This window comes from Parvibium lacunae (assembly GCF_003335215.1).
In the GTDB taxonomy this organism is placed as follows: Bacteria; Pseudomonadota; Gammaproteobacteria; order Burkholderiales; family Burkholderiaceae_D; genus Parvibium; species Parvibium lacunae.
The window spans coordinates 1-57671 of sequence record NZ_QPGB01000006.1; the positions used below are offsets into that span (position 1 = coordinate 1).

Here is a 57671-nt window from a genome sequence, read left to right on the forward strand (position 1 = left end):
ACTATGAGAACGGCCTGAACGGCATCCAAACCCTGGGCAGCACCCTGGTTGGCACCCTGGTTGGCGCCTTAGGCGGCAAGCTAGAGACCGCGGCCCAAACCGCCCAATACAGCTACAACGCCGATGTCTTTAACCGGCAGCTGCACCCCGCAGAAAAGAACCTACTGCGCAAACTGGCCGACAAAAAAGCCCAAGACCTTGGGCGCAATGCACAAGAACAACAAGACATTGCCAACAAACTCTACCTAGCGCTAGAAGGGGAAGCAGCAGCCCTGCTCGACAAAAAAGAAAGCCAGCAAAACGCCCAATACCGGCAAGACCTCAGCAATAGCCAACAAAATGGTCTGGAAGGCAAGTATTTAGCGCAAAAAGAACTCGACCTGATGAACTGGGCACGCAGCCAAGTGCTCGACTTACAACGACAACTGGGCCACCAGACCATTCAACTCAATGGCCAAGACATCATTGCCGATGGCAGCAAACTGCAGTTTTTTAGATCGAGCACCGAGCAATACAACGACAGCCAACTGTTTAACACCAGTGATCGGGCCACCATGCTGCGGCAGTTTGCGGGGAATGGGGATGCCAACCAAACCAATGCGGTGGTTAACCAAGCCCGCCAAGCAGCGCGTGATGGCAGCGTTAAAGCGGTTGATGAATACCAGCAAGCCACACTAGCGCGGATGCGCACGACCAATGGTGGACTAGCCACCAGTACGGCTGATCTGGATGTGGCGACATTAGGGGTGGGTGGCGCTGCCGTGAAAGGGGCCAAGGCCTTGGTCACCAAAGTCGGGGAAGTGATCGAAGCCAAGCTGGCCCAGAAAGCGGAACAGGCAGCGGCGGAGAAAGCGGCAAAGCAGACCGTTATTGAGAATAATGTCTATGCGGACAACGCGGGTTTTGCGAACGTTGCCCAGCGTGAATTTAAGCCTGGCAGCACCCACCGTGCAGAAAACATCAATGCAGGGCAGGTGACCGACCGCGATGGCTTAGTGCGGGTCGATGAGGCCAATACACAAAATAATAAACAACTGGCTGAACAACTCGGCTATGTGCCTGAACGTTGGTCAACCCAACGCGCCGCTTGGAAGGAAGGTACACTGGTCACCGACCGTATCACCACCCAGCCAGAAACCTATCGGATGGTGATTGATCAAGATCAGCTAAAAAATATCCGTGATAATCTTGATGCGGGCAACATCGACAAAGCCTCCCAAAGCCTCGGCCTGTGGGCCACCAAGAATGAGGTAAATACTTTGTCAGATGTGCGCAATCCTCTCGCCATTCCACAAGAGTGGAAAGGCCGCAATGGTGAGAAGCTGTATGTGATTGAATTTACTGTGAAACCGGGGGCCGGGGTGCGCGAAGGGACTGTGGGCCCGATGTTCGATAAAATCAATGAAGTGGAATTGCCGGGCAATGGTCATCAAGTCAACTTCATGCAAAACAATCCTAAAAATCGGCCCGATCTGTATGAGATCAATATTGACTCTGCGAAGGAGTTGAAATGGATAGGTCAATAATTAGTGTTGGCAAGAAAAAAATTTGTCCTGACAATTTTGTCTATGAAGTCATTTATGAAGGTGAAGGAGAAAATTGGGAGAATCCATTTAATGGTTACGAAGAATCACCAAGACCACACAAATGGCTAGAAACCTTCTTTCTCCTCGACGACGGCACGCGAATTAGCTTGCCGGTTCACGCCATACCTAAACGCTTGCCCGACCGCAGTGGTGTCGTTGTGGTATTTAGTATTGACCAACAAGGGCAAACGACGGATGCGTTGCCGGCGGATTTCCCCGATGTTCATGCGCCGCATAATGCGGTCATCTTCAATGCCGATGGTAGCCTGCGCTGTGTGATCAACCAACGCACCAAGCGCGGTGCCTATATTCAGCAGACTAGTACCGATGTCATCACCCATAAAAGCGGGCGGTATGGTCAAGTTCTTAGTGAGAATTACCTCGAACCCATCATCAAATTTGGGGTACTGGTTGGCGAATATCTGAATGACTCACCTGATTGGTTTTATGAGCTTGATCCAAGCACGGGCGATTTGATCGGTACGCCCACATGGAAACGGTATTGAAGCTACAGGCTGAACATTCCGCCCTTCCTTTGCGCCCTCAGCCATTACTGAGGGCGTTATGTTTTGTTGGCTTAGCATTATGTTTTCCTGCTGGTTTAAGCGCCCACCAACAAAGTGGCAACCTCACCCTACTTGCAGGCACCGACGTCACCCAAGGCGACAGCAAGATCACCACCCAAGGGGCCGACCTCCTCGCCAAACAAAAAATCAGCCTCACCGCAGGCAGCCTTGACTTGCAAGCCATCAGCGACACCCTCAAAGAGCGTAGCCAAACCCAAGCCAACAGCTTCACCATTGGCGCCCGCCCAGCCGGCGTGATTGGCGGCGCGATCAGCCGCATTAGCGACAGCATCCAACAAGCCCAACAAACCGACAACGACCGACTCAAAGGCGCGCTCGCCCTCAAAGCCGGCTACGACGCCTGGAAACTCATGGGCCGGCTCAGCGACGGCAACACCAGCGCCCCCCCCAGCGCCGACGGCAAACCCGGCGACCCCAACAACAGCGCCTTTGCCATCAACGTCAGCATGGGCGGCAGCCGCAGCACCAGCAGCAGCAGCTTTGACAGCAGCACCGTGCGCGGCACCAACCTCCAAGGGCAAGACATAGAACTGCGCGCCACCCAAGGCGACATCAGCGGCACCGCGCTCAAAGTCCAAGGTACCAACATCACCCTAGACGCCGCCCGCGACCTCAAACTCCAAGCCGGCGCCAATACCCAAACCCTCCAAAGCACCAATAGCAGCAGCAACGCCAGCGTAGGCGTGACCATAGGGGTAGGGGGTCAACAAAACGGCATCAGCTTCCAGCTAGCCGCCGCGCAAGCGCGGGGGCGGAGCAACGGCAGCGAAACCACCTGGGACAACAGCCAAATCACCGCCAGCGAACAACTCAGCGTCAAGACAGGGCGAGACGCCAGCCTGCAAGGCGCCCAACTGGCTGGAGACCGAGTCAAACTTGACATCGGGCGCGACCTCACCCTACAAACCCTACAAAACCAAAGCGACTACCAAAGCAGCCAAAGCAGCAGCGGCTTCTCCCTAAGCCTCTGCATCCCACCCATCTGCTACGGCCAAACAGTCAGCGGCAGCCTCAACGTAGCGCGCAGCAGCCTCAACCACAACTACCTTAGCGCCGTTGGGCAAAGCGGCATAGCCGCAGGGCAAGGCGGCTTTGACATCAACGTCAAAGGCCACACCCAACTCACTGGTGCCACGCGAGGCTCAAGCGAGCAAGTTCGCTAAAATTTGCCTTACCGGCTTGGGAATACCGATTTGCAAAGCGTCGGTCAGCGGCCACCAACGGCCCTGGTCCGGTTGTTCGTTACACGCCGCCTGCTCAAGATGAATCAGGCTCGGTTGTATCTGCAGGTGAAAATGGGTAAAGCTGTGTCGAAATGGGGCCAGGGCGGTGATCGACACGATATTGCCATAGGGCTGCAGCCGGGCATCGTCGAGCGTGGGGGATGAGTCGAATTCTGGCAAGCTCCATAAGCCGCCCCATATGCCTTTGGTGGGACGGCGCTCCAGCCAAACTGATTGCCCGTACTTTAGCACCCAGAAATGGCGGCTTTTTTCAGGCAATTTAGCTTTCAGTGCGCGGGTCGGAAAGGCGGTTGCATGACCGCGTGCGTGGGCCTGGCAGGTTTGCCGTAAAGGGCAATCGATGCAGCGGGGTTGGGTGCGCGTGCAGAGGGTTGCGCCCAAATCCATTAGGGCTTGGGTATAAACCGCCAGCTCGGTCTTGGGGAGCAATGACTCGGCCAAGGCCCAGAGCTGATTCTCGACCGTTTTTTGTGTCGGCACCCCTGCAATTGCATAATGGCGCGTCAGCACACGCTTGACGTTACCATCCAGAATCGCGGCACGTGCGCCCGTCGAGAAAACCGCTATTGCCGCAGCGGTTGTGCGCCCAATGCCCGGCAGCTGGGCGAGGGTGTCTGGATCTGTGGGGAAAGCCCCTGCGTAATCATGTGTGACGACTTGGGCGCAGCGATGCAGATTGCGCGCCCGGGCGTAATACCCAAGGCCAGACCAGAGGCTGAGCACATCTTCAATCGGCGCGGCGGCAAGGTTTGTGACGCTAGGGTAGCGCGCCAGAAAGCGGGTGTAGTAAGGAATCACGGTTGCAACTTGGGTCTGTTGCAGCATGATTTCAGACAGCCAGATCCGATAAGGGTCGGTTTGCTGTTGCCAAGGCAGGTGATGTCGCCCACTGCGGCGTTGCCAGTCGATCAGCCGCGCTGAAAAGGATGGCTCAGGGGGTTGCAACCTCGTCATGCTTGCTCATTCACCCCCGCATTCACTTAGGCAACGGCAATGTCAGCCAGTGAAAAGGTGTTATCCAATTCTGCCGCCAACACATGATCAATCCGCTGCGCTAGCTCTAGCACGGTTGCGGTTTGCTGCTCGATATTGCCTTGAAATTCTTCGAGCTCATCGATCCGGCTTTCCAGCGTGTCACTGGCTTCTTGAATCCGTTTAATGGAATCCAGACGGCGACGCAACTGGAGTTGGTGCTCGCGGACTTGGGCCTCCATCGGTGCCATGATGGCTTTTAGCCAGCTTTCTACGTCGCGATTGGCAACATCAAAGGTCTCTTTGACGCGCGTGGCAATCGACTCGAAGAATTTTTGTGTCAATGGTAGTTTTTCGCGGGTCAGAATGGTGAGGCCACTGAACTGCTGTTGATAGACTTTTTCGATGCGGTCTATTTCTTTGAGGTATTTAAGGTTTGAAAAGGCGATAGGCTTAGCGAGAATGAGTCCATGCTCTTCACTGAACTTTTTGTACATGGCCGTCATCATGTCCATGATTTCTGCTGAGATACGGCCCGACTTTTCGAGATTGCTGCGAATGTTAATGAAAAACCCATCCATCGTCCCGCGCAAACCTCTATCGCCAAAAGAAAACTTGCTATTGATCATGGACTCGCGGGTACGCCGCACTTCAGTCCGCAGGGCTTCCATACCCAGCGTGGTAAATAAGTCATTGGTCAAACGGGCAAATACGGCGCGAATCGCCTGCAAGCGCAGCAAGCTTTTATCAAACTCGCTCTTTTCATTTTGCACACGGGCGACCATGTGTTCGACCACGTTTTGGTTTTTGCCACGCAAGCCTTTTAATTCGTGTAGCTGCTCAATAATATTGCGGCTGCGTGCATCCAAGATGTTTTGTGTGCTGTGTACGAGCGCATGAATTTCCTGCTCAACTTGGGACCGCACAATGTCTTGCTTAGCCGGAATGAGATCATTCGACAATGCGGTTTCCAGGACAGGCAAACGACTCCGCTGTAGCAGCTTGTCATCATGATTGACCTTGCCAACTAAGCCTTTTTGCGCGGAAACCGGGAAAATGTGGCTGGCTTCCAACCCTAGCACCGCCCCACACGAGGTAACCTGGCGGGTAATTTCACTTTCAATTTCTTCGGGGGTTTTCAGCTCATCCCACATGCTGTCAATCTTATTTAAGACAACCATGCGGCCATCCTGGCGATTGGCGCTGATATGCTCGCGCCATACTTCGATATCGCTCTTAGTGACACCGGTGTCGGCTGCCAACACAAATAAAACGGCATGCGCACTGGGAATTAAACTAAGGGTCAATTCAGGCTCGGTACCGATCGCATTTAACCCGGGGGTATCGAGAATCACCAGCCCTTGCTCAAGCAGGGGGTGCGGGAAATTGATAATCGCATGGCGCCAACGCGAGATTTCAATCGAGCCATCTGGGGAAACCTGGGCTAATTGGTCGGGATCTTGTTCATCAAACAAGCTGTAGGCTTTTGCTTCATCCACCGAGACAATTTTGGTTTCAGAAACGCGCCTCAAGGCTTCTAGCATGCCATCGCCAGACGTCGTATCTAAAGGGAAAGCCTGCCATTCTTCGGGATATTGTTTGTATTCTGCGGTGGTGGCGTGGCGAGCGCGGGTTTCAATTGGCAATAAGCGAATACTTGAGGGTAAGCTGGCATCGTACATCAGCTCGGTCGGGCACATCGTGGTGCGGCCCGCAGACGAGGGCAGAATGCGACGCCCATAGTCGGCAAAAAAGATTGCGTTAATTAGCTCGGATTTTCCGCGTGAGAACTCAGCAACGAAAGCAATGGTTAATTTGTCATCAGCAAGCCGTTCTTGCAGGCGATTGAGGCGGCTCTCGATCGTGGCATCAGAGAACTGATTGTCTTTAAGCCAATCGCCATAGCGACGGATCTCCTGGCTGAGTGCAAACCGCCATGTGCTGTATTCTTGGAACCGATCCACCAGATTTGTCATAATCTGATCCCCCATTTCGATCTTTGTCTTTAGCGCTCAACGCAATAGATATCATCTTTCGGCTGAGACATTGCCTTCAATGTAGCATATGGCGTTGGTTTTTTCCTGTGATTTAGGTCATTTGCCGCGAATTTCCGCGATTTGTCGCGCCGCCCCCGCTAAAACAGGCGTCTAAAGCAGCGAATCGCGGCAATAGACCAACGGCGATAGCCTTCAACGTTGGCATTGAGGGCAGTAATACGTTGCCCTTTGCCCTTGCACTAGCCGCTTGATCGGTGTTCGACACACTCGGCAGGGTTGGCCTGCACGCTCATAGACAAAATACGTCAACTGGAAATACCCTTGACTGCCGTCTGCGCCCACGAAATCTTTTAGGGTGCTGCCCCCTTTGGCAATAGCCTCCCGCAATACCGCCTGAATCTCTGTCAGCAAGGTCGCGTAACGCACCAGACTGATCCGATGCGCAGGGGTTTGCGGGCGAATACGCGCACGAAACAAACTCTCAGAGGCATAGATATTGCCAACACCCACAACGATGTCGCCAGCGAGCAAGACCTGTTTGATCGGGGCTTGACGGGTGCGGGTCTCGCGATGCAAATAGGCCGCAGTGAGATCAGGATCAAATGGCTCGCGCCCCAGGCGCGCTAACGCCGCATGGGTGATCACGGGCCCCGCTGCCTTCGGATGCCACAATACCGCACCAAACCGACGGGGATCATAGAGACGTAAAACCTGTTGGCCAAAAACAAAATCCACGTGATCATGGATCCGGGCTGGGGTATCTGGCGCAACAATCAGTAAATGGCCGGACATGCCTAAATGCAGAATGACCCACCCGGTTGGGAAGGCGAGAAGCAAATACTTACCGCGGCGATCGGTATGCAACAAGCGCTGTCCGCACAAATGCTTGAGGTCGGGGATCGGCCAACGTAAATCTGGACGACGCGCCACAAAGCCAGTGAGCGTTTGGCCTTCAATGTGGGGGGCCACCCCCATCCGGGTTACTTCAACCTCTGGGAGTTCAGGCATAATGGGTGCCTCATAGTTGAAACGAAGAGATTGTGCCTTGAATTTCAGGTCTTTGCTGTCACGCGCTGTGATCCCCTTCTCGCCCCGTGGGAAATTACGTCCCCTAGCCTTGGCTTATACCCACCCTTCTTCACCGATAGCCGCCTGTGGTGCAATAGGGCTAACCCTCTGGTTAATCGGGGCATATGCTGCGCCGGTGCAGGCAGCGCCCGCGCCAATCGCGAGCGATGAAAAATCGGAAGACACGGAAAACCTGCCAAAACTCACCCTCAATCCAGATATCTTGGAACAACTGATTGCCGCGGAAATTGCCGCACAGCGAGGGTATGGGGGGTTCGCGCTACAGCAATATCTCAGCTTGGCCTTGCGCACCCGCGACCCCCGGCTGGCAAAACGTGCAGCAGAGCTGGCTTATCGGCAACGCGACCTCGATCAGAGCTTACAGGCAGCACAACTGTGGTCGGAGCTCGCACCAAAATCAGTGCCAGCCCAGCGCAGTGTCTTGGAATTACAGATTGCCAGTGGGCGTTTGGAAGAGGCCCGTCCAAACCTACAGAAATGGTTGCAAGTCCATAAAAAAATACCCCTAGCAGAACGTGAAGGGTTGGCTGCGGAGCTTCAACAATCGCTGGTTAACGCACCCAATCGGGGGCAAGCCTATGCGCTATTTGAAAGCCTGCTGCGCCCATATGAGCAGAGTGAAAAAATCCAGCTCACGCTAGCGCGTGCTGCGATGCAAGCCAATAACACCAGTGCGGCGCTCGTTCATGCACAAAAAGCGTTGAAGCTAAACCCAGAGTCCGCCAATGCAATTGTGGGGCTTAGTCAACTCGCTAGCGAGCCAGCACAATCGATTCGCCTGCTACGCGATTTTTTGACGCGTTACCCGCAACACCCGGACCAAGAGGCTATCCGGCAAACGCTCGTTAGACAATACATTGAGCAAAAGGAATGGGAAGCCGCTGAAGTCAATCTACGCCAGCTTCAACAACAAAAGCCGAATGACCTCGACACGCTGCTGCTACTTGCACGGGTCTTATTACAAAAAAATGCCTTTAGCGAAGCAGAAAGCCTGTTGGCCCGCTACGTGCAAAACGGGGATGAAAAAGCCAATTCAACCAAGCCGGGGCGTGAATTGGATATTGTTTACCTCACTCTCGGCCAACTGCGTGAAGAAGCCCAAGATGTTGCTGCTGCGATCCAGTGGTACGAGCGGGTGCAAGGGGCGAGCCAGCGAGCGACAGCGCTAGCCCGCAGCGCCAAGTTACTCCGCGACAAGCAGGGTATGGCCGTTGCCCAGCAATATTTACAGCAACGGCGGGCGCAGAACCCGGCAGACGATGCGCGTTTGCGGCTATTAGAATCAAGCCTGCTGCGTGAGGCAAAACGCCATAACGAGGCCTTTACTTTGCTCAATGATGCCCTCAGTGAGCACGAACAAAATCCCGATTATCTGTATGAATATGCGCTGAGTGCTGAAAAAATTGGGCGCCTTGATATTCTCGAAACACAACTACGTCGCGTAATCGCCCTCCAACCTAATGATGCCCGCGCCTACAACGCACTGGGCTATAGTTTGGCAGACCGCAATCTGCGACTGCCAGAAAGTTTAACGCTGATTCAACAGGCGCTGCGTCTGCAACCCAATGACCCCATGATCATCGACAGTTTAGGCTGGGTTTACTTTCGGATGGGTCAATTAGAACAAGCGGAAACCTACCTGCGACAGGCCTATGCCGGCTTGCCTGACGCCGAGATTGCCGCCCATCTGGGTGAAGTGCTGTGGCTCAGGGGGCAGCGCGAACAAGCGCAACAAATATGGCGCGAGGGGCAGCAGCGTGAAGCGGATAACACCGTACTCCAAGAGACGCTGCAACGTTACCTTGGTACACGCCCCGCAACGCCCTAGGGTCAACAATCACGATGCTTGCACAAGGTTATCACGGGCGAGCCGCTCGCCCATTGCTTACTGCACCAGGGCTATGGCGCCGCATGAGCACAGCATGCATCGCGCTGATCGTCATGTTGAGCCTGGTTGGCTGCACGACCTTCACCACAGTAGCCACCCCAACAACAGACGCCAGCGTGCTGCCGCCGTCTGCCGACAGCCCAGTCACGCTTGCTTATAGTGGTCGCTTCAGTCTGCGCTACGAGCAACATGGCAGCCCAACTTACGGACAGGGTCGCTTCACCCTAACTCAGCAGCGGGATAGCTACAGCCTGGAACTCAATAGCCCCTTTGGCAACACACTCGCCACCCTTTCCTGGCAAGCAGGGCAGGCGACGCTTTGGCAACCGAACCAGCCCTTGCTGCACGGCACAGACCCCAATGATCTGATCAACCAACTGCTCGGCTGGCCCGTTCCCGTTAACCTACTGCCTGACTGGTTACAGGCCTTGGTAAACGGAAAAATTTCTTCCATCCAGCAGCAGGGTTGGGAAGTAACCACCTTGCCACTCGCCAGTGCCGCCGCAGATCAACCGGACAAGCCGCGGCAATTGCAAGCCGAGCACCCGGGGAATGCAACACAACCCGCCGTCAGACTGCGCATTCTTTTAGATGCGAACAACCCGCCTGTTACAACAACTCACTAGCGTATGTCTCTACCTCAACTCTCGGTGCATGCCCCAGCTAAGCTCAACCTATTTTTGCATATCGTGGGGCGGCGTACCGATGGCTATCATTTGCTGCAAAGCGCGTTCCAATTGATTGATTGGTGTGACGACTTACAATTTACACGCACTACAGATGGTGTCATCACCCTGCTTAATCCACAGCCCAGTGTTCCGGCCGAGCAGGACCTCGTGGTACGTGCCGCGCGCCTGTTACAGCAACATACGGGCTGCGCATATGGTGCCCAGATTCATTTAGAAAAGCGGCTCCCGCTTGGTGGCGGCGTGGGTGGCGGGAGTTCAGATGCAGCGGCAACCTTAAGTGCGCTCAATCAACTTTGGCAAACCGGCTTGAGCGTGCCCCAGCTACAGGCGCTTGGCGTGCAGCTCGGGGCAGATGTCCCCTTCTTTTTGTTTGGACAAAATGCTCTTGTGGAAGGGATTGGCGAACAAATGCAAGCGCTGATGATTCCGCCACGCTGGTATTTAGTTTGGGTGCCGCCGGTGCATGTGCCGACCGCGACGATCTTTACCGCACCCGATTTAGTCAGAAATACCCCTGGAATCACGCTAAGCCAAGTGCAATTTGCCTACATGACCAACAAACTCATTTTTGGCCGGAATGATTTACAAGCCATCGCTGAAAAGCAATTCCCGGAAATTAGTGCGGCCCTCGCCACCTTGCGGCACATTCAACCCAATGGCTTGGTTCGCATGAGCGGTTCTGGTGCCACGATTTTTGCGGAGTTTGAGCACGAAGAAGTCGCACAAGCCGCACTGCAAGCCATGCTGCGCAGTGGTTTGCCGCAGCGGGGGTATGCGGTGGTACGGGGGCGTTAACTGTTGCACCAGATGTTGTTTGCCTACTGCTTAGTATTGATGAGTCGCTCCGCTATCGCTTGATAAGCACTAACCTCCGATGCATTCGGTTGATAGTTCTCATTCTTCACTTTTTGTTCGAGTTGCAGTGCCCACTCGATTTCTGCTTGACTGACGTTGCTGTTGGCTTTTGGAATGGACTTCTCTGCCTGAGGTGGTTGCTTTGGTGCCGCATAGAATTGCTGCAGGATATTTTGGTAACGACTAACCTCCGATGTATTCGGTTGATAGTTCTCATTCTCCACTTTTTGTTCGAGTTGCCGTGCCCACTCTATTTCTGCTTGACTGACGTTGCTGTTGGTTTTTGGAATGGACTTCTCTGCCTGAGATGGTTGCTTTGGTGCCGCAGAGAATTGCTGCAGGATATTTTGGTAACGACCAACCTCCGATGCATTCGGTTGATAGTTGTCATTGTTCATTTTTTGTTCGAGTTGCAGTGCCCACTCGATTTCTTTCGGGCTGACGCCATTGTTAATGGATTTCGCTTGAGCCTTATCCGCTTGCGTGCGGGATGCGGGTGGGGTTAGTTCACCCGCATAGAGACTCGGTGATAGCAGCAATAGACTGAAGATAGATATCAGAATTTTTGGTAAGTTTATACGCGTAGAAGAATATTTCACCACAGTCGATAGCAAGCCTACTTAACCCCGATGCACTGCCAACGGCGAAAATGCTTGGCAAACGGGCATCAATTGAATGCTATTCACATTGACATGGGCAGGGCGAGAGGCGACCCAATAGACGGTTTCAGCAATGTCTTCGGCCGTGAGGGGCTGGGTGCCTTCATAGACTTTCGCGGCTTTACTGTCATCACCATGAAAGCGTACGTTAGAGAACTCTGTACCACCACATAAGCCGGGTTCGACATCGGTCACGCGCACCGGGGTTCCCAATAAATCGGCACGCAGGTTCATGGAGAATTGGTACACAAAGGCTTTGGTCGCCCCGTAGGTGTTACCACCGGGGTAAGGCCACTCCCCTGCTGTGGAGCCAATATTAATCACATGCCCGCGCCCGCGCTCCACCATGCCTGGTAACACAAGCCGTGTGCAATAAAGCAGCCCTTTGATGTTGGTGTCAACCATGGTTTCCCAATCATCCAGACTGGCGCGATGGGCTGGCTCTAGCCCCAGGGCTAAGCCGGCGTTATTGACCAAAATATCGATCGCCTGCCACGCGGCTGGCAAGGAAGTGAGCGCCGTGGCCACGGCTTGCCGATCGCTGACATCCAAGACCAAAGGATACACAGCATCACCCAAACTGGCCTGTAAGTCGGCCAAACGCGCTTGTCGGCGACCAGCGGCAATAACACGGTGACCTGCTGCCACAAATTTTTGTGTGATGGCCAGCCCGAAACCAGCCGTTGCTCCTGTTACCAGTACGATCATCACTGCTCCTCGTTTAAAACTGATGTTTCACAACATGATTAGGTTTGCGCTGTAACCTTCCACGTGAGCGTTTCGCCCGCCCGTAGCGGCACCAATGTCTGCCCGCCATATGGCAATTCTGTTGGCAGGGTCCAGCTCTCGCGTACCAGTGTCAAGGTGCCGCTATTGACCGGCAAGCCATAGAAAGCCGGGCCATGCAAGCTCGCGAAAGCTTCTAACTTATCGAGTGCATTGACGCTTTCAAATGCTTCGGCATACAGCTCCATCGCGTGCAATGCAGTATAACAACCGGCGCACCCGCAGGCCATTTCTTTTGCGCCTTTGGCATGCGGGGCACTGTCGGTGCCTAAGAAAAACTTCGCACTGCCACTGGTAGCTGCGGCCAATAACGCTTGGCGATGCGGCTCACGCTTCAAGACCGGCAAGCAGTAATAGTGTGGGCGGATGCCGCCCGTGAAAATCGCATTGCGGTTGTAGAGCAAATGATGTGCGGTAATGGTAGCCGCTACCTTTTCATCTGTGCTCGCAACGTATTGCGCGGCTTCGCGGGTGGTGATGTGCTCAAACACAATTTTGAGTGCGGGGAAATCACGACGCAGTGGTTCGAGCACGGTATCAATAAAGACTTTTTCGCGGTCAAAAATATCTACATGGCTATCGGTGACTTCGCCATGAATCAGCAGGGGGACGCCGAGGCGTTGCATGGCCTCGAGCACGGCGCTGCATTTGCGAATATCCGTTACCCCAGCATCGGAATTGGTCGTCGCCCCAGCCGGGTAAAGTTTAAGGGCATGCACAAAGCCGCTGTCTTTGACGCGCTGAATTTCATCGGGATTCGTATTGTCGGTGAGATACAGCGTCATCAGCGGTTCAAACGCCATACCTGTAGGAATAGCGGCCAGAATCCGCTCGCGATACGCTAGCGCCAAGGCCACGGTGGTGACGGGTGGCTTAAGGTTGGGCATGATGATAGCGCGCCCGAATTGGCGGGCCGTATCAGGCAATACCGCCGCTAGCGCTGCCCCATCGCGCACGTGCAAGTGCCAATCGTCGGGGCGGGTGAGTGTGAGCGTTTGGGGCGTAACGTGAGGAGAGGCAGGTGTGTTCATACTGGGGCAATCCAAGCTGTGACTAATCAATAAGGCACATTATCGCATTGCTCTTGTTGGTACACACCCCATCGTATTAGTCACTTGAATCAAGCGCTTAAATTAAAGCCGCAATCGCCTGACCAACCTCAACGGTATTCGCCGACCCGCCCATATCTGCCGTGCGCGGCCCAGACTTGAGGACGATTTCAATGGCGTGCAGAATGGCATCATGCGCTGCGCGATGCCCAAGAAAATCGAGCATCATGGCGCCCGTCCAAATTTGGCCAATCGGGTTGGCGATACCCTTCCCAGCAATATCGGGCGCAGAGCCATGTACAGGCTCAAACAGGGAGGGAAACTTACGTTCTGGATTGAGGTTGGCACTGGGCGCAATCCCAATCGTGCCGGTGCAGGCTGGGCCAAGGTCGGACAAAATATCGCCAAATAAATTAGAGGCCACGACCACATCAAAACGATCCGGGTTTCGCACAAAGTGGGCGGTGAGAATGTCGATGTGGTATTGGTCGACGCGCACCTCGGGGTAAGCTTTGCTCATTTCAGCGACGCGGCTATCCCAGTAGGGCATAGTGATGGAAATGCCATTCGATTTGGTGGCCGAGGTCAGGTGTTTACCGCGCTGCTGGGCGAGCTCAAAGCCATACTTGAGCACACGATCTACCCCAATCCGGCTAAATACACTTTGCTGTAGTGCGACTTCGCGCTCCGTCCCCGCATACAAAATGCCGCCAGTACTGGAATACTCCCCTTCCGTATTCTCACGCACAACATAAAAATCAATCTCACCCGGCTTACGATTGGCCAGGGGACAGGGCACCCCCTCAAATAAACGAACCGGGCGCAGGTTGATGTATTGATCAAACTCGCGCCGAAATTGCAGTAATGAACCCCATAGCGAAATATGGTCTGGGACTTTTTCTGGCCACCCCACCGCGCCAAAGAAAATCGCATCCACCCCCTTCAGACGCACCTTCCAGTCGGCGGGCATCATCTCGCCATGCTGCGCATACCAATCACAACTGGCCCAATCGTGATAGTCAAATTGCAAGCCAATATCAAATTTTTTGGCACAGGCTTCCAGCACGCGGATACCTTCGGGGACAACTTCCTTACCGATTCCATCACCGGGAATCACGGCGATTCGTTTAACTGACATAGTCGGATCTCTTTCTATCGTGAGTGTGTAAAAAATTGCAGGGCAGCGTCCACCAGCCGCTGTGGCGACTCTTCTGGGATGTAATGGCCACAATCAATGGCGCCGCCTGTGACCTGCGTAGGCTGGCGGCATAACTTGCGCCACTCGGCGAGCGGGTCAAAACATTGCTGTATCACCCCTTGTTTGCCCCACAGCACATGGAGAGGGCATTCAATCCAGCGTTGGCGGGCAATATCGGCGCGGGCATGCTCTAAATCTATGCTGGCCGCAGCGCGGTAGTCTTCACAAATCGCGCGCACGGTTTCGGGGTTTTGAATACAGCGCTCATATTCGGCCCAAGCATGAGGATCAAACTCGCCCACTGCGGCCCGCATGGTTTTGCGCAGATACGCCAAAGGGTTGGCATTGATTAAATTCTCGGGAAACGGCGCTGCCTGGATTAAGAAAAACCAATGCCAGTAGGCAGTGGCAAAGGCTTGCGAGGTTTGTTCATACATCGCCAGCGTAGGCGCAATGTCCAATAACAGCATGCGCTCGACGGCTTCGGGATAATCGACCGCCAGACGGTGCGCCACCCGCGCCCCACGATCATGCGCCAGCACCTGGAAGCGCTCATAACCAAGTTGTGCCATCAAAGCTCGTAAGTCATGCGCCATAGCGCGCTTGCTGTAGGTAGCATGGTGGGCATCACTGGGCGGCTTACTGCTATCGCCATATCCCCGCAAGTCAGGCATGACTAGTGAAAAATGTTGCGCAAGTTGTGGTGCAACCCGGTGCCAAATCACATGAGTTTGGGGATGCCCGTGCAGTAGCAGTAAGGGCGGTAGCTGCTTTTGTGCTGTAACACGCCCCTGCATCACGATCCCTGACATTACTTCAATCGTCACGCTTTCAAATTCATTTCCAAATAACATGGTGATTCCCATGGTGAGCTATTTGCAATAGTCTAACCATTTCAATGAAATATTAAATACAATCGTTTTCATCACTTTTTTAAATTCAGGTTAATAATGAACTGGGTTCATGATCTTCAATTTTTTGCGGTGCTTACACAAGCCGGCAGTTTGACTAAGGCCGCCGTCGAGCTTTCACTCACGCCAGCGGCAGTCAGTAAGCGTCTGGCGGCGCTCGAAGCACGCGTGGGGCTAAGGCTCGTTAATCGCAGTACGCGACGCATGAGCCTGACGGCAGAGGGAGAGTTATTACTGAGCCGCGCACAACAGATTTTGAGTGATCTGGATGAACTTGATGGACTGATTGGCGCACAACAAATCGAACCGCGTGGCTTATTAAAAGTAGGCGCCACGTTTGGCTTTGGTCGTCGCTATATCGCACCGGCGATAGAACGTTACACCCAGCGCTACCCAGCCGTACAGGTTCAACTTGAGCTCACTGACAATCCGATCGATTTGTCAGAACGCGGGTTCGACTTGGTGATTCGGCTAGATAAGCTACCCCAGTCACAATTAATCGCCCGCAAAATCGCCCCGAATCGCCGGTTCATTGTGGCAGCCCCTAGTTACCTGACGGCACATGGGCAGCCGCAGAATATTGCTGAACTCGCACAGCATAATTGCTTGGTTTTACGTGAAAATGCAGGCAGATACGGCGTGTGGTCCTATCTCGATAAAGCAGGCCGACTTTGCCAATTTAAAGTTCGGGGAAATCTCGCGAGTAATGATGGCGAAGTCATTCGGAGCTGGGCGCTCGCTGGGCGAGGCATTATGCTGCGCTCTGAATGGGATGTAGCTACCGATATCCGCTCGGGGCGCTTGCGGCGATTGCTACCCGATGTTGCTTTACCCGCTGGCGATGTGTATGCCGTCTATTCGGAACGTCAATATTTAGCGACGCGCATTCGTCGCTTTATTGATTTTTTGACAGAAGAATTAGGAGATACGCCACCATGGCGACAGCCAAACGCGATATAAAAAAGGCACGCCACGGCGTGCCTTTTTGAGCGGAGAAACGCTAAAGCAATCAGTGTGCCAAAATCTTATTCAAGAAGTCTTTGGTACGTGCCTGACGAGCATCGGGGTTGCCGAAGAATTCGTCTTTAGAGCAATCCTCCAGAATCTTACCGCCCACATCCATGAAGATGACACGATGCGCTACTTTGCGTGCAAACCCCATTTCGTGGGTTACACACATCATGGTCATGCCTTCTTGCGCGAGTTGCATCATGACATCTAACACTTCACCGACCATCTCAGGATCAAGCGCGGAAGTCGGCTCATCGAACAACATCACAATCGGATCCATGGACAGCGCGCGCGCAATCGCCACACGCTGTTGCTGACCACCCGATAACTGGCCCGGAAATTTATCTTTATGCGCCAGCAAACCCACACGATCCAGATATTTCAGGCCGTGCTCAATCGCTTCTGCTTTACTGCGCTTGAGCACTTTAATTTGTGCCAACGTCAGGTTTTCCGTCACAGATAAGTGCGGGAAGAGCTCGAAATTTTGGAACACCATACCGCAACGGGCACGCAGTTTAGGCAAGTCAGTCTTAGGATCGGATAGAGAAATCCCATCCACCACGATTTCACCCTGTTGAAAAGGCTCAAGCGCATTCACGGTCTTAATCAAAGTTGATTTTCCGGAGCCGGAAGGACCGCAAACAACGACCACCTCGCCTTTTTGAATATTGGTTGTGCAGTTGTTTAACACTTGGAAACTGCCATACCATTTGCTTACGTTCTTAATGTCAATCATGTCATCCTCTTATTCAATTCAGTCTCAATCAGTTCTCTAGCGCACAATGGCAATCTTGGCCTGTAAGCGCTTCACCAGGAGGGATAGGCTGTAGCAGATGATGAAATAGAACACCACTGCCAGCAGGTAGGCCTCAACCGGACGACCATAGTTCTTACCTGCAACCTCCAACCCTTTCAACATATCGTAAGCACCGATTGCGTAGACAAGGGAAGTATCTTGGAACAAGATGATCGTTTGCGTGAGCAGTACGGGTAGCATGTTACGAAACGCTTGCGGCAAAATAATCAATTTCATATTTTGCGCATACGTCATCCCCAGTGCTTGCCCCGCATACACCTGACCACGGGAAATAGACTGGATCCCCGCCCGCATAATTTCTGAGTAATAAGCACACTCAAACGCGATGAAAGTGATAATGGCGGAATTCTCGGCGCCCAACGACTTACCAGTGACAAAGGGAATCAACAGGTAAAACCAGAGAATCACCATGACCAAGGGAATCGAGCGCATGGTATTCACGTAAGCAGTAGCAGGTATCACCAGATACTTTTTACCTGACAAACGCATCAGCGCCAAAATCGTACCAAAGAAAATACCGCCGATCATCGCGATCACGGTGAGCTCGACACTAAACAAAAAGCCTTTGAGCACAAAGTCTTTGAGCAGCTGAAAGCTGAAAAAACTTAAATCAAGATTCAGCATTATTTGCCCCCTCCAATGTAACCTGGCACGCGCACTTTGATCTCGACAAACGACATCATGCGGTTAACAGCGAAAGCACTAAGGAAGTACAGCGCAGTCACCGCCAGATAAGTCTCAATCCCTCGCGAGGTTTCCTCCTGGACTTGCATCGCATATTGGGTAAGCTCAGCAATACTCACCGCGAACGCTACTGAGGAGTTTTTGATGATATTCATACTCTCGGAGGTGAGGGGAGGAATGATAATCCGGTAAGCCATTGGCAATAGTACATAGCGATATGTTTGCGCCATCGTCATCCCGGTCGCCAAACCCGCCATACGTTGTCCACGTGGTAGAGATTGAATACCGGCGCGAACTTGCTCCGCAATTCGGGCGGAGGTGAAGAACCCGAGGCCACAGACGACCAACACAAAGGGTGGCACGTGGCGTAAGCTCAAAAAGATTTGAGGCAACACGTGGTACCACATAAAAATTTGTACCAACAAAGGAATATTGCGAAATAACTCGACCCAGGCATTGCCGATTCGATTCAGCAGCGTATTGGGCACGGTACGAATCGTGCCGATTACTGAGCCAATTACCAGTGCAATTACCAGCGCACTAAATGCCACAGAAATCGTCCAGCCCCAGGCTGACAATATCCAGTCCAAATAGGTCTGCCCCCCGCCATTATCTCGCAGGAAGAATTCCCAGTCCCATTGGTATTTATTCATTAGACCTCCTCAACGGTTTATGCAAATCATGTTCACCCAGTGCACAACCGCAATTAAACCATACGACTTTTGTTATTTGCTCAAACTTAGTGATGCAAATTTATTATTTCCATATGCTGCTTTAGACACAAATTGGGCTTAGCGGTATACCGCTAAGCCCAATTTTTTAAGAATACGCTGAATTACTTCTTAGCGTAAGCTTCCATCGGATTGTCGTTGGGGTTAGCCAACGCTGCTTTCAGGCCTGCGCCCATGGGCATGTTCAGGTTGCTGTTTTTCGGTGGAATCGGTGAAGTAAACCACTTAGCGTATAGCTTGGTCAATTCACCGCTCTTGATCAAATCGCGAATCGTGTCATCAGCCACTTTTTTGAACTCAGGATCATCTTTGCGCAGCATGATGGCAATCGGCTCAACGTTCAAGACTTCACCGGCGATTTTGAAATCGGCGGGAGCTTTGGAGTTGGCGATCAGACCTGCCAAGAGGTTGTCATCCATAATAAAGGCTTCGCCACGACCCGTTTCCAACAACAGGAAAGAGTCAGCGTGGTCTTTACCATACACTTCTTTGAAGTCTACGCCGGCAGATTTCTCGTGACGACGCAAGTGCTGCACAGAAGTTGTCCCGGTTGTGGTGATCACGGTTTTACCATTCAACTGGTTGATTGAGTCGATACCGCTGTTAGCGCGAACTGCCATGCGGACTTCCGTGATGTATGTTGTCAGCGCAAAAGCAACTTGCTGCTGGCGTGTCGCATTGTTGGTGGTGGAGCCACACTCGATGTCCACGGTACCGTTCATCAAGAGGGGTTGACGGTTTTGTGAAGTAACTGGCACGTATTCGATCGCCAAGTTAGCAACGCCTGCTTTCGCACGCGCGTTGCGCAGGATACGCTCACAAATTTCAACGTGGTAACCCACGTATTTACCATCGCCAATTGTGTAGGAAAGAGGAATGGATGATTCGCGCACGCCCATTACCGCTTTGCCATTGGTTTTGAACTTAGCCAGGGTGTCAGCTTGAGCCCCCAAGGCCAACAAACCTGCAGCCACTGCCAAGCTTAATTTTGCTAACTTCATGAGTAACGTCTCCTCGTACTAGGGTTAAAAAAGAAGGCCGTCCCGCCTTCCAGGGTAAATCCAATACTTATTTAATCGTTGACCTTATCGGTCGGGAACCGGAAAGAGTCGCGCAACAAATAACTCATTGGAATTTTGAGATTGATTCCTTTTGGCGGAATTGGTTCCAAAAACCACTTCTTATAAAGTGCCTGCATCTCAAAATCAACAATCAAGCGCGTAACTTCACGGTCAACAATCTTTTTGAATGCCGCGTCGTCTTTGCTAAGCATAATGGCCAAAGGCTCGATCGAGAGGTAATCGCCCACCACCTCAAAATCGGTAGGGTTAGCAGCTTGGGCACGCAGGCTGAACAGCAGCACATCATCCATCGCGAAGGCGTCTGCCTTGCCCTCCTCCACCATTTTGAAAGATTGCGCGTGATCATCTGCCTCAACCAAATTGAGCTTCAGCACACGCTGATCATCTTGGGCCCGCAGTATCTTGACCGTTGTGGTGCCTTTGGTCGTCACCACCGTTTTACCGCGTAAGCCCTCAAGGGAAGTAATCCCCGATGACTTTTTAACGAGAATACGCGCACCAGCAATGTAGTGTGGGATTGTGAAGGCGACTTTCTCACGCCGCTCGCGGTTATTCGTGGTTGAGCCGCATTCCATATCAGCCTTACCTTGCTGAATCATTTCAATACGGTTTTTGGGCGTAACCAGCATCCACTCAATCCGCAACTCTTTGAGTTTTAGCTCACGCTTGACGGCATCAGCTGCCTTTAAGCAAACATCGACCGCATAGCCAATTGGTTTTTTGTTTTGATCAAGAAATGAGAAAGGGAGAGAGCTTTCGCGGTGAGCGATTGTAATCACCCCTGTTTGACGAATGCGATCTAAAGTCGGCGTCTGCGCAACAGCCGCTGCCGAAAAAAGCGCAATAATCCCCAAGGCCCATGGCCTCACAACATGTCGATGCATCATACGCAGCATAATCTCCTCGCAAATAAGCTGCCACACTGTGTCACCCTCTACGGGGTGATCCATATTTTTGTCATTAACTTATGTTATTCATGCACTATAACGATCCTTATTACTCATAATCCAATGCATTTTTTGCATAACACTTAAGGCTAAGACATCTCTTGATCTCTGAGCCCTCAAGAGTTCGCATAATGCCGGGATAAATAAGCCCATAACGCATTCAGCGAAGCTTTACCAGGTTGCGCCGGGGTGGGTCGCTCGCGGTATAGACGAATTTCCATATCAAGCACCATCCCCTCACCCGCCAGCGCTAAATGGCCTGCGGCTACCTCTCTGGTTACCGCACTGCCAGGCAAAAATGCCACGCCGTGCCCTTCCAGCGCCATGGCTTTCAATCCTTCTGCCATATCCGTTTCGTAGAGCTTATCTAAATACAGCGCTCGGCTAGAGTCTGCCAAAATCAGATCAACCATCTTACCAAGGTAAGCGCCTTGTGTGTAGGACAGAAAGGGGATTTTCTGCTCTGGCACCCCCGGCAACAGATAATACGGTTTGCCTTGCTCATTGCTACGGCTATAGGGTTGCAAACGTTCTTTACCAATCAACAACATTTCATAACGCACTGGATCCAACTTCACCGGTAAGCGCGCATGGTGATAACACAACACAAAATCACAATTGCCCTCGACCAGGTTCATTACCGCATCATGCACATTTAATGCCACTAGGCGCGTATTCAGTCGCCCATAGCCATGCTCTAACTCTGTCAACCATTTTGGGAAGAAAGTGAGCGATAAGTTATGCGGAACGGCAAAATCAATGACTTCATTTCGATCCGCACGTTGACCTCTTAGCAAGGAGCGTACCTGCCCGACTTGGGCCAACAACTCCACTGCATGCCCATAAAACAACTCTCCCGCCTCGGTCAAACGAGTCGGATAGGCCGATCGATCGATCAATTCTGCGCCAACCCACGCCTCTAGCGCTTGAATACGACGCGAAAAAGCCGGTTGTGTCACATTCCTTGCTGCGGCCGCCTTACTAAAACTGCGCGTTTCGGCCAAGCTAACAAAATCCTCTAGCCATTTGCTTTCCATAGGTCTCCTCGTTTACCTGATAAATACAACAGATTCATTATTGAAATAGTTATTGGGTTACTGCCGGTACTACGACTTCATCTTGCTGCTGCAATGCCCACATTTGGGCATAAAGCCCATTTTTGGTGAGCAAATGGGTATGCGTTCCACGCTCAACGATTTGTCCATCGCGCATCACTAAAATCTGCTCTGCATGCACGATCGTCGATAAGCGGTGTGCAATCACCAGTGCTGTATGCTGTTCTGCCAGACGCCGCAACTCCTGCTGAATCGCCTGCTCAGAGTGGGAATCAAGGGCTGAGGTAGCTTCATCAAAAAGCAAAATCGGCGGATTTTTCAAAAGGGTACGGGCAATCGCTACCCGCTGTTTTTCGCCGCCTGATAGCTTTAAACCCCGCTCGCCAACCTGGGTTCGATACCCTTCAGGTAAAGATTGAATGAAAGGGTGAATATTCGCAGCTTGCGCCGCCGCGGTAATCTCGGCCTCGGTCGCACCCGGTTTACCATAGCTAATGTTATAACCAATGTCATCATTGAAAAGAACGGTGTCTTGCGGCACGATGCCAATCGCCGACCTTAAGCTGTGCTGCGTGACCTGCCGTATATCCTGGCCATCGATCAAGATCTGCCCTTGCTGAACATCATAAAAACGAAACAGCAAGCGCGCCAAGGTTGATTTACCCGCGCCACTCGGCCCCACCACAGCGGTAGTAGTGCCCGTTGGCACGGTGAAACTCACGTCCCGTAGAATGGGGCGGTTTGGCTCATAGGCAAACGTGACGTTCGCAAAAGTGATCTCTCCGCCGCTCACCGATAAGGGTTGCGCCTCAGGCTGATCTGCCACTTCCTGATTTTCTCGCAGCAACCTAAACAAGCGATCCATATCAGTCAGGCTTTGTTTGATTTCTCGATAAATCACACCAAGAAAATTGAGTGGCACATATAGCTGCAGCATGAACGCATTCACCAAGACCAAGTCACCCAATGTCATCTGACCCGCAGCAACGCCCACTGTCGCTCGCCACAACATCAGACTGACCGCTACCGCGATGATGAGTGACTGCCCCAGATTCAACAGTGAGAGCGAGTATTGCGACTGAATCGCCGCCCGCTCCCAACGAGCCATGCTTTCATCGTAACGCTGCAATTCAAATGCTTCATTGCCAAAATACTTGACGGTTTCATAATTCAACAAGGAGTCAATCGCACGCACATTCGCTTTACTGTCCAATTCGTTCATAGTGCGTCGAAAGTGGGTGCGCCACTCGGTGACACCAATGGTATAAGCGATATACAAAACCAAGGCAGTCAGTGCAATCAGGGCAAACGTCCAATCGTAGTGCCAGAGCAAATAGCCAACAACCAGCGTAATTTCGAGCAAAGTCGGCACAATGCTATAGAGAGTGTAAGACACTAAACTCGATATCCCCCGAGTTCCCCGTTCAATATCGCGTGTTACTCCCCCCGTCTGACGACTAAGGTGAAAACGCAAAGATAACGTGTGCAAATGCGCAAAGACTTGGAGCGCAATTGTCCTGACAGCACCTTGCGTTACCTTGGCAAAGACGACTTCGCGTAGTTCAGTAAAGAGCGTCGTTGCTAGGCGCAACCCGCCGTAAGCGAACAACAACCCGAGTGGTACTACTAGCACTACTGTTCCTAACTGGGTTTGGTCCATGGCGTCCACCAGCTGTTTTAACAGCAGGGGCACGCCAATATGCGCTAACTTCGCGGCAACCAAAAATAGTAACGCCCACAATAAGCGTCCGCGATAACGCCACAAGTAAGGCAACAATGTCGCCAAAACCTGCCAGTCATTGGTCTGACGAAGGGATTCCTGATTCGTATTCGCAACACGAAGCGGGGCAGAATGAGTCGTTGTAGAGGAGCGAGTTCGCATAATGATGTCTTTCGGGTAGAGTGACATATCCCTATGCAGATGAATACGATTTGCAATGCATTTTTGGCATAAGATTATGCCTTAGATATTACATTACCTGATCGCGAGTGAATTTATGTTGAGCTTACCGACGACTACTCCCGTTTTAAAAGTGATGCCCATGCCTGCCGATGCCAACGTCCATGGCGATGTGTTTGGGGGATGGATCATGGCCCAGGTTGATATTGCCGGCTCTATTCCTGCCGTAAAACGAGCCGGAGGCCGCGTGGCGACGATTGCGGTGAACTCTTTTTTATTCAAGCAACCGGTATTTGTTGGGGATTTACTCAGCTTTTATGCCAGCATCACCAAAATCGGCAACACCTCGCTGACGGTGACGGTTGAAGTATATGCAGAAAGACAACGGCTCGATGGCGAAGTGGTGAAAGTAACCGAAGCAACACTGACGTATGTGGCGACCGATGAATCACGGCGCCCACGGCTTGTCCCCCCTATCGCCACCCAGCCAGCCTAAGCGGCTCAAAGAAATAAATCTGGCATGAGCGACTGACTGCCCGGCACCAAGGAATAGCCGCTGAAATCGGTGATGCCAGCGGCTTTTAGGACCTCTTCATCCAAATAAAAGTTACCGGTATGCTGCCGCGCATCACTGGTCAAAATCGCATAAGCGGCATCCGCCATGATGGCGGGCGTGCGGCAATGTTCAGGCAAGACGCCGGGGATCATTTGTAAGGCCGCCGTATCAATCACAGTGCGTGGCCATAAGGCATTCACGGCAATGCCATGAGGGCGAAATTCCTCTGCATGCCCCAGCACACACATACTCATGCCGTACTTGGCCATGGTGTAGGCCACATGCGGCGCAAACCATTTGGCTTGCATTGAGAGCGGCGGCGCCAAAGTCAGAATATGCGGATTGCGACCCGTGGCGGCGGATTGCTGCAAAGCCGGTAAGCAGGCTTGTGTACACAAATACGTCCCGCGCACATTCACGCCAAACATTAAGTCAAAGCGCTTCATCGGCGTACTGGGCGTATCCGTCAAATTGATGGCACTGGCATTATTGATGAGGCCATCAATGTGGCCAAATTTCCCCAGCACCTTAGCAACGGCCTCATACACCTGCGCTTCATCGCGAATATCCACTTGCAGGGGTAACGCTTGTCCGCCCACCGCTGCAATTTCCTCAGCGGCACTGTATATCGTGCCGGGTAACTTGGGATTAGGGTCCGCGGTTTTTGCGGCAATCACAATATTTGCACCCGCTTGTGCCAGCCGCTTGGCAATCGCTAAACCAATGCCTCGCGAGCCTCCAGACAGAAAATACGTTTTATCTTGTAACGCCCGCATTATCTTCTCCTCCGCTATCACGCGACCTCAGTTTTTACTGCGAAAGTCACCCACACGCGATGCAATATCTACGGCCACTCGGGCGCTCAAGCACTGTGCGAATTGAAATTAGGTTTGCGCTTTTCCATGAACGCTGTAAAAGCTTCTTTCGCCTCTGGGGCATGCAGTAAGACCTGAAAGCGGGCAATCTCACGCTGCATTGCCGCGGCAACCGCGCCCTCTTGGCCTTCGCGCAGGAGCGCCTTGGTCGCCTTGATGGCTTCGCTGGGCAGCGCTGCCAGTCGTTCAGCCTGCCGTTGCGCCACCTCAAGTAAGCCTTCATGGGCGACCACCCGATTGACCAACCCCATATCCAAGGCCTCATCTGCCGTAAAACTCTCGCCGAAAAAGAGTTTTTCTGCTGCTCGCTGGTGCCCTACTAAACGGGGAAGCAAATAACTGGCCGCCGCCTCTGGGCACAAGCCGAGTTGAGAAAAAGGTAACGCAAACATCGCGGTTTCGCTGGCATACACCAAATCACAATGTAGCAACAGGGTAGTACCTATCCCCACCGCCGGGCCACTCACGGCAGCCATTAATGGCTTACTGAAGGTTGAAATGGCCGCGAGAAATTGCAACACAGGGGCATCTTCCTGCAGTGGCGGGGAATGTAAAAAGTCTTCAATATCATTCCCCGCTGTGAATATATCCGGATGTCCCTGTAACAACACCACCCGCACAGTCGGCATCGCGTCTACCGCCCTTAAAGAGTCTGCCAGGGTTTGATACATAGCGGCTGTCAGGGCATTTTTGCGCGCAGGGCGATTGAGTTGGATGGTGCAGACACCATTTGCCGTGTTTATCAGAATCTCATCCATCATGTTTCCTTATTGAACATGAGCAGAAACAACTGCCTTCATCTCATGCAAAATCAACGTGGTATTGATTGACGGCAATTGCCTATAACGCTTCCAAAATACCTGCGGCGCCCATGCCCGTGCCCACGCACATGGTGACCATGCCGTATTTTTGCTGGGTACGGCGTAAGCCATGAATCACGGTTGCGGCACGAATTGCGCCGGTTGCGCCCAAGGGATGGCCCAAAGCAATTGCCCCCCCGAGTGGGTTTACCACCGCCGGATTTAAGCCGAGGTCTTTAATTACGGCCAGGGCTTGCGCTGCAAACGCTTCGTTCAATTCCATCCAGCCAATATCCTCTAATTTCAAACCTGCTTTTTCCAAGGCAGCGGGAATGGCTACTTTGGGGCCAATGCCCATAATTTCCGGCGGTACCCCTTTCACGGCAAAGGAGACGAATCGCGCCAGAGGCTGCAAATTAAAGCGCTTCACGGCGGCTTCCGAAGCCAGAATCAAACAGGCCGCGCCATCCGACATTTGCGAACTATTACCCGCGGTCACACTCCCTTTTGCCGCAAACACGGGCTTGAGCTTGCCTAAGCCTTCTAAGCTAGTATCCGCACGCGGGCCTTCATCCTGACTGGCGGAGCGGGTTCTAATGGCGATACTGCCCGCGCTCAAGTCAGGAAAGCTCTCTGCAATCGCAAACGGTGAGATCTCCGCATTGAAGTGCCCGGCTGCTAGGGCAGCCAGCGCTTTTTGATGAGACGCTAGGGCAAATTCATCTTGTGCATCACGGGTAATTTGCCACTGTGCCGCGACCTTTTCGGCGGTCAGCCCCATGCCGTAAGCCATACCGACGTTTTCATCACTGACCGCCAAAGGATTTAGGCCGGGCTTGTTACCCATCATCGGCACCATGCTCATGGACTCAGCGCCCGCCGCGATCATCACGTCCGCCTCACCAACGCGAATGCGATCTGCCGCCATTTGAATAGCGGTGATGCCTGAGGCGCAGTAGCGGTTAATCGTGACGCCCCCCACCGTATTCGGCAAGCCCGCCAGTAGCGCCGCCATGCGGGCCATGTTCAACCCTTGTTCGGCTTCTGGGAAGGCGCAACCGACAATCGCGTCTTCAATCGCATTCGGGTCCAGACTGGGCACCTGTGCCACCGCCGATTTAATCGCGTGCACCAGTAAATCATCCGGGCGAACGTTCTTAAACATCCCGCGCGGGGCCTTGCCCACCGGAGTACGCGTTGCCGCGACGATATACGCTTCTTGAATTTGTTTCATATTGAATCCTCTCAGGATTGCACATCAAATAATTTTCAAATCAGCTCATCACCAAAGCCAATGATTGCGCGTGACTGACTAGGCGTGCCGACGAAGATAGTACATACGAGTACAGCTAGGAGGCACAACAACGTCAGGCACGCGCAGGCGCGGCTTTCTCAGTTGCGAACAGGTTTGCCGGTTTGTAGCATCCCCATAATCCGCTCCTGCGTTTTCGGATGCATCGCCAACTCAACAAAGGCTTTACGTTCCATATCTAACAGCCATTGTTCACTCACCAAGCTACCTGGCTCGACCGCACCACCCGACATGACTTCGGCGATTTTGCTGGCAATCAAAAAGTCGTGGGCAGAAATAAACCCGCCATCACGCATATTGATGAGTTGACCCCGAATATTGGCGATGCCCGCCTTACCCACCACGGGGATCAAAGCGGGTAAAGGCGGACGATAGCCCCCAGCACCCAAGGCTTGCGCAGTTTTCAGGGCAACGCCCAGCACCTCATAGGTGTTGAAGACAATCGTATCGGTGTCGCGCAGGAAACCCATCGCCCGCGCTTCGAGCGCCGACTTGGAAACATTCGCCATCGCAGGATGCATAAACGCGTTTTTGAGGAAGGCGAAAATATCCCCCCCCTGAGCGTGCTGGGCAGAACGCAAAGCCAGTTCTTTTAAACCACCACCGGCGGGCAATAAACCCACGCCCATCTCGACCAATCCAATATAAGTTTCGAGGTGCGCAACGCGATGGGCGCAATGCAGCAGCGTTTCACAGCCACCGCCCAAGGCCAGGCCTTGCGCTGCCGCCACTACGGGCACTTGGGCATATTTGATGCGCATCATCGCTTGCTGAAAAGCCGCGACCGCGCCATCAATCCCTTTCGCACCCTGCGTCATAAACACGGGCATCATGGCTTCTAAATTTGCGCCAGCGGAGAAGGGTTCATCGGGGTGCCAAAGTACTAAAGCGGTATAACTCTTTTCAGCGATTTCAATCGCCTGGTGAATCCCCGCGAGTTGCTCTGGCCCGATGGTGTGCATTTTGGATTTGAAAGAAAGAATCAGCACATCCTCGGTGGGCGCGATATGCCAAATCCGAATCCCTTCGTTTTCAAATACGGTCGTACCCGCCGTTTTGGGATTAGCTTGCGCCTCGCCGAACAGCGGCGCCCGGAACAATTGGCGCTGATACACGGGCAAATCTAAACGGGGTACTTGAACTTGTCGTGCGGGGTCAAAAGATCCTTGTGCATCATGCACGCCTTCTTTACTAAACACCCAAGCAGGAAGCGGTGCCGCACACAAGGCTTTACCGGCATCAATATCGGCTTTTACCCACTCGGCCACTTGCTGCCAACCTGCGTCTTGCCAGCTCTCGAACGGCCCCTGGTTCCAGCCAAAGCCCCAGCGAATCGCAAAGTCCACATCGCGTGCCGTGTCGGCAATGCTCTCTAAATGGACGGCGATGTAATGGAACACATCGCGGAAAATCGCCCACAGAAATTGCGCCTGTGGATTATCGGATTCACGTAACAATTTCAGTCGCTCGGCGGCGGGGCGTTTGAGAATCCGCGCAATAATTTCATCCGCTTTGCCATTGCTGTCCACGTAGCTGGCGGTAGCTGGATTCAACACCTTAATCGTTTTACCTTCTTTGGTAAAAAACCCAGCCTTGGTTTTCTGCCCCAACGCACCTTTTTCTACCAAGGCTTTCAGCACCGGTGGCGTGGCATAGCAAGCGGCAAATGGATCGGCCTCGGGTGGCAAAGTATCTTGCATGGTTTTAATCACATGTGCCATCGTATCCAGGCCCACCACATCTGCGGTGCGGAAGGTTGCGGATTTCGCACGGCCAAGCTTGCTGCCCGTGAGGTCATCCACTACATCGTAGGCGAGACCATATTTCTCGGCCTCAATCATCGTCGCCAACATCGAGAAAATCCCGACACGGTTCGCAATGAAGTTAGGCGTATCTTTGGCGCGCACGACGCCTTTACCTAAGACCGAGGTTAGGAATGTTTCGAGGCCATCGAGGTATTTCGGTTCGGTGGTCGCGGTAGGAATCAATTCCACCAAGTGCATGTAGCGCGGCGGGTTGAAGAAATGCACGCCACAGAAACGTGGGCGTAATTCCGCGGGCAGTGCCTCGGATAATTTAGTGATCGAAAGGCCGGAGGTGTTCGAGGCAAAAATCGCTTGCGGCCCAATATGGCTGCCGACCTTGTTGTACAGATCGAGCTTCCAATCCATGCGTTCGGCAATCGCCTCAATCACCAAATCACATTCCGTTAAAAGTGCCAGATGCTCTTCGTAATTCGCGGGCTGAATAAAAGCGGCCAGATCGGGTGTACCTAATGGCGCTGGGCTTTGCTTTTTCAGGTTCTCAATCGCCTTTAAGGCAATGCCATTTTTAGGGCCTTCTTTGGCTGGCAGATCAAACAGCACCACGGGCACTTTGGCATTCACCAGATGCGCCGCAATTTGCGCGCCCATCACCCCGGCACCGAGAACGGCGGCTTTGCGGATAAGTATTTTACTCAACGGATTCTCCCTAAGTGCATTTCTATCAATTCATTTTTCAAGCGATTTGCGTTGTCACATGCTCACTCAAGCTTCGCTGTACCTCTATGTACTATCTCAGCTCTCACTGTGCGGCTCCTAGCAACTCATCTTGAAATTCTGAATTCCTAGAAACGCACTGTTTCTCTATTAAATCTAAAAAAGGTCTTCTGGCATGGCCATCAGATTCGCACTGCCACTGCGGGCGCGGCGAATCAGGGCTGCGGTTTCGGGCAACAAGCGTTGGAAGTAGAAGCGCGCCGTGTGCAGTTTAGATTCATAAAAACGGTCACCACTCCCTTGTTTTTGCAAGGCAAGTTTCGCCATCCGCGCCCAGAAGTAGGCGTATACGAGGTGTCCCACGACGCGCAGATAATCCACCGCCGCCGCGCCAGCTTCGTCGGGATTTTGCATGGCCTTGAAGCCGACTTCCATCGTGAGCTTTTGTACCTTGTCGCCAATATCGGCGAGCGGAGTAATGAATTCGTCCATTTTCGGATCAATCCCCTCACGCTCAATAAATTCCGCCACCAATTTACCAAACTGTTTGAGCTTGGCGCCTTGATCGGCCAGTACTTTTCGGCCCAACAAATCAAGCGATTGAATGGTATTGGTGCCTTCGTAAATTTGGTTGATGCGGGTATCGCGCACGTATTGTTCCATGCCCCATTCGGCGATAAAGCCATGGCCGCCATAAATCTGCATACCGAGGTTGGCACATTCAAAACTGTTATCGGTCATGAAGGCTTTGACAATCGGCGTGAGCAAGGCCACCGTATCTTGCGAGGCTTTTCGGGTCGCCTCATCTGGGTGGTTTTGCGCTTTGTCTAACTCAATCGCAATCCAGTAACCAAAGGCTCGTGCGCCTTCCGCATAGGCTTTTTGTGTGAGCAACATGCGCCGCACATCGGGGTGCACAATAATCGGGTCAGCGGCTTTATCGGGCGCTTTGGGGCCAGTCAGTGAGCGCGATTGCAAACGTTCTTTGGCATACGTGAGGGAATTTTGATACGCGATTTCCGTAATGCCCAAGCCCATCATGCCTACGCCCAGGCGCGCGCCATTCATCATCACAAACATGGCGTTCAAGCCCCGATTGGCTTCGCCCACCAAGTACCCTTCAGCGCCATCCAAAACCATTTGACAGGTGGCGTTACCGTGAATCCCCATTTTGTGTTCGATACCACCGCAATGAATGGTGTTGCGCTCGCCGATGCTGCCATCGGCATTCACTTTGAATTTAGGCACCAAGAATAAGGAAATCCCTTTCGTTCCCGCCGGGGCATCAGGCAGGCGGGCCAGCACGAGGTGGATGATGTTGTCACTCATGTCATGCTCACCGGCTGAAATAAAAATTTTATTGCCGGTAATGCTGTAGCTACCGTCCGCTTGCGGCTCCGCTTTGGTACGCAAAATGCCAAGATCTGTGCCGCAATGGGGTTCAGTGAGGCACATGGTGCCCGTCCACACCCCTTCTATCATCTTCGGTAAAAACTTGGCTTTCAGCTCAGCAGACGCATGTGCATGCAAACATTCCCATGCGCCCATCGTCAGACCGGGGTACATGGACCACGCTTGATTGGCCGAATACAGCATTTCATAAAAAGCATTGTTCACCACAATCGGTAACCCCTGCCCACCATATTCTGGATCGGCAGCGAGCGCGCCCCACCCGCCTTCGCAGTATTGCTGATAAGCGGCTTTAAAGCCGGTAGGCGTGGTGACGGCTTTACTCGGCGCATCAAAGGTGCAACCTTCTTTATCGCCAATTTGATTCAAGGGGAAGACCACCCCAGCCGTGAATTTACCGCCCTCTTCCAACACGGCATTAATCGTGTCTGCATCCACCTCCGCAAAGGGGGGCAGTTGTTTGAGTTCGGCTTCGACATTCAGTAATTCATGCAATACAAATTGCATGTCACGCAAGGGGGGGGTATAGGTAGGCATCGTTGTCTCCCGATGTAATCGATTAATCAAGCCTCAAAGATTGCTTTTCAACCTTCAGAGCTTGAACACTTTTTTCAGCATAAGGGATGTTGCCGCATCGCGCCAATCATCCACTTTCGCCTGTCAACATAAAACCACGTCAACAATTTGCGTCAGCTTATCTTTATTAACGGCAGGCGAGAGAAAGCAGAGATAGTTTTTGATGTTGCGGCGCAGCTAACTCTTTGCCCTTCCCAATATTGCTGAACCACCCTAAAAAGTCAAAAATCAAATTAGACAGACTGCTCGAGGAGCGAACAGTTACTAGCGCCATAAAAAAAACCCCGCCGCAGCGGGGTTTTTTTTATGGCAAGGAACATTAATCGGCGTATTGGCCCGCCTTTTTAATCAACGGGGCCCATTTATTAATCTCTGCCGCCAAATGTTTACGTAGCCCGTCTGCGGTCACTTCATCACCAGCGCTAACGTTTGCCCCTAACTCCTGCATCCGACGCACAAAGTCGGGATCTTTTACCGCTTCTCGCAGGCTGTTACCCAATACATCCAAGACTGCTTTGGGGGTATTTTTAGGTGCGTAAAGACCATGCCAAACCGAAATATCAAAGTTGCGGTAGCCTGCATCAGCGGCACTTGGCACATTCGGAATCGAAGAAATGCGCTTGTTGCCGGCGACAGCAATTGCCTTTACTTTGGCCGCCTGGATATGAGACGTGGTGTTGGTACTTTGGTCACACATTAAATCAATCCGATCGCCCATGACATCAGCAATCGCTGGGCCCGTTCCTTTGTAAGGAACGGTATTCATATCCACTTCGATGGTGCTTTGCAACAACAGTCCACAGAGATGCGATGCGGAACCGATTCCAGCGTTCCCGAGAGTCACCGACTCTTTGGGTTGAGCCTTAGCCCAGCTGACCAATTCCTTGAAATCTTTAACCGGCAATCCTGGCCGGGTGATAAAGACCATCGGGACGTCAACAATACGACCAACATATTCAAAATCCTCAAGCGGCTTAAACGGTAGGGTGCGATACAGAGAAGGCGCGGTTGACATGCCAATATGGGTCAACGCCAAGCTATATCCGTCAGCGGGGGCGCGGGCAATTTTAGCCACGCCCAGGGTCCCGCCAGCACCGCCTACGTTTTCAATGATGATGGTTTGCTTCAGCGATTTCTGCATGGCCTGCGCTAGTTGGCGAGCAACCGTATCGGTCGGTCCGCCAGCCGCAAAGGGGACGGTGATGACGATGGGTTTTTCTGGGTATGCCGCTGATGCGCTCAATGCCCCTAAAGACAACAGGGTTGCAATACCGAATTTTGTAATTCTACGCTGTGACATTATCTATCTCTCCTCTTTGATGAATTCGCGTCATTCATGTCAGCACATGACTGTGCATACGTGAGTAGACAACACTATATTGTCACTAGATATGAAAAATCACTATGTCGGTTATCCACAGTGAGAGGGGCAATATACGAACACGACTGGCATCAACTGATCAAAAATTAATAATTTTCATGCGCGAGTGACCTCATACCGCTACCACGGTTGGGCGGATTTTGGTCGCGGTTAACCCAGATAACAAGAACCGCTGCACGAACTCGCTTTCTGGGATGGGCTTGCTGTAGTAATACCCTTGAGTTTCATTACACCCTAATGCCAACAGCATGTCTTGTTGCTCTGCCGTTTCCACCCCTTCTGCAACGGTAGTCAGGCCAAAGTTATGCGCTAAATCAATCATCGCTTTAACGATATGCCGATCGCCTGCATCATGCGTAATGTCGCGTACAAAACTACGGTCGATTTTTAAATGCTGACAGACAAACCGCTTGAGGTACGCCAAACTGGAATAACCGGTACCGAAATCATCAATCGCGACTTGAACGCCCATTTCTTTGAGCGCTTCAAAGCGCGCCAGTGACGTTTCCGCATCATGCATCACGGTCGATTCAGTAAGTTCTATTTGTAAAAATTGGGGTGGAATCCCACTCTGTACCAGCGCGTTTAAGACGGTATCAATGAAGTCTGGTTGCTCAAACTGCAGTGCCGAAACATTCACGCCAACACGGACAGCGCCGCCATATTCATCAAGCCAGCGCTTTACTGTCATACAAGCACTTAAAAGTAACTCATTTCCCAACGGAATGATCAAGCCACTGCGCTCGGCAACCCCGATAAATTTATCGGGAAAGCGCAAACTACCATCCGGCAAACGCCAGCGCACCAGGGCTTCACAACCGCTCAAGCGGTGCGCCTCCAAATCAAATTGTGGCTGGAAAAAAAGTTCGAACTGACCACTGCCAAGCGCTGAACGTAATTCACCCTGAATCACAAAATCACGCTTTACCGCTTCAGCCATCTCTGCGGAGAAGAAACGGTATTGATTACGCCCCGATTTCTTGGCTTCTGACATCGCCAAATTGGCGTGCGAGAGCAGATCAGTCGCGGCACGACCATCGCCCGGGAACATTGATAACCCTAAACTTGCTGACAATGGCACGGAGCCTGCCGGTAGCTCGTAATGCTGGGCGAGAATATCGACCAATCGCGCACCAGCCGTCACGGCGCCCGCTGGGGAATTGCAGCTCGGGGCAACCACCACAAACTCGTCGCCCCCCATACGCGCCACAAAATCGCCCTCATCCATGGCGTGGCGAATCCGCTCCGCACACAGCATCAACACATGATCGCCAGTTTCAAAGCCCAGTGATTCATTAATCGAACGAAAATTATCGATGCCAATATAAATCACGGTGAAAAGTTCGCGTTGTCGGGTTGTTTGAGCCACTAAGGCGTCAATATGCTTTTCTGCGGCCAAGCGATTGGGAAGCGTTGTCAGCAAATCACGCTCATGCGCATGCGTCAAAATCTGGGCCTGTTCGGTCAGCTCACTCGCCAAGCGACGGGCATGAGACTCCGCTTTATCCAAAACCAGCCCCGCAACCAGCATAGTTAACAGGAGACCACATACCCCCAATGAGATTGCAATCGAACCCACAGCCAAATTGGCATAGGTTGGCGCGATACTGGTCGCAAGGGGGTCCAGAAGCACGGCATGCCAGGCAATGTAGGCCGCCGACATTAACAAAATCGCCTGCCCCAATGCCGCGAGTAATTTGCGCAACAACCGAAAGTACCGAACACTCGGGCGATTTGGCTGGATCGCTCTAAAACTTTGCGGAAAATTGATACGCGCTGCGAGTGCATAACTAAACCAACTCAAGCAGATTGCCAGCAACACCCCCGCAAATGTCCAATCGATGACGTTGTAAACGGGCTTTGGAAACCATTTCATGGATGCCGTAACAAGATACATCGCGGTTAACAAACTCGCGGCGCTGACTACACTGGCAAGCAGCACCTGAGACAGCTTGCGTTGCGTTTCCAGCAATAACACCTGGATGACATAAGTTGAGAAAATGGCCAAGCCGATTGATAAGGGAATATAGGGCCACAGTTGGAAACCAATCGGCCGTGTCAACTCTTCCACAATCAATAGCAGCGCGACGATTCCCCAAAGGGCGAGGCCCATGGGCACTGCCAATAAATTAAACAACGGTTGCCGCTCATGCAGACCAAATTTGCGAGAAATACGGCGCAACCCCTCGCTGTAAACGTAGAAAAACGCTATTGCGAGTACCAATAGGGTCGAAAATAAAGTCCAGCTTATGGTGTTGGTGGTATTCATGGCAGCATTCAAAGTGGGCCAACCGGGCTCTCTGCTATTTTTACGAGCAAAAATGCCTAAGCTTGAGTAGGAATTTTTCTATTTTTGATATTGGCTGGCCAAACCGCTGAGCACCAAGCCCAAGCGCAACATGCCATAGCCCAGCCAGCACAACCCACGCCGCCACCAAGGTAGGCGCTCAAGATCAACCAGCCGGACTGGGCGTGCGGCCGCCAATCCTTCCTGTAAACAAGCGCGTAAGTGTTGTGAAAAGGCCGGATCCTGAACCACTAAATTGGCTTCCCGAGCCAACAGCAGGCTATAAGGGTCAATATTTGATGAGCCGACAGTTGCCCAGGTATTACGCGATTCGCTATCGATCACCGCGACTTTGGCGTGCAAAAAAGAGGGGAGGTACTCATAAATCTCGATACCGTGATGGAGTAATTCACGATACAGCACCTGTGATCCATAAAATTGAATGGGGTGCTCGGATTGCCCCTGCAGTAAGAGAATCACGCGGACGCCCCGACTCGCCGCCTCACACAGGGCTTGGCGAAAACGCCAGCCAGGAAAAAAATAGGCATTCGCCAGAATGATTTCTTGCTGCGCTTGGCCAATCGCTTGCAAGTACGCACTTTCGATCGCATGCCGATGCCGTAAATTATCGCGAATGACGAGTGCAGCACGCTGTGGTAGCCCTGTGTGCCGTTTTTGTGCGCTCGCAATAACACGGCTGGTGGCCCGCTGCTGGGCCCAAAAACGCTGCCAGTCTTCGCGCCGAGCGCGGGCATATTGGCGCCAAGGCACGTGATACCAAGCCTCAGGACGCATTTGGTACAACCAGTCCAACTGCCACCACTGACGCATCACCAAGGCCAAAATTGGTTGCACGACAGGCCCTTGAACCTGTACCGCAAAGTCATAGCGCGGTTGGGCCAGCCGGGTACCATCGCCTTGCATATGATCATCTTGAATATTAATCCCGCCCAAAAATGCAAGCTGTTGGTCAATCACCGTGATTTTGCGGTGCATGCGGCGCAGCCGTTGTCGGTTCGCATTCAAGCCCCAGCGCCAGCGCCATAACCAGTGAGGGCCTTCTGGGCGAAAAATCCGTAGGGCGACCCCTGCCTGCTGCCACGCCAAACGCCAAGCAACAGGAATGCTGAGCGTGCCAAAACCATCCACCACCAGGTACACTTTGACGCCTCGCTGGGCCGCCGCAGTCAGGGCTTGAGCGACCGCTTCTCCCACGGCATCCGCTGCAAAAATGTAAGTTTCCAAATAGATTGACACTTGTGCCTGCGCAATCGCCTCTAGCAAGGTCGTAAAGTACGCAGCCCCGGATGGTAATAAATGGAGTTGATTGCCGTTGTGCCAATCCGGCTGGAATGTCATCAGCCAGCGATGAGAGAGGTCGCCCACGCCCCGCTGCTTGTCCGAGTGCTTAACTGACCCCACCTTACTCACCCGGCCAAGCCAATTCCGCCAATAACAAGGCGTGGTCTGATAAACGCGCCCACTGATGACCCGCCATAACCTGTACGCGTTGGACACGAAATCCGCGTTGATAAATCCGGTCTAGGCGCAGCCAGGGTAAGGCGCTCGGGAAGGTACGGGCAACTCGCTCTAACGGGGGCAAATGTAAATGGCGGCGCATAGCTTGATTCAAATCATCCCAGGGCCGATTCATGGCGTCATCATACACATCGGTAACCCCAATCGCGGTGCGCAGCGTTGCCGATAGAAGATTACGCCAATCATTGAAATCCCCGGCAATCAGTAGCGGTGCGTTCGAGGGCACGCTGCGCTCGACTTCGGCAATCAACGCGGCAACCTGACGCTGCCGGCTCGCTGCCAAGAGCCCTAAATGAACCACAAAGCAATGGACTGAGCGCTTATCCACCTCCAGTATCGTATGCAACATGCCGCGCTGCTCAAGCGCGTGGTCGGAGAGGCGATGATTGCGCCACATCGCACTGGGCCAGCGCGACAAGCAGGCATTACCATGATCACCATGTAAATAATCGGCATTCTTGCCATACACCGCATGCATTTGCAGCGCTTGGGCCAACACATCATGCTGTCCGATGCCACGCTCTGGCCACTCAGGATAACGTAAGGCATGCCGATCGTGTCGGCCTTGCACTTCTTGTAGAAACAACAGATCAAGCTTTAGGGGTTGTAATTGCGCTGCGAGTTGATGGATACGGACCTGTTTACGAAAGCCATTTTGGCCCACCAACCAATCGAATAGAGAACGGTGTAAGCCCTTATGAATGTTATAAGTCGCTATGCGTAACGACATATGCCCACCGCTTAGGGATTGACTCGCTGAGGCAAGCGCTGGATCGCCTGCGCATTGCTCCAGGAAAAACAACGCTCAGCCGCATCTTGCCACGGCAACCACTGATACTGTAAATGCTCGCGCGGAGCCAGTTGAATTGCGGCATCGCGTGCAACGCACACACTGAAAACATGCTCAGTATTGTGGGTCACCCCCGGCGCATAACGATGTCGCCAGTGCGCAAAGATTTCATACTCATTGGTCTGTTGCCAATCTAGCAAGCGCATAGGATCGCAGACTAAGCCTGTTTCTTCCTGCACTTCTCGACAAGCCGCCAACACCAAACTTTCTTCTTCATGATCCAGGCTACCCGTCACCGATTGCCAATAACCGGGGTGATCCGCCCGCTCAAGCAATAGCACCTGTAAGTCAGGGGAATGAATAACCACTAAGACTGAGTGCGGGATTTTGTAAGGCATTACTTTGTAGCCTGCCGAGTGTCAACAATACCCTTGAAATCATAGGGAATGATGATGGTATTTACTCTACCCTGTTGAACAGCTTCCGCGATTTTCATTTGTGCCTGGGCGTTCATATATTCTATGGCTTTGCTGTTGGCATTCAACGCAGCAATCCTGAGGGCCTCTTGCTGGGCAGTCTTGACCTCAATTTCTTTTGCCCGCAGCGCGTTCTGTGCCGTGACAACTTCATTCGCACTTCGAATGATTTCTTGTGCAGGCAGCACATTACGGACCTGTACCAACGACACACTCAACGCTGTTTGTAATTTTTCTGCAATCAAAGTCTCGCTGACAATTCGTTTGATCTCTTGTTCTAATTTCGCTCGATTATCGGCCACTTCCAAAGCACGATATTCACGCACGGCTTTATAGGCCGCATTATTCACAATAGTTTCGACATAGTTGTACATCAAATACCAGTCTTGGCTTTTATCCTCAAAGGCATGAAAGCTGCGACTTTTTGTCGCCCATAGATCAGACACACTGGATGGATTAATGGAGTAAACCAGCGTCAAATCAAAGTCCGCTAAGGTACTGTTATCCAGCGTGAGCGGTGTTTTGTTATCTAGCTTAACGGCGATTTCCCGAACTGGAAAAGTGAGCACTGAGCCAATCAAGGTTTGATTAAATGACCCTGGTAGCAATTCAGTCCCTGCAATTTGTTTATCTAAGCCGATCCGCAGCCCGACTTCACCAGTTTCAATTCGAGTACAGCCAGCCACAACCCAAGAAAAAACGAGTGCCAGCCACAGTTTATGTTTAGAAAGGGAAGACATGGAATATCCTTAGTTAGAACAACCAAACGATAAGACTCAACACGCTAGCAGAAATGACAGCAGCACCGAGCGAGCGCCACAAAAAACGTTTCAGGTGAAGTCGGGATGGCGAACGTAAACGTTGCCAGCACCACATTGAGGCCATGCAAATCAGCCAGACCAAGAAAAAAATGAATACGGCGCGGAATAGTTGCATGGCGATTAAAAAATAGGGCGCAAATTATGCGCCCTATTCTACTGCCTGTTCGAGGCTCGCTGCACTTTTATGCCTCAGGCTTGGTGGCGCTGATCGGATTACGTAAGCGAATGTGCAGTTCACGTAGCTGCTTTTCATCCACTGGGCTCGGGGCTTGTGTCAGCAAGCACTGAGCGCGCTGGGTTTTGGGGAAGGCAATCACATCACGGATGGACTCAGCACCGGTCATCATGGTGACAATCCGATCTAGCCCAAAAGCCAAGCCGCCATGCGGTGGCGCGCCATATTGCAGCGCATCGAGTAAGAAGCCAAACTTTTCTTTGGCTTCTTCAGCGCCGATTTTCAGTGCGCGGAAAACTTTGCTCTGGACCTCTTCACGGTGGATCCGGACTGAGCCACCCCCAATTTCCCAGCCATTCAGAACCATGTCATAGGCTTTGGCAATACAAGCGCCTGGATTGGCTTCCAGCCAATCTTCATGGCCATCTTTAGGAGAAGTAAAAGGATGATGCATCGCATTCCAACGGTTTGCCTCTTCATCAAACTCAAACATGGGGAAATCGATAACCCAGAGAGGCTTCCAAACCGCCTCAAAGAGACCCGCCTGCTTGGCGAAGTCGGAGTGGCCGATTTTGACACGCAGCGCCCCAATCGCATCGTTGACGACTTTGGCTTTATCCGCACCAAAAAAGAGAATATCGCCATCTTGTGCTGCTGTACGCTCAAGGATGGCACTTAGGGCACGGTCATGGATGTTTTTGACAATCGGCGATTGCAAGCCGTCGCGCCCTTTGCTGAGATCATTCACCTTGATCCAGGCCAGCCCTTTCGCCCCGTAGATGCCGACAAATTGGGTATAAGCATCAATTTCGCTGCGGCTGATTTCTGCTCCTTTAGGAACACGCATCGCCACGACACGGCCACCTTCCATATTAGCTGGCCCGGAAAATACTTTGAAATCGACATCACGCATGACGTCGGTTAACTCAGTGAACTCCAGTTTGACGCGCAAGTCTGGCTTATCTGAACCATACAAACGCATGGCATCAGCAAACTGCATCACTGGGAAAGGATTGGGCAATGCAATCTCTAGCACAGTCTGGAAAACATGCCGGATCATGTTTTCAAATAACTGTCGGATATCCCCTTCGGTCATGAACGAGGTTTCAATATCGATTTGCGTGAATTCAGGCTGACGATCTGCACGTAGATCTTCATCTCTAAAACATTTAGTAATTTGGTAATAGCGGTCAAACCCCGCCACCATCAATAGCTGCTTAAAGAGCTGGGGCGACTGGGGTAAGGCAAAGAACATGCCGTCGTGGACCCGTGATGGCACCAAGTAATCCCGCGCCCCTTCAGGCGTACTCTTGGTCAGCATGGGCGTTTCAATATCAATGAACCCATGCTCATCAAGAAACTTGCGCACCGCCATCGCAACCTGATAACGTAGCTTCAGGTTATGTTGCATCTGCGGCCGCCGCAGATCAAGCACGCGATGCGTCAAGCGCGTCGTCTCAGACAAGTTGTCATCATCCAGTTGGAACGGTGGCGTTACTGAGGCATTCAGTATTTCTAGCTGATGGCACAAGATTTCAATGCCGCCACTGACCAGATTGCTATTTTCTGTGCCAGCGGGACGCGCGCGAACCAACCCGGTAATGCGTAAGCAAAATTCATTACGAATCCGCTCGGCTTGGGCAAACACGTCAGCCCGGTCAGGATCGCATACGACTTGGACCAAGCCTTCACGGTCTCGCAAATCAATAAAAATAACGCCGCCATGATCGCGCCGACGCTGTACCCAACCGCAGAGGCTGACAACTTGACCACTCAACTGGCTATCAACCAGACCACAATAATGTGTACGCATAGACATAAAAACTCTCAATTAGAAATTATTGGCGGACCTGGGGGACAACCACCCCCATCGAAACGATGTATTTCAGCGCCTCGTCAACGCTCATACTCAGCTCGACGATTTGACTTTTTGGCACCATTAGAAAAAAACCAGACGTCGGGTTTGGCGTCGTCGGCACGTAAACGCTAATGTGCTCTTCACTGAAATGTTGCGCGCAATCTTGGGCTGGATTACCCGTCACAAAGGCAATCGTCCAGACCTGATCATGCGGATAACGAATCAGCACTGCCTTGCGAAAAGCTTGCCCACCCGAAGAAAATAAGGTGTCTGATACCTGCTTGACACTCGAGTATATTGAGTTCACCACCGGAATGCGCTTTAGCAAGCCATCCCACCAACGAACTAGGCGCTGACCGATAAAATTGGTCGCCAAAATCCCAGTGAGCAACAGCACCAACAACGTTAATATGACCCCCATGCCCGGAATGTCGCGGCCAAAAAATGTCCGTGGGTGCCACTCTAAAGGTAATAGCGTGAGCGTTTGATCCATCGTGCCGACGACCAAATTAAGCACCCACAAAGTAATCGCCAAGGGCACCCAAATGAGTAAGCCAGTAATAAAATATCGTTTTAGCATAATGGTCTGTATCAGGCGCAGGCCCCACATGCGCCCGTACCGCATTGATGCCCGCCAGCAGGCGGGCTTGCCGAAGCCTCAGCGGGTTTAGTGGAAGCAGTTGCCGATTGCGGGCTGCTCTTAAAGTCGGTCGCATACCAGCCACTGCCTTTCAGTTGAAAGCCTGCGGCGGTGATTTGCTTGTGGAAACTGGCTGTGCCGCAAGCAGGACAATCGGTCAGTGGCGCATCTGAGACTTTTTGCAACACATCTTGCGTATGGCCGCAATTTTCGCAGCGATAAGCGTAGATTGGCATGAGCAGGCTCCGTTATACTCGGTCATTAAGGTGTTGAATTATAAAGGAAAAGACAGTCAATCGCGGTGTGACTGTTACCCTAACAAGAAGATTGCGTGGCGCTCGCACATTCTTTGAGGCCAATGTCTGTATCGCAGCTTTCATTACATAGAGGTCGGCATGTCACAGCTCTTGCCTGTTATTGAAAATCTTAAAAAAGAATTACGTGCGCGGGGCATTACCTATGGCGAGCTCGCAAAACAGCTCGACATGTCGGAGGCGAGCGTTAAGCGGATGTTCGCAAAACGGGACTTTACCCTCAAACGCTTAGAAGAAATTCTCGAAGTCGCTGAACTTGATTTGCCCGCACTCATGAAAATCAGCGACCCCGAAAGCCAACTGAAATCGAGCTTAACGGCTGAACAGGAAAGCGAGATTGTCGCTGACCCAAAACTTTTCCTGGTCGCCGTGTGTGTGTTAAACCTCTGGCCGATAGAAGAAATCGTGGCGCGCTATCAGCTCACCTCGGCGGAGGTGGTGGCGCTGCTGTTGCGGCTAGACCGGATGGGGTTTTTACAATTACAGCCGAATAATCGCGTTCGCCTGTTGATTTCCCGGACTTTTAACTGGTTACCCGATGGACCGATCCAGCGTGCGTTTAAGGATAGCGCTGCGCTGGATTATCTAGACAGTCGTTTTGATCGGCGCTACGAACACATGGCTTTTATTAATGGCATGCTCAGCAAGAAATCAGCGCTGAAATTCATTGAAAAAATCCAGCAGTTGGCGAAAGAGTTTTCGGTCTGGCATCAAGAAGAAAGCACCCTGCCGCTACAAGAAAAGGTTCCCATGAGTATGCTGCTGGCCATTCGCCCCTGGCTACCGCGACCATTTCAACCTTTACTGCGCCAAGAAAGTCCGGGGGCAGCGCAGAAACCCAGCAAACGGGTTCACAAAATACGCTGATGTTGATCGACTGCTGCGATCTCGCTGCCTGACACGCCGCCATGTCTAACCATCACACTCAAAACATGACGGGCTTGTTCCATACGAGCGCTGGGTTCGTGTCTTCTCGCCCAGGCAACATCAAGAGCACGCCTACCGCGACGGTCTTATTGATCGGCTTACAAGATTTTCCTGAACGCGAGGCCATGGTGTTGCGTTCTATGTTGAGATTAATTGCCGCCCCCTTAGAGCGCCAAGTATTATTGGTTGAGCCGGCTGAAGCAGAAATTTTATTGATTGCAACGGATACGCCGGTCTCAGACCTGGGTGCGCTAGATTCGGGCGTTAAAGGGTCACCGGCAAGTAGCGTGCGTATCATCCATCGGGCTAGCCAAACCAGCGCAGATCAACTGACACAAGCCAATCCGGATTGGACAGCGTGGCCTCATTTACTGGGAACGCAAGGGGCGCAGGAAGCCCTGTTGCCGCGCCCAATCCGCGTGCAAGCATTGCAAACCATTCTGCACGCGATTATTCATGGGCTTGAATTACCCCGCCTCGCCCCGCTTACGCTGACGCCTAGCGAAGCAGTTAGCGTTCAAGGACCAGCGCAACTGACGAATACGCGTGCCGCCGCCATGCTGGGCATATTCTTGCGGCCCAATGGTTTCCGTGTGCGTATCAGCGATGGCCCCACCCAGCTCTGGCTAAACAGCACGCGCGGCAGCGTTGCCAGCAGCCAGGTTCAACATCAGCTCTTGCCTTGGCTCTTGAGTCCGGTGAGTGATCGTTTTCAAGTCGATGATTGGCCGCCCGATCAGGTCATTACGGATAACCTCAAACACCGCATTCGGCTCTCTTGGTTGCGCTGGCATGCGGCTTATTTTGGGGTTAAGGCAGGCTGGGTAGACAGCCGACTGCAATTTCAGCCACTGCGCTTGCGGCGTAAGCCTAATTTTCAGCAACTGGCGCATGGTCAAGACCATCGTGAGCTGGCTGATCTACTGTATACCCAACGTATTCCACTATCCGTTTTACAGCGGCAAAGTGATCTCACTGAACAACGGATCGCGCCCTTTCTGAATGCGTGTTTTTTATGTGGCTATTTGGACTTCAGCGCTGATCGTTCGTCCTCAACGGCAAGTCGAAAACGGTAAGCTGGCGAGAATTTTTTGCGCCAAGTCACGCGTTGCCTGGCGTGTCGCCTGCACCAGCGCAGCATAAGGTTCGCCCGAGGCGCGCTGCTGAATTGCGGTTGTCATGGCTACCCCCGGCGGTTGTCGCCCAGGTAACTGGCTAGGCGCATCCCCTTGTTGAGCGTTTACGCGCTGCCAGCGCCAACTCACCTGCCACTGGGTTTGCGCACCCTGGGCGTCGAGCAGATTATTGACGGTTTCCAACGTCACCTGGAGCCGGAGCGCGTCCGCTGCGCTAGCGTCATTCTCATCCGCCCAACGCCACCTAGCCGAGGCATTCGGCTCAAGCCGCCACTGGCTCAGTAAGCCGGCCTGCAAGGTATCAGGGAAGGGACTGATCCAAAACTCGGTGCCCGCAAAGGCAATTTGCGCGGGCGCAGGATGGATCACCAATTCACTGCGACGCAAATAATCGGGTACTGACAGGGGCAGCAACCGCAGTTGGCACGCGGGAGCGTTTGCGGCGGGGCTAACAACAGGGGGGCGGGGGGCGCTCTCTGCCGACAAATGCCAATGACGAACCGGCTGGGTTGAGCCACAGGCACTCAAGCCCAATACCAGGATTGAGGACCAATATCTGGCGCGCCAGGCCGCGCAAAAGTTGAGCAGCAATATCCTTACACTCATGGGCTCTCCGTCAGTATGGCTGGCGTTGACGCACTCACCGGCGCGGGGGTCGATTGTCTTCCGCGCAGTAAGGCTTGCGGCTCACGCTCGAGCAGCTCGGTTAAGGCTCGCAAGGATTGCGCGGCGCGCTGGAGTTCTTGCATGCTCTGGCGAACCGAATGCTGCAAAGGGGCATCACTCTGCAAAACTTGATTGGCTTGTTGTAGCGTCTGCTGAATGCTCTGCAAGGTCTGCCGGGTTTCCGGCAAAACCTCCCGCTCACTGCGCTGAGCCAGGGTTTCGATAGCCGCTAGGGTTTGCTGGGTTTGTTGCAATGTCAGGCGGAATTGAGTTAGCAGGGTATCCAGCGGCATGGCATCGAGCTTTTTGGCCAAGCTTTGCAGGCTGGCTTGCATATCTTCAAATCCACCAACAATCGTGGGTAACACCATGGGAGTTTTTGACCAATCTAATTTAACTGCAGCAGCTTGTGGAAAGAAATCCGTCGCAACATAAAGCTGGCCTGTCAGCAGACTGGATGTTCGCAACTGGGCGCGCAGCCCTTTGGCAACCAGATGATTCAATAATTTTTTCATGTCTGGCTCAACGCTGCCGCCAACTTGGCTGCGATAGTAGCCTTGTAAACGAGAAGGGTAGACGTGGATCAACACGGGAAAGCGATAGGTGAGGGTTTTATCATCCAGCTCCACCCCGATATCCCGAACCTCCCCAATCACAATGCCGCGAAAATCGACTGGTGCGCCAAGAGCCAAGCCACGCACACTTTGCGGAAAATACAAAACGTAGGTATTGGGTTGCCCATCGGGCCGTTTGAACGCTTCCGTGCGGTTGGGTTGTAAACGAAAAGGGCTGCTTTCGCTGGCCGGCTTCGCGGTACTAATATCGCCGGCATTATCAAAAGCAATGCCGCCCAGTAACACGCTCGCCAAAGATTGGGTATTAACGCGTACCCCGGTCGCATCAATCGCCACGTCCAGTCCACTGGCATGCCAAAAGCGGGCGTGCTCGGTCACATAGCGATCATATGGTGCATGAATGAACAAGGTTAAGGTAACGCCCTTGCCGTCGGGGTCAAGCCCATAGGCCACCACCTCGCCAACCTGGACACGCCGATAATAGAGCGGGGAGCCAATATCTAATGAACCCAGATCACTGGCCTTTAGCGTAAATTGCCGCCCAGGCAAGTCATTACTGATGATGGGCGGGACCTCCAACCCAACAAAGGTTTTGGCGGTCTCTTCTGCTTGCCCCAAATCTGCCGCAATATAGGCGCCAGAGATCAGTGTGCCCAAACCGGATATTTCACCCGCGCTGATTCTGGGGCGCACCACCCAAAAACGGCTATCCTGAGCGGCAAACGCGGCCGCGCTGCGGTCTAATTCTGCACGCACTACAACCGCCCGACGGTCTTCACTCAAGCGAAGCGATTGGACCAAGCCTATATCAACATTCTTATATTTAATCCGTGTTTTGCCCGCTTCTAAGCCTTCGCCATTGCGAAATTGAATTTCTATGACAGGTCCACGGCTGCGCATTTGCTGGTAAACCAAATTACCCGCGATTAGCACCGCCAATATCGGAATTAACCAGATCCAGTGAGGACGCCAGAGCTTGACCTGCTGTACCGAAGCCGTCAGGAGATCGGGCTGGATTGGCTCAGCGTGGGCCGTTGCTCGGTTGTCTGGCGTGGCGTCTGGGATCATAAGGAATCATCAGTGGTAACAGGGGGTGCTGCCGTCAACCACAATAATCGGGGGTCAAAGCTTTGGGCGGCGAGCATCGTTAACATTACCACAGCCGCAAAGGCAGTCGCACCCCCGGTTACTTCAATTTGCCCCAGACCACGTAATTGAACCAGACTGGCGAGCATGGTCGCCACAAAAATGTCTAGCATTGACCAGCGACCAATTGATTCGACAAAACGATATAAATAACTGCGATGTAGGCGGCCCCATGACCACTGCCATTGCACTGACGCCGCCAGCATGGCCAGGGCCAGAATTTTGAAGAGGGGAATCACAATACTGGCAATAAAAATAATACTGGCCAAAACCCAAGAATCTGTTTCCCATAAATAGACGACGCCGCTAAAAATCGTGTCATCCGATTTAGCATAGGCGCTGCGGGTTGCCATGACGGGTAAAAGATTGGCGGGGAAGTAAAATGCAGTAGCGGCAAACAAGAAGGCCCAGGTGCTTCTTAAGCTGCGCGATTGCCGGCGACGAAACAAGCGTGGACGACGCGCGAAAGCAATATATTCTATCGATGAGCGTAACGTCTGATTAAACGTATAGTGGGCTGCGGCGAGTAATAATAAAAACAAGACCAAGGCCCATAAGGCCATACCAGGGATCACGACAGCAAAGCCCTGTAGTTTGACCATGCTGACAATAATCCCCAAAAGCAAGACCTCCAACATGCTCCAAGGACGTAACCAGGGAAGTATGCTTAATCCAGCTTGTGCATAAGCAGGCAAGGCTTGCAATAAATTCAGTGAGTCACTGGATTGCCGCCGCCAAAACAGGCAAAGGCCCAACAGAATCAGTAATTCAAGGGTCGGCAGCAATAACGTACACAACACCAGCAGGATGGCAATAAACCAATTTTGATCAGCCGCCAACAAACCAATCGCCTCTAACAAAGAGGCTTGAGTGCGGTTACCAAAAAGATCTAACGCCGCGATGGGAAAAGTGACCGCCACCACCAAAAAGAGTAAGGCCGCACTCAATAAACCGATGGTGCGTGCCAAATGCGCTTGAGGGGTTGCTTGATGGCCACGGTAGAGAATGCGCCGACAGCGACTGCAACGAACTTGCCAACGTCGCCAGGTTGCTTCTGGTGCTGTCGCGTCAAACGCAGGTAAGCGTGGAAAGGTTTGCTCAAGGCCACATTCTGGACAACTTAGTATTTGTGGCCTTGGGGAGGATGAAGCCAGCGGCGCCGTTATTCGCAGGTCGCCATCCAGAGCAACGGGCATCATCACCAATCAGCAGCAATTAGAACGGAATATCATCATCCATATCGGCAATGCTAGGGGCCGAACGCCCGGGTGTCGATGCACCCGCCGGGCGGGCTGCCGGACGTGGGGCAGGGGTTGAAAAGCCATCATCATAGCCACCCCCACTATCAGCGCCCATGGCGCCCGCACCCGCGCGGCCACCGAGCATTTGCATGGCATCCGCCACCACTTCGGTGGTGTAACGGTCTTGACCATCTTTATCTTGCCACTTACGGGTACGCAACTTACCTTCCACGTACACTTGCGAACCTTTTTTCAGGTACTCACCGGCAATTTCTGCCAAACGACCAAAAAAGGCAATGCGATGCCATTCTGTTGCCTCACGCATCTCGCCGCTGCCTTTGTCTTTCCATTTGTCGGTGGTGGCGATACTGATGTTCGTAATCGCCGCACCATCTGGGCTATAGCGGGTTTCGGGATCGCGGCCTAAATTGCCAACCAAAATCACTTTATTGACGGATGCCATGAGACAGTCTCCTTACTGATTGAAACGCCGTGGGATAAAGTAACGACCACGGCGCGGTTAAAAATCATCGGGTACTTCTATAAATTCATTTTTCAGGCGAATCGCGTTGTCGCGTGCTCGCTCAAGCCTCGCTGTACCTCTATGTACTATCTCGCCTCTCGCTGTGCGGCTCCTAGCGCCGAATTTTGAACATGCGCCCGAAATTCTGTATTTCTAGAAGTACCAAACATTCTGGGTTTATGCCTGCTCAGCTAACTCTTCGGTCAACTTTTCTTCTAGGGTTTGGCTCGGTTTGCTGCGGCGGGCAATCGCAGGCATGCCCCACGCCACCACCAACCACACACTCACCCATGCGGCATTCATCCAGAAAATCGCATGCGGGCCGTAGTGCTTACTTAACCAGCCCCCGACTGCCCCCCCTAAAAACAGGCCAAATGCTTGGGTAGTATTGTATATCCCCATCGCCGCCCCTTTGGCCGCCGGCGGGGCAATTCGTGACACCAACGAGGGCTGTAAGGCTTCCAATACATTAAAGGCAATAAAGAACGCCAATAGCAGCGCCACCAACATCCATTTGCTATACGGCAGGGTGCCCAGCGCCAATTCCACCAAGAGCAGCAAGGCAATCGCCGCCAGCAACACTTCCCGAACCTTGCCTCGACGCTCGCCCACCATGATGGGCGGCACCATGAACACAAAAGAGATTAAGACCACCGGCAAATAGATTTGCCAATGCTGCGCCAGCGGCATCCCGGCTTGCTCCACCAGCAATACCGGCACCACTACAAACATCGCCATTTGCGCCATGTGCAAGGCAAATACACCCAAATTCAAGCGCAATAACTCACGATGGCACAACACCTCGCGAAACGGCACAGCAGGCAGTGGCGCACGCGGCGGGGCAGGCGGCACCACCCACGCGACCACGCCAATCGCCAACACCGACAACACCCCCGTGAGGGTAAAGAGGCCGCCCATCCCAATCCAGGCATATAAGGCGGGGGCCGCAATCAGCGAGGTCGCGAAGGTCAGGCCAATCATGCCCCCCACCATCGCCATGGCTTTAGTACGGTGTTCTTCACGGGTGCTGTCGGCAATAAAGGCCGTTACTGCGGCTGAAATCGCCCCCGCGCCTTGAATCGCCCGCCCCGCAATCGTCCAATAAATGTCCGTCGCGGCCGCCGCCATGAAACTACCGACAGCAAACAGAATTAGCCCAAAAATAATCACGGGTTTGCGTCCGAGACGATCTGAGGCACTGCCGTAAATAATCTGGAAACACGCCTGGGTCAGGCCATATATCCCGATGGCCAAGCCGACCAAGCTGGCGTTATCCCCGCCCGGTAAGGTATGCGCATGGACGGCAAATACCGGCAAAATCAAAAACAGCCCGAGCATGCGCAAACCGAAAATACTGGAAAGCGACAGGCTGGCACGCCATTCTTGGGCGCTCATTTTGGAAGCAGCCGAACCAGCAGTGGGAGAAATAGAAACAGACATGCTTGCGCAGGGCGAGAAAAAGCAGATCGCGGTATAGTAGCAGGTTTGCTGTTTGCGATTTACTGGCCAAGGCTGTTTATGAATACCGAAATCAAAGTTCGCGGTGCCCGCACCCACAATCTGAAAAACATTAACCTCGATATCCCCCGCGACCAGTTAGTGGTCATCACCGGGCTATCCGGTTCGGGCAAGTCGTCCTTGGCATTTGACACGCTCTACGCCGAAGGCCAACGCCGCTATGTGGAATCGCTCTCGGCTTATGCCCGCCAGTTCCTGCAATTGATGGAAAAACCGGATGTCGATTTGATTGAGGGCCTCTCTCCCGCGATTTCGATTGAGCAAAAAGCCACCAGCCATAACCCGCGCTCGACCGTGGGTACCGTAACCGAGATTCACGATTACTTGCGCTTGCTCTACGCCCGCGTCGGCACGCCCTACTGCCCCGACCACCCGGAGCAATCGCTAGAAGCGCAAACCGTGTCAGAAATGGTCGATCATGTGCTGGCCTTACCCGAAGGCACCAAACTGATGGTGATGGCGCCGGTGGTGCGCGAACGCAAAGGCGAATTTGTGGATTTATTCGCCAATATGCAAGCGCAAGGCTTTGTACGCTTCCGCGTGGATGGACAAATCGTCGAAGCCGACAACCTGCCCAAGTTGAAGAAAACCGAAAAACACAATATCGACGTGGTGGTGGATCGGCTCAAACTCAATCCCGAATTCAAGCAACGCCTCGCCGAAAGTTTTGAAAATGCCTTACGCTTGGCCGAAGGCCGCGCCCTGGCACTGGAAATGGATAGCGACAAAGAGCATCTGTTTTCCAGCAAGTTCGCTTGCCCGATTTGCAGCTATAGCCTGCAAGAACTAGAACCGCGCTTGTTCTCCTTCAATAACCCCATGGGCGCGTGCCCGACCTGCGATGGTTTGGGCCAAGTGCAGTTTTTCGACCCCAAACGCGTGGTGCAATTTCCCAACCTCAGTTTAGGTTCGGGCGCGATTAAGGGCTGGGATCGACGCAACCAGTTTTATTACCAAATGCTCACCAGCCTCGCCAATCATTACGAATTTGATTTGGATTCGCCCTTTGAAAAACTCCCAGACAACATTCAGCATCTGGTGCTGTACGGCTCTGGTAAAGAAAAAGTACCGTTTGCGTATGTGGGTGAACGCGGCAAAACCGTGATTCGCGAACATGCCTTCGAAGGCATCTTGCCTAACTTGGAGCGCCGCTACAAAGAAACCGATTCAATGGCGGTGCGGGAAGAGTTAGCCAAATACATCAACAGCAAACCCTGCCCGGATTGCCACGGCACCCGCCTGCGCAAAGAAGCACGCTTTGTGAAAGTCGCCAGCGAACCCATTTACGCCATTAGCGCCTGGCCGCTGCGCAATGCGCTGGAATTTTTCACTGACATTCGCCTGAAAGGCGCGAAGGCTGCGATTGCGGAAAAAATTATTCAAGAGATTCGCTCACGCCTGCAGTTCCTCAATAACGTTGGGCTGGACTACCTATGCCTAGAGCGCAGTGCCGATACCTTATCCGGCGGCGAAGCGCAGCGCATTCGCCTCGCCTCTCAAATTGGCTCGGGCCTCACTGGAGTGATGTATGTGTTGGATGAACCTTCGATTGGTTTGCACCAGCGCGATAACGACCGCTTGATTGGCACACTCAAGCACCTGCGCGATCTTGGCAATAGCGTGCTAGTGGTTGAGCATGACGAAGACATGATTCGCGCCGCCGACTACGTGGTCGATATGGGCCTCGGTGCAGGCGAACATGGCGGCTGCGTGATTGCCCAGGGTACGCCGAAAGAAGTGCAGAAAGCCAAAGGTTCGATTACGGGCCAATTCCTGCGCGGCGAGCGCGGCATTCATGTGCCAGAAGAACGCCGTCAACCGGACCCCGAAAAACAATTGGTGATCACCGGCGCCAGTGGCAACAACCTCAAGAACGTCACCCTCAATTTACCGGTGGGTTTACTGACGTGCGTGACGGGCGTGTCCGGCTCCGGCAAATCCACGCTGATTAACGACACGCTCTATCACGCGGTCGCGCAACACCTATACAACTCAAGCACTGAACCCGCGCCCTTTGAAGAGATTAGTGGCCTGGAACACTTTGATAAAGTCATTAACGTGGACCAAAGCCCAATTGGCCGCACCCCACGCTCTAACCCCGCTACCTACACCGGCTTGTTCACCCCCATTCGCGAACTCTTTGCGGGCGTCAGCACCGCCCGCGAGCGCGGCTACGAAGCCGGGCGTTTTTCCTTTAACGTCAAAGGGGGACGCTGCGAAGCCTGCCAAGGCGACGGCGTGATTAAAGTGGAAATGCACTTCTTGCCCGATGTGTACGTGCCGTGTGATGTCTGCCACGGCAAACGCTACAACCGCGAAACCTTAGAAGTGCAATACAAGGGCAAGAATATTCACCAAGTGCTAGAAATGACGGTGGAACAAGCGCATGAATTTTTCAATGCCGTGCCCAGCATCAAACGCAAATTGCAAACACTGCTCGATGTGGGCTTGGGCTACATTCGCCTTGGTCAGTCTGCTACCACGCTCTCCGGTGGCGAAGCGCAGCGCGTCAAGCTCGCGCTCGAACTTTCCAAGCGCGACACGGGCCGCACCTTGTACATTTTGGACGAACCCACGACGGGTTTGCACTTTCACGATATTGAACTGCTGCTCAAGGTCATCCACACCCTGCGCGACCACGGCAATACGCTCGTGATTATTGAGCACAACCTTGATGTGATTAAAACCGCCGACTGGCTGATTGACCTTGGCCCCGAAGGCGGCGCAGGTGGCGGGCAGATTTTGGTGGAAGGCCCACCAGAGAAAATTGCCGCGAGTAAGCAGAGTTTTACAGGGCAGTATTTAGGCCCTCTCTTGAAGTAATGCAAACTACGCTAGTTGAATTTATCATCCATTATCGAGCTTGTTATGCCCATTTTACTTAGCCTGGTTTTTTGCTTATTTAACATACTGTACTCGACCCCCGGTTACAGTGCTACGCCGATCAAAGATAAAGCACCGCTAGCTACGCCCGCTACGGGCATCAAGAAAATTCAGCGCAATGGGTTTGAATTTACGGTGGAGAAAACGCCAACCTGGGTCAAAGCTATAGATGCGCCGCTGAGCCTATCAACACCGACTAGCGCAGATAGTCGTGCCACAAATAGTCAATTAATTAATCGCCAAATTAAAATTACACAAGACAATCAGGTTGAGCGATATATCCAAATCAGGCGGGTCGCAACCGACAAAACGGGCTTGGAAGATATCTCACGAATCAGCATTCCCTTCAACTCGGAGTATGAAAAACTGGCGATCCACGGCATCACGCTCTATCGGGATGGGAAGGCACAGGAGCGCTTAAACGCCGCAAAATTTGATATTTTGCGGCGTGAGCAAAGGTTAGAGCAGAAAATGCTGGACGGCGAAGCCACTGTCAACACGGTGCTACAGGATGTCCGGGTCAACGATATTGTTGAGTTTTCCATGACGATCCGCGGTCAAAACCCGATTTTCGAAGGACGTGTAGGAGAACTGTTTTCACTCAATTCAATCGAGAAAATTCAGCAACTTTACATTCGGGTCGAAGCCCCTGCCAAGAAAAAACTCTATCACCAAGTGTTCGGTGCCGTCGAATTCTCGCCAGTGCATCGCGTAATGGGCGATACGCAATCAATTGAAATTTCGGCCAAAGATATTGCACCAGTCGTTGTAGAACAAAATGCGCCGCGCTGGGCGCGCTTCCATACTTGGCTCCAGGTGACGGATTATGCATCTTGGGCGGACGTTGATAAGTGGGCACAAAAACTTTTTACCCGCCCTGATGAAACCGTTCCTGAGTTAGAGCGGATCGTCGAACACATCAAGCAACACACCAAAAATGAAAAAGAACAGGTGATGCAGGCTTTGCAGTTTGTACAAAATGAAATTCGCTATTTCGGTATCGAGATTGGGGTTAACTCACACCTGCCAAAGTCTCCCCGACAAACACTGCTAGACCGATATGGCGACTGCAAAGACAAGACGACACTCTTGTTAGCGCTGTTACGTAAATTGAATATTGAAGCAAAACCCGTATTGGTGTCGGCCTTTCGAGGGCGCTCAATTCAGGATTGGTTACCCACCCCGCTTGCGTTTGATCACGTTATCGCACAAGTGATCCTAGATAAACAGGTGTACTGGCTAGATGGTACGCGCATCCAAAGAACCCATAATTTAGATCAACTTGGCATTGATTTATATGGCCAGGTCATGATTGTTGGAAACCAAGCGACCAGCCTAGCAGAACAAACGCTTCCCAGTGGTTATAGCGATGGCTTACGCATGGAAGAAGAATGGCAGATCAGCGATTTTCGCAATCCGGCGCTACTGACAGTGCGCTCGCGTTTTTTTCGTGCCAATGCGGAATATATTCGTAATGCCCTGGCTGAGCATGGCGCGGCGCGGTTTGCTAAAGACACTCTTAACGAACTCAGTCGGGTGTATCCCAAAATCAAAGCAACAGCAAACCCCGTTATTCAAGATGACTTGAATGAGAATATTGTTGAAGTTATCGAAAAGTTTGAGGTCAGCGATTTTATTCAATATAAACGCGGGGTGGTGACCCTTCCCTCGTATCCGGTATCGCTCGCGATGCAATTTCGGAATCCGAATGAAATCCGCCGCCAGTCGCCATTAAATGTTAGTCATCCTGTTTTCTATGAATACAGCACCGCATATCAGTTGCCCAAAAGTACCTCGGCCCGAACACCGGCGGCAATCAATATCGGTGACCCAAGTTTTAGCTTCAATAAACGCGTGCAAATCCGACCCAATCAGGTCAGCATTCATTATCGTTATCAAAGTTTGCGCGATGCAGTACAACCACGAGACATGACAAATTACACTGAAAAATTGGGCAAAGTTCGAGAGGTACTGGGGGCCACTGTTCCCATCGTCATTTATGATGAAACGGCAGCACAGGCTGCTTTTAATCGAATTTATAGCCAGCGGCTCGGGCGTGAGCGGGAACTCGACGCTTTAGGAAAAATGCTCGCACGCAGTGAAGCAGACACCTGGGTTGCCAACTACATATTGAAAAACCAAACGCTGGCAGATACCAATCAAGCCCAAGTCTTGCATGATTTAGCGATTGCCAATGACATGCTGGGTCAAAAAACCATTGCGCTAAATCATATCGTAGAGAGCCTCAAGTTACGCCCAGATCACCCAGAAGCGCGAGCCACTCAAGCCGTAATACTTGCCACAACAGGCCAACATCAGCAGGCCATCACTTTGTGGGATGAATTAAAGCAAAAATCGCCAGACCAGTTTAATCCTATTGCTTATGCCAAGAGTCTCTATTATTTGGGGCGGCTCAAAGAAGCTGAAGTGGCCCTAACGCAATTCGCATCGCAAGCCCCGGCAGAAGAACTGGGTTATGTGCATATCTGGCTTGCGTTACTGCGTTTACGTGACGGCAAGAAAGAATGGCCCCTGAAACTTCGAGGGGAGACAGCATGGCCAGCGCCCATTTATCACTTTTTGGCCGACCAAATAGATGCTGCGCAACTGCTTAAGCTGAGTGATGCAGAGCTGGCAGATAAGCGGTTAAGACGTGCGGAAGCTCACTATTTTATCGGCCAAAAACAGCTGCTGGCAGGCGAGATTAGCCTCGCACGTAATCAGTTTGAGCAAGTGCTAAAAACTGGGGCCTTTCCTTATTGGGAATATTATCTCGCGCAGCAAGAGTTGAGTAAAGCAGGCTCTCCTTAATGGGATTGCTCGCCAGTCTTGCTCCCACAATAAATATCCGCCAATATTCACGAAGCCAAAACACACTCTTCCAAGTTGGTGGATGCTGCTACCGAAGGAGAGGAAATTATCATCGCCAAAGGTGATGTTGCATCCCCATGCACTTGGTCACTTTTCGCTGATGTTCTAGCCTATAACTATTGACGAATTGTCCAACCGCCAGCGGAGAGCGCAGCGAGGTATTCGGGAAAACTGATGCCAATAAACTGATCGTCAAATATGCCTTCTGGTGAACCGGACTCACGTCGCAGAGCGGGGGGGAGAATATATATTCGCTGTCGCGCCTGTTCAATATTCTCCGCTTCATCCAAACTGTTATTGATCACATTTGCGCCAGACGAAAATATCACCGCGACGAGATCTGTCAAGACAACATTGCTGATATCCCCACAGCTAGAAGCCGTGATATTGGTCCGTGTGGCGCAAACAGACAGCCCACGGCCATTTAGCAAATCGGCATTAAGTGCTAAGCGGATTTGTCCCGCGCCTAACCCGTTCATGGGGAAACTGCCATTCACATTCGCGAATGCATGGATGAGGCCTGCAGGGGGGGCACCGCCCCCTTCAATGGCCCCTGGTGCGGCGAGATTGGTTAGCGCATAACGATACATAAAACGGGGGTCGCTTGCGCCGGCACCAAACGGGGTGGGGAGTAAGCCCTGCGGCGCTGGGTTGGTGGTGGTTAAATTCAGCGAACGCGCAGGTAAAAAACCTAATTGCACGGCGCAATTGGTGATACCGGGCGGGCTGGGATTACCCAAGCCGAGGGAATCCGTCGCGCCGCCGCCAAGGCTGGGGTGCGTCGCTGGGCAGGGAAACCGACCATTGGCGCTCACATAGCCCAATAAAATCTGCTTATATTGTTGCAGTTCCGAGCGCTCTTGCTGAATTCTCGTTTGCTCAACGTTATTGCTGATCATTGGCAGCAGCGCAACTGCAGCCAAGGCGATGATTAATAGCACCATAGCGATTTCGATCAGCGTGAAGCCTGCAATAAGCTGGCGAGAATCGGGTGCGTTAGTAATCGGTCTCGTCACTGAATCACCCTAACGATGTCGTTATAGCTTGCGCTGTGCGGGCGAGTCTCACTTTCAAACGTGACGCCCCCATTCGCATTCAAGCCTTCCAAATACTGTGTAAGCAGGCCGCTAAACTGACCAGCAGGATCAATCGGCCTGCCTTGGCCCGTTCGCGTCCGGCCGGGTCCAATTAACAGCGCTTTGAGATTCATTCGATTGCCTGCGCTCAGCTGTCCGTTCAGACAGTTCGGCGCATTTTGAGTGCAATTATTGGAAATAGCGAGAAAAAAATAATGCCCCCAACCCGCATCAGCAACACGCCCAAGTTCGGTCCATAACGGGGTTTCGCCATAACTGGCTAAGGCATCCAGTAACACCTGCATCGGCGTAAAGCCAAATAACAGACCAGGTTGCTGTACTGGATACATGCCGTGTACGTTTCCGCTCACGGTCGCGGCATACGGAAAGTAACGGGCAGTGGGATTACTTGCTGGCGCACTCCGCTCAAACACGGTTCGCAGTGCGCGGATAATCACCTCGGCGGCATAGCTTTCAAGTTGATTGAAATATTCCTCTGCCGTGACATACCGAACTTGGTCGTTCACCGGAAAGGCAGGATCAAGGTAGCTCACATAATTGGTCCCTTGATTCCATGGTCGGGTCAGGTAATAACGCTGATTCTCGTTATTGGGCCGCAAATAGCCGACCGCATTACTGTAGTTTCCAGGGACACAGTTCGGCAGGCAAGATGATAAAACGTTGAACGTATCCAGATACTCAGCGGGGCCCAATAGATTGCCGGCATTACGGCTCGCCTGGCTTGGTAACGCCAGGCCGGGCACCATCAAGACGAGTGCGGCTTCATCACTCACTAAGTTACCGGCACTGTCATAAATCGACAGCCAACGTTGCGGTATGGTGACCCCAGGGCAGAAACTAGAGGCAGGCAGCGTGGCGCCTAAGATTAACGGGGTGCGATAAGGCAAGCACAAACTCGACAAGATAAGGTTATTCGATACCGCCATCCAGGGGACAACCCCCTCCGGGTCAGTCAAACTCACATTACCGAAATTGAGGTTTAAGGAACGCCAGGGCACCTTACCAAAACAACGAGCGCTATTCCCAAGAGTATCGATACTCTGTGTCACGCGCGGGCTAGT

The 57671-nt window shown here is 52.5% G+C and carries 47 protein-coding genes and 1 pseudogene (1 of these 48 running past the window's edge); 12 read left to right on the plus strand and 36 right to left on the minus strand.

What is annotated here, in order from left to right; translation table 11 throughout:
* From DU000_RS12765 to DU000_RS11175, 3 genes and pseudogenes are all read left to right on the plus strand, one after another.
* Positions 1 to 1526 (plus strand): annotated as a pseudogene (locus DU000_RS12765) (hypothetical protein); the annotation flags it as partial.
* Entirely contained in the window at positions 1511 to 2092 is a 582-nt protein-coding gene (locus tag DU000_RS11170) for a hypothetical protein (RefSeq protein ID WP_114403496.1), read from the plus strand. The pseudogene DU000_RS12765 and the gene DU000_RS11170, both read left to right, overlap by 16 nt.
* Positions 2077 to 3336, plus strand: coding sequence for a hemagglutinin repeat-containing protein (locus DU000_RS11175; RefSeq protein ID WP_114403497.1), 1260 nt, complete (start codon positions 2077 to 2079; stop codon positions 3334 to 3336). Before DU000_RS11170 ends, DU000_RS11175 begins: the two co-directional genes overlap by 16 nt.
* Here the strand turns inward: DU000_RS11175 and mutY are convergent.
* The 3 genes from mutY to mutM all read right to left on the minus strand — a co-directional run bounded on the left by mutY (position 3316) and on the right by mutM (position 7394).
* Entirely contained in the window at positions 3316 to 4371 is a 1056-nt protein-coding gene (mutY, locus tag DU000_RS11180; RefSeq protein ID WP_114403498.1) for an A/G-specific adenine glycosylase, read from the minus strand. The two genes, DU000_RS11175 and mutY, sit on opposite strands and share 21 nt — an antisense overlap.
* Positions 4372 to 4397: 26 nt before the next feature.
* On the minus strand, positions 4398 to 6365 hold the full coding sequence (locus DU000_RS11185) for a dynamin family protein (protein WP_114403499.1): 1968 nt from the start codon (positions 6363 to 6365) through the stop codon (positions 4398 to 4400).
* A 213-nt stretch (positions 6366 to 6578) separates the two neighbouring features.
* A complete protein-coding gene (gene mutM / locus DU000_RS11190; RefSeq protein WP_114403500.1) occupies positions 6579 to 7394 on the minus strand; it encodes a bifunctional DNA-formamidopyrimidine glycosylase/DNA-(apurinic or apyrimidinic site) lyase in 816 nt (271 codons plus the stop codon).
* A 37-nt stretch (positions 7395 to 7431) separates the two neighbouring features.
* On the opposite strand from mutM, the gene DU000_RS11195 reads away from it, so the two are divergent.
* From DU000_RS11195 to ispE, 3 genes are all read left to right on the plus strand, one after another.
* A complete protein-coding gene (locus DU000_RS11195; protein ID WP_147267013.1) occupies positions 7432 to 9303 on the plus strand; it encodes a tetratricopeptide repeat protein in 1872 nt (623 codons plus the stop codon).
* Between the two features lie 83 nt (positions 9304 to 9386).
* Entirely contained in the window at positions 9387 to 9989 is a 603-nt protein-coding gene (locus DU000_RS11200; RefSeq protein WP_158529700.1) for an outer membrane lipoprotein LolB, read from the plus strand.
* 3 nt (positions 9990 to 9992) lie between these two features.
* A complete protein-coding gene (ispE, locus tag DU000_RS11205; RefSeq protein ID WP_114403503.1) occupies positions 9993 to 10847 on the plus strand; it encodes a 4-(cytidine 5'-diphospho)-2-C-methyl-D-erythritol kinase in 855 nt (284 codons plus the stop codon).
* A gap of 23 nt (positions 10848 to 10870) precedes the next feature.
* Here the strand turns inward: ispE and DU000_RS11210 are convergent, their stop codons facing one another.
* The 5 genes from DU000_RS11210 to DU000_RS11230 form a co-directional block, all read right to left on the minus strand.
* Complete coding sequence (locus tag DU000_RS11210; RefSeq protein ID WP_114403504.1) at positions 10871 to 11446, minus strand: hypothetical protein; 576 nt, start codon at positions 11444 to 11446, stop codon at positions 10871 to 10873.
* An 81-nt stretch (positions 11447 to 11527) separates the two neighbouring features.
* Positions 11528 to 12274, minus strand: a complete 747-nt coding sequence (ydfG, locus tag DU000_RS11215; protein WP_114403505.1) for a bifunctional NADP-dependent 3-hydroxy acid dehydrogenase/3-hydroxypropionate dehydrogenase YdfG — start codon at positions 12272 to 12274, stop codon at positions 11528 to 11530.
* Positions 12275 to 12312: 38 nt separating this feature from the next.
* Entirely contained in the window at positions 12313 to 13383 is a 1071-nt protein-coding gene (gene pyrC, locus DU000_RS11220) for a dihydroorotase (protein WP_114403506.1), read from the minus strand.
* A 97-nt stretch (positions 13384 to 13480) separates the two neighbouring features.
* Positions 13481 to 14539, minus strand: coding sequence for a tartrate dehydrogenase (locus DU000_RS11225; protein WP_114403507.1), 1059 nt, complete (start codon positions 14537 to 14539; stop codon positions 13481 to 13483).
* 14 nt (positions 14540 to 14553) lie between these two features.
* Positions 14554 to 15411: an alpha/beta fold hydrolase gene (locus tag DU000_RS11230; protein WP_114403652.1), complete on the minus strand. Its 858-nt coding sequence runs from the start codon at positions 15409 to 15411 to the stop codon at positions 14554 to 14556.
* A gap of 138 nt (positions 15412 to 15549) precedes the next feature.
* On the opposite strand from DU000_RS11230, the gene DU000_RS11235 reads away from it, so the two are divergent.
* The gene (locus tag DU000_RS11235) at positions 15550 to 16470 is read left to right on the plus strand and encodes a LysR family transcriptional regulator (RefSeq protein WP_114403508.1); all 921 of its coding nucleotides are present in this window, start codon (positions 15550 to 15552) and stop codon (positions 16468 to 16470) included.
* Between the two features lie 49 nt (positions 16471 to 16519).
* Here the strand turns inward: DU000_RS11235 and DU000_RS11240 are convergent, their stop codons facing one another.
* From DU000_RS11240 to DU000_RS11270, 7 genes are all read right to left on the minus strand, one after another.
* Complete coding sequence (locus DU000_RS11240; protein ID WP_114403509.1) at positions 16520 to 17257, minus strand: amino acid ABC transporter ATP-binding protein; 738 nt, start codon at positions 17255 to 17257, stop codon at positions 16520 to 16522.
* Positions 17258 to 17293: 36 nt separating this feature from the next.
* Positions 17294 to 17962: an amino acid ABC transporter permease gene (locus tag DU000_RS11245; protein WP_192878486.1), complete on the minus strand. Its 669-nt coding sequence runs from the start codon at positions 17960 to 17962 to the stop codon at positions 17294 to 17296.
* Positions 17962 to 18675, minus strand: coding sequence for an amino acid ABC transporter permease (locus DU000_RS11250; protein WP_114403511.1), 714 nt, complete (start codon positions 18673 to 18675; stop codon positions 17962 to 17964). Before DU000_RS11250 ends, DU000_RS11245 begins: the two co-directional genes overlap by 1 nt.
* Before the next feature lie 182 nt (positions 18676 to 18857).
* A complete protein-coding gene (locus DU000_RS11255) occupies positions 18858 to 19754 on the minus strand; it encodes an amino acid ABC transporter substrate-binding protein (RefSeq protein ID WP_114403512.1) in 897 nt (298 codons plus the stop codon).
* A gap of 71 nt (positions 19755 to 19825) precedes the next feature.
* Positions 19826 to 20722 (minus strand): amino acid ABC transporter substrate-binding protein, encoded by an 897-nt coding sequence (locus tag DU000_RS11260; RefSeq protein WP_240001882.1) that lies wholly within the window; start codon positions 20720 to 20722, stop codon positions 19826 to 19828.
* Positions 20723 to 20898: 176 nt separating this feature from the next.
* Entirely contained in the window at positions 20899 to 21819 is a 921-nt protein-coding gene (locus DU000_RS11265; RefSeq protein ID WP_114403514.1) for a LysR family transcriptional regulator, read from the minus strand.
* Positions 21820 to 21868: 49 nt separating this feature from the next.
* Positions 21869 to 23746, minus strand: a complete 1878-nt coding sequence (locus DU000_RS11270) for an ABCB family ABC transporter ATP-binding protein/permease (RefSeq protein ID WP_240001884.1) — start codon at positions 23744 to 23746, stop codon at positions 21869 to 21871.
* An 88-nt stretch (positions 23747 to 23834) separates the two neighbouring features.
* On the opposite strand from DU000_RS11270, the gene DU000_RS11275 reads away from it, so the two are divergent.
* Positions 23835 to 24233: an acyl-CoA thioesterase gene (locus tag DU000_RS11275; protein WP_114403515.1), complete on the plus strand. Its 399-nt coding sequence runs from the start codon at positions 23835 to 23837 to the stop codon at positions 24231 to 24233.
* Positions 24234 to 24238: 5 nt separating this feature from the next.
* Here DU000_RS11275 and DU000_RS11280 read toward each other — a convergent pair whose 3' ends face one another.
* The 14 genes from DU000_RS11280 to DU000_RS11345 all read right to left on the minus strand — a co-directional run bounded on the left by DU000_RS11280 (position 24239) and on the right by DU000_RS11345 (position 41949).
* Entirely contained in the window at positions 24239 to 25069 is an 831-nt protein-coding gene (locus DU000_RS11280) for an SDR family oxidoreductase (RefSeq protein WP_114403516.1), read from the minus strand.
* Positions 25070 to 25155: 86 nt separating this feature from the next.
* On the minus strand, positions 25156 to 25929 hold the full coding sequence (locus DU000_RS11285; protein WP_420812146.1) for an enoyl-CoA hydratase: 774 nt from the start codon (positions 25927 to 25929) through the stop codon (positions 25156 to 25158).
* Between the two features lie 79 nt (positions 25930 to 26008).
* Complete coding sequence (locus DU000_RS11290; RefSeq protein ID WP_114403518.1) at positions 26009 to 27202, minus strand: acetyl-CoA C-acyltransferase; 1194 nt, start codon at positions 27200 to 27202, stop codon at positions 26009 to 26011.
* Positions 27203 to 27360: 158 nt separating this feature from the next.
* Positions 27361 to 29742, minus strand: a complete 2382-nt coding sequence (locus tag DU000_RS11295; protein WP_114403519.1) for a 3-hydroxyacyl-CoA dehydrogenase/enoyl-CoA hydratase family protein — start codon at positions 29740 to 29742, stop codon at positions 27361 to 27363.
* Between the two features lie 174 nt (positions 29743 to 29916).
* Entirely contained in the window at positions 29917 to 31707 is a 1791-nt protein-coding gene (locus DU000_RS11300; protein WP_114403520.1) for an acyl-CoA dehydrogenase C-terminal domain-containing protein, read from the minus strand.
* A 358-nt stretch (positions 31708 to 32065) separates the two neighbouring features.
* Positions 32066 to 33046: a tripartite tricarboxylate transporter substrate-binding protein gene (locus tag DU000_RS11305; RefSeq protein ID WP_114403521.1), complete on the minus strand. Its 981-nt coding sequence runs from the start codon at positions 33044 to 33046 to the stop codon at positions 32066 to 32068.
* Between the two features lie 193 nt (positions 33047 to 33239).
* Complete coding sequence (locus tag DU000_RS11310) at positions 33240 to 35396, minus strand: putative bifunctional diguanylate cyclase/phosphodiesterase (RefSeq protein WP_114403522.1); 2157 nt, start codon at positions 35394 to 35396, stop codon at positions 33240 to 33242.
* Positions 35397 to 35474: 78 nt separating this feature from the next.
* Positions 35475 to 36773, minus strand: a complete 1299-nt coding sequence (clsB, locus tag DU000_RS11315) for a cardiolipin synthase ClsB (RefSeq protein ID WP_114403523.1) — start codon at positions 36771 to 36773, stop codon at positions 35475 to 35477.
* 64 nt (positions 36774 to 36837) lie between these two features.
* The gene (locus DU000_RS11320) at positions 36838 to 37683 is read right to left on the minus strand and encodes an endonuclease/exonuclease/phosphatase family protein (RefSeq protein WP_114403524.1); all 846 of its coding nucleotides are present in this window, start codon (positions 37681 to 37683) and stop codon (positions 36838 to 36840) included.
* Between the two features lie 11 nt (positions 37684 to 37694).
* Entirely contained in the window at positions 37695 to 38141 is a 447-nt protein-coding gene (nudB, locus tag DU000_RS11325) for a dihydroneopterin triphosphate diphosphatase (protein ID WP_114403525.1), read from the minus strand.
* Positions 38141 to 38959: an SPFH domain-containing protein gene (locus DU000_RS11330; protein ID WP_114403526.1), complete on the minus strand. Its 819-nt coding sequence runs from the start codon at positions 38957 to 38959 to the stop codon at positions 38141 to 38143. The genes nudB and DU000_RS11330 overlap by 1 nt, the downstream gene beginning before the upstream one ends.
* Before the next feature lie 263 nt (positions 38960 to 39222).
* Positions 39223 to 41034 carry an aspartate--tRNA ligase gene (gene aspS, locus DU000_RS11335; RefSeq protein WP_114403527.1) on the minus strand — a complete coding sequence of 604 codons (1812 nt, stop codon included), beginning with the start codon at positions 41032 to 41034 and terminating at the stop codon, positions 39223 to 39225.
* A gap of 19 nt (positions 41035 to 41053) precedes the next feature.
* Positions 41054 to 41683, minus strand: a complete 630-nt coding sequence (locus tag DU000_RS11340; RefSeq protein ID WP_192878494.1) for a DUF502 domain-containing protein — start codon at positions 41681 to 41683, stop codon at positions 41054 to 41056.
* The gene (locus DU000_RS11345) at positions 41665 to 41949 is read right to left on the minus strand and encodes an FmdB family zinc ribbon protein (RefSeq protein ID WP_114403528.1); all 285 of its coding nucleotides are present in this window, start codon (positions 41947 to 41949) and stop codon (positions 41665 to 41667) included. The genes DU000_RS11340 and DU000_RS11345 overlap by 19 nt, the downstream gene beginning before the upstream one ends.
* A gap of 159 nt (positions 41950 to 42108) precedes the next feature.
* Here DU000_RS11345 and DU000_RS11350 point away from each other — a divergent pair, with 159 nt between their 5' ends.
* On the plus strand, positions 42109 to 42894 hold the full coding sequence (locus tag DU000_RS11350) for a helix-turn-helix domain-containing protein (RefSeq protein WP_114403529.1): 786 nt from the start codon (positions 42109 to 42111) through the stop codon (positions 42892 to 42894).
* A 41-nt stretch (positions 42895 to 42935) separates the two neighbouring features.
* A complete protein-coding gene (locus DU000_RS11355) occupies positions 42936 to 44030 on the plus strand; it encodes a hypothetical protein (RefSeq protein ID WP_147267014.1) in 1095 nt (364 codons plus the stop codon).
* Here the strand turns inward: DU000_RS11355 and DU000_RS11360 are convergent.
* From DU000_RS11360 to DU000_RS11380, 5 genes are all read right to left on the minus strand, one after another.
* Positions 44007 to 44696: a PqiC family protein gene (locus tag DU000_RS11360; protein ID WP_114403531.1), complete on the minus strand. Its 690-nt coding sequence runs from the start codon at positions 44694 to 44696 to the stop codon at positions 44007 to 44009. The genes DU000_RS11355 and DU000_RS11360 overlap by 24 nt on opposite strands.
* On the minus strand, positions 44693 to 46399 hold the full coding sequence (locus DU000_RS11365; protein WP_114403532.1) for a PqiB family protein: 1707 nt from the start codon (positions 46397 to 46399) through the stop codon (positions 44693 to 44695). Before DU000_RS11365 ends, DU000_RS11360 begins: the two co-directional genes overlap by 4 nt.
* Complete coding sequence (locus tag DU000_RS11370) at positions 46396 to 47676, minus strand: paraquat-inducible protein A (protein WP_114403533.1); 1281 nt, start codon at positions 47674 to 47676, stop codon at positions 46396 to 46398. The genes DU000_RS11365 and DU000_RS11370 overlap by 4 nt, the downstream gene beginning before the upstream one ends.
* Before the next feature lie 16 nt (positions 47677 to 47692).
* Positions 47693 to 48181: a single-stranded DNA-binding protein gene (gene ssb / locus DU000_RS11375; RefSeq protein ID WP_114403534.1), complete on the minus strand. Its 489-nt coding sequence runs from the start codon at positions 48179 to 48181 to the stop codon at positions 47693 to 47695.
* A 237-nt stretch (positions 48182 to 48418) separates the two neighbouring features.
* Complete coding sequence (locus tag DU000_RS11380) at positions 48419 to 49681, minus strand: MFS transporter (RefSeq protein WP_420812148.1); 1263 nt, start codon at positions 49679 to 49681, stop codon at positions 48419 to 48421.
* Positions 49682 to 49759: 78 nt separating this feature from the next.
* On the opposite strand from DU000_RS11380, the gene uvrA reads away from it, so the two are divergent.
* Both uvrA and DU000_RS11390 read left to right on the plus strand, forming a co-directional pair.
* Complete coding sequence (gene uvrA, locus DU000_RS11385; protein WP_114403536.1) at positions 49760 to 52582, plus strand: excinuclease ABC subunit UvrA; 2823 nt, start codon at positions 49760 to 49762, stop codon at positions 52580 to 52582.
* 45 nt (positions 52583 to 52627) lie between these two features.
* Positions 52628 to 55453, plus strand: coding sequence for a DUF3857 domain-containing protein (locus DU000_RS11390; protein WP_114403537.1), 2826 nt, complete (start codon positions 52628 to 52630; stop codon positions 55451 to 55453).
* Positions 55454 to 55629: 176 nt separating this feature from the next.
* On the opposite strand, the gene DU000_RS11400 is transcribed toward DU000_RS11390, so the two are convergent.
* Together DU000_RS11400 and DU000_RS11405 are read right to left on the minus strand one after the other, a co-directional pair.
* Positions 55630 to 56529 carry a type II secretion system protein gene (locus DU000_RS11400; protein ID WP_114403538.1) on the minus strand — a complete coding sequence of 300 codons (900 nt, stop codon included), beginning with the start codon at positions 56527 to 56529 and terminating at the stop codon, positions 55630 to 55632.
* Positions 56526 to 57671: the 3' portion of a hypothetical protein gene (locus DU000_RS11405; protein WP_147267015.1), read on the minus strand. Its footprint extends 393 nt past the window's final position; 1146 of the gene's 1539 nt are visible here — the last part of the coding sequence; its start codon lies beyond the right edge, outside the window — the gene reads right to left on this strand; the stop codon is at positions 56526 to 56528. Before DU000_RS11405 ends, DU000_RS11400 begins: the two co-directional genes overlap by 4 nt.

Bases quoted from the DNA above. Each gene is read 5' to 3' on its own strand.
- DU000_RS11250 (WP_114403511.1), bottom strand. From the start codon at position 18,675: ATGAATAAATACCAATGGGACTGGGAATTCTTCCTGCGAGATAATGGC.
- DU000_RS11270 (WP_240001884.1), bottom strand. From the start codon at position 23,746: ATGTCACTCTACCCGAAAGACATCATTATGCGAACTCGCTCCTCTACA.
- DU000_RS11200 (WP_158529700.1), top strand. From the start codon at position 9,387: ATGAGCACAGCATGCATCGCGCTGATCGTCATGTTGAGCCTGGTTGGC.
- DU000_RS11235 (WP_114403508.1), top strand. From the start codon at position 15,550: ATGAACTGGGTTCATGATCTTCAATTTTTTGCGGTGCTTACACAAGCC.
- DU000_RS11230 (WP_114403652.1), bottom strand. From the start codon at position 15,411: ATGTCAGGGATCGTGATGCAGGGGCGTGTTACAGCACAAAAGCAGCTA.
- DU000_RS11355 (WP_147267014.1), top strand. From the start codon at position 42,936: ATGTCTAACCATCACACTCAAAACATGACGGGCTTGTTCCATACGAGC.
- DU000_RS11170 (WP_114403496.1), top strand. From the start codon at position 1,511: ATGGATAGGTCAATAATTAGTGTTGGCAAGAAAAAAATTTGTCCTGAC.
- DU000_RS11340 (WP_192878494.1), bottom strand. From the start codon at position 41,683: ATGTGGGGCCTGCGCCTGATACAGACCATTATGCTAAAACGATATTTT.
- DU000_RS11175 (WP_114403497.1), top strand. From the start codon at position 2,077: ATGGAAACGGTATTGAAGCTACAGGCTGAACATTCCGCCCTTCCTTTG.
- DU000_RS11185 (WP_114403499.1), bottom strand. From the start codon at position 6,365: ATGACAAATCTGGTGGATCGGTTCCAAGAATACAGCACATGGCGGTTT.
- DU000_RS11300 (WP_114403520.1), bottom strand. From the start codon at position 31,707: ATGCCTACCTATACCCCCCCCTTGCGTGACATGCAATTTGTATTGCAT.
- DU000_RS11260 (WP_240001882.1), bottom strand. From the start codon at position 20,722: ATGATGCATCGACATGTTGTGAGGCCATGGGCCTTGGGGATTATTGCG.
- DU000_RS11370 (WP_114403533.1), bottom strand. From the start codon at position 47,676: ATGATGCCCGTTGCTCTGGATGGCGACCTGCGAATAACGGCGCCGCTG.
- DU000_RS11245 (WP_192878486.1), bottom strand. From the start codon at position 17,962: ATGCTGAATCTTGATTTAAGTTTTTTCAGCTTTCAGCTGCTCAAAGAC.
- DU000_RS11290 (WP_114403518.1), bottom strand. From the start codon at position 27,202: ATGAAACAAATTCAAGAAGCGTATATCGTCGCGGCAACGCGTACTCCG.
- DU000_RS11240 (WP_114403509.1), bottom strand. From the start codon at position 17,257: ATGATTGACATTAAGAACGTAAGCAAATGGTATGGCAGTTTCCAAGTG.
- clsB (WP_114403523.1), bottom strand. From the start codon at position 36,773: ATGACATTCCAGCCGGATTGGCACAACGGCAATCAACTCCATTTATTA.
- DU000_RS11255 (WP_114403512.1), bottom strand. From the start codon at position 19,754: ATGAAGTTAGCAAAATTAAGCTTGGCAGTGGCTGCAGGTTTGTTGGCC.
- mutM (WP_114403500.1), bottom strand. From the start codon at position 7,394: ATGCCTGAACTCCCAGAGGTTGAAGTAACCCGGATGGGGGTGGCCCCC.
- nudB (WP_114403525.1), bottom strand. From the start codon at position 38,141: ATGCCTTACAAAATCCCGCACTCAGTCTTAGTGGTTATTCATTCCCCT.
- mutY (WP_114403498.1), bottom strand. From the start codon at position 4,371: ATGACGAGGTTGCAACCCCCTGAGCCATCCTTTTCAGCGCGGCTGATC.
- DU000_RS11360 (WP_114403531.1), bottom strand. From the start codon at position 44,696: ATGAGTGTAAGGATATTGCTGCTCAACTTTTGCGCGGCCTGGCGCGCC.
- DU000_RS11310 (WP_114403522.1), bottom strand. From the start codon at position 35,396: ATGAATACCACCAACACCATAAGCTGGACTTTATTTTCGACCCTATTG.
- DU000_RS11275 (WP_114403515.1), top strand. From the start codon at position 23,835: ATGTTGAGCTTACCGACGACTACTCCCGTTTTAAAAGTGATGCCCATG.
- ispE (WP_114403503.1), top strand. From the start codon at position 9,993: ATGTCTCTACCTCAACTCTCGGTGCATGCCCCAGCTAAGCTCAACCTA.
- DU000_RS11390 (WP_114403537.1), top strand. From the start codon at position 52,628: ATGCCCATTTTACTTAGCCTGGTTTTTTGCTTATTTAACATACTGTAC.
- DU000_RS11365 (WP_114403532.1), bottom strand. From the start codon at position 46,399: ATGATCCCAGACGCCACGCCAGACAACCGAGCAACGGCCCACGCTGAG.
- DU000_RS11330 (WP_114403526.1), bottom strand. From the start codon at position 38,959: ATGTCTTCCCTTTCTAAACATAAACTGTGGCTGGCACTCGTTTTTTCT.
- DU000_RS11320 (WP_114403524.1), bottom strand. From the start codon at position 37,683: ATGTCGTTACGCATAGCGACTTATAACATTCATAAGGGCTTACACCGT.
- DU000_RS11380 (WP_420812148.1), bottom strand. From the start codon at position 49,681: ATGTCTGTTTCTATTTCTCCCACTGCTGGTTCGGCTGCTTCCAAAATG.
- aspS (WP_114403527.1), bottom strand. From the start codon at position 41,034: ATGTCTATGCGTACACATTATTGTGGTCTGGTTGATAGCCAGTTGAGT.
- DU000_RS11225 (WP_114403507.1), bottom strand. From the start codon at position 14,539: ATGTCAGTTAAACGAATCGCCGTGATTCCCGGTGATGGAATCGGTAAG.
- DU000_RS11345 (WP_114403528.1), bottom strand. From the start codon at position 41,949: ATGCCAATCTACGCTTATCGCTGCGAAAATTGCGGCCATACGCAAGAT.
- DU000_RS11305 (WP_114403521.1), bottom strand. From the start codon at position 33,046: ATGTCACAGCGTAGAATTACAAAATTCGGTATTGCAACCCTGTTGTCT.
- uvrA (WP_114403536.1), top strand. From the start codon at position 49,760: ATGAATACCGAAATCAAAGTTCGCGGTGCCCGCACCCACAATCTGAAA.
- DU000_RS11350 (WP_114403529.1), top strand. From the start codon at position 42,109: ATGTCACAGCTCTTGCCTGTTATTGAAAATCTTAAAAAAGAATTACGT.
- DU000_RS11285 (WP_420812146.1), bottom strand. From the start codon at position 25,929: ATGATGGATGAGATTCTGATAAACACGGCAAATGGTGTCTGCACCATC.
- ssb (WP_114403534.1), bottom strand. From the start codon at position 48,181: ATGGCATCCGTCAATAAAGTGATTTTGGTTGGCAATTTAGGCCGCGAT.
- ydfG (WP_114403505.1), bottom strand. From the start codon at position 12,274: ATGATCGTACTGGTAACAGGAGCAACGGCTGGTTTCGGGCTGGCCATC.
- pyrC (WP_114403506.1), bottom strand. From the start codon at position 13,383: ATGAACACACCTGCCTCTCCTCACGTTACGCCCCAAACGCTCACACTC.
- DU000_RS11280 (WP_114403516.1), bottom strand. From the start codon at position 25,069: ATGCGGGCGTTACAAGATAAAACGTATTTTCTGTCTGGAGGCTCGCGA.
- DU000_RS11265 (WP_114403514.1), bottom strand. From the start codon at position 21,819: ATGGAAAGCAAATGGCTAGAGGATTTTGTTAGCTTGGCCGAAACGCGC.